This window comes from Alteromonas sp. AWJ4_199, from assembly GCF_056159165.1.
Window position 1 is genome coordinate 115,344 of the sequence record NZ_JBSWUR010000001.1, and the last position, 57,671, is coordinate 173,014.

A 57,671-nucleotide genomic window follows, 5' to 3' on the forward strand; every position below is an offset into this window, starting at 1 on the left:
CGGATTTTATCTCCCAGTTTGATATAACCTGGGCACACATTATTGCAGTACCCGTGCTTTATTATTACTTCATGTTGTCTGGGCCAATAGGTGCAGCAATGACACTGCTCACCATATTATGCTTTGGCGCCGTTAATACGTTAGAGCACTTTAATATCTCAGTATGGTTATTCTCCTTAGTCTTGTTTGTCGTCATGTGGGTATTGCAGTTTATTGGGCACCATATAGAAGGCAAAAAACCATCGTTCTTCGAAGATCTACGTTTTCTGTTAGTTGGCCCCGCCTGGTGGTGGGTTCACTGGCTTAAGAGAATGAATATAAGCTACTAATATAAGCGATGTTCTCTTGAAAAATGCTTAATTTCAAACATTTGCCCTGCGACCAGAAGCATAAGGTGTACGACCAAGCTGCTTGGGTCCCAGCAGCGCTGGCGTATAATCTTCATATTAGTTTTTAACTTGGTAATATTGTGAGTCGCTTTCAGCGTGTAATAGAAAGTAATGAGCGTTTATTTTGGACGTTGCACAGCGCAGGCTGGGCAGGGTTTGCGATAATTTATTACATCGGTTCGTTTCTTCATGATGTAAGGCCCATTTGGGTTTTCATAATCATGCTTAATGCCTATGCAGGGTGGTTGTTAACTATTCCACTGCGCTACGTTTATCGTTGGGCAAGGAAACAATCGCCGCTAAACATGATCATAATAGTGATAGTGTCGTGTTATCTAATAGCGTTATTGTGGGCAGTAGTGAAAAACATTAACTACTGGGAAATATATAAACACGGGTATCGCCCAGACGAATGGTATATGTATTTCACCAACACCATTAACTCATTGATAATGGTCGGCTGCTGGAGTGGTGTGTACTTCGGCATCAAAAACTTTCAGATGCTGCAAAAAGAAAAGCAAAATGCGCTTAAAGCCAGCACCATGGCCCACCAGGCTCACATCAAAATGCTTCGCTATCAGCTTAACCCGCATTTTCTTTTTAATACGCTGAATGCTATCTCTACCCTTATCCTTTTGAAAGAAAATGATACGGCGGAGGCTATGGTCTCGCGCTTAAGTGATTTCTTGCGCTACTCGCTAGATAATGACCCGATAAAACGCGTCCCGTTAGGTCAAGAGATAAAGGCGTTAAGACTTTATCTTGAAATAGAAAAAGTGCGTTTTGATGATAGGTTGGATGTACAGTGGGATATTGATGAAGGCTGCGAAAGTGCGCTTGTACCTAGTATGATCTTGCAGCCAATTATTGAAAATTCAATAAAGCATGCCATATCTAAGATGGAAAATGGTGGTCGTATTTCCATAACGGCACGTACGTTTGGTAATGATTTATTGATGGACGTGGCTGATAACGGCCCAGGTGCAGATATCAAAGATGGAAACCTTAGCCGTGAAAATGGTGTGGGCTTAGCCAATATAAAAGAGCGTTTGCAATCCCTTTATCATCGTAATTTTGCATTCTCTATAGAACACAATCAGCCTTCCGGTGTGCGGGTTAGAATTCGCATACCGTATGAAGTTAAGGACGTATAACATGACAAAGCAAGTGATTAAAACCATTGTAGTGGACGACGAACCTTTAGCGCGCAGAGGCCTTCGTGCTAGGTTGGAACGTCATGATGATGTACAGGTTCTTGCAGAATGTCAGAACGGTCTTGAAGCTGTGAGCAGTATTTCTCAGCATCGTCCAGACTTAGTGTTTTTAGACATTCAAATGCCGGGTTTAAATGGCTTTCAAGTTATTCACAAACTTCGTGAATTAAAGCAGCCAATTCCAATGATTGTTTTCGTAACTGCCTACGACAACTATGCGATCAAAGCTTTTGACATACACGCGCTAGACTATCTGTTAAAGCCTGCGGACGATGAGCGTCTTGGCGCCGCGTTAGATAAGGTTCGTGAATACTTCTCAACACAACATCAAGATGAGCAGTCTCAAAAGTTGGTGAGCCTAGTGGCTGAACTAACCGGTGATGATTGCGAGGAAATTCTACGTAAATTAGCTAGCGGAGAGCCGGTTGAGACGAACCCTTACCCTGATGTTTTAGCAATTAAGGATGGTTCAGAAGTAACCCGTGTAAATGTACAAGACATTCAATGGATTGATGCGGCAGGGGATTATATGTGCGTACACGCACTTGATGGCATGCACATAATGCGTAAAACCATGAAAGAGCTTGAGCAAGAACTAAACCCGCAATTTTTCGTTCGCGTGCACCGTTCCGCCATAGCTAATATTCGTTTTGTTAAAAAGCTAGTCAGTCACATCAGTGGCGAGTACCACTTAATACTCCAAAACGATACGGAGCTTAAGGTAAGCCGCAGTCATCGTGATAAAGTCAAAGCGGCTATGAAAATGTAACTTAGCTCAAGTAGTAAAATGTTTAAGGCGTTGTTTAGAAATAGACAACGCCTTTTTTGTTTGTGGTTTTCAGGAACTAACTATGCGGATTGGTATAAGCTTCTTGTTTTCTAATTATAGCCTCTAACCGTCAATTCAGTTGCTGCTGTATCGCTCATTCATAAGCGTACGCATAGCGTCAACACGGGCCTGGTTTAGAGGTTTGGTATTTTCCCACGTTTTATTAAGGGGCACAGTAACAGGGCGTTGATTTACTTCACCCACCATAATGTTAGTAATGTAACTGCCGACTAGACTTATTGCGAATTCTCCAAGCGTCGTTGCAAGCAACCTGTCTTGGGCAACAGGCGAGCCACCACGCTGAACATGGCCTAAGGTTACCGGCCTGACGTCACTGATATCATGGCTCTGTAATGCCTCAGTAAGGCCAGCTAAGCCATTTGGCCATACGTTTTCAGCAACGACGACGATGAAACTAACTGGCCCTTTTAACGCGCGCTGGGCTTTTATTTGGGCAACAAGTTTCTCTATTTCTTTTTCAGCAGATTCAAAAAATTCCGGTACAACCACGTAGTCGGCTGCAGAAGAGAGTGCAGCATTCAATGCTAAAAAGCCCGCGTTCCTGCCCATGACTTCTATAAGAAATATACGCTCAAATGCATCTGCAGTATCTCGAACTTTATCGATAGAGCTCATCGCAGTGTCTATAGCGGTAAAATAGCCGATGGTTGCTTCTGTGCCGTTAATGTCGTTATCTATCGTGCCGGGAATTCCTAAAATTTGGCCGTCCCATTCTTTCCCTAATTCCGCTGCACCACGAAATGACCCGTCGCCACCAATCACAATAAGCGAGTCAACTTCTGCCTTCATTAAGTTGTTAGCAGCTTTTTTAATTCCTTCTTGGCTTTTAAGCTCTTTACACCTTGCGCTGTGCAAAATGGTTCCGCCTTGTTGAATCAAGTTGTGAGTAGAGTCTAGTGAAAGGGGAATATACTCTTGTTGCAACAGTCCATTGTATCCATGCTTATAGCCAAGCAAAGTATAGTTCGCTTTCTGGCACGCAATAATTGCAGCACGTATACATGCATTCATACCTGGTGCATCGCCACCAGAGGTTAAAATTGCGACACGTTTTGACACATTAAAATCCTTCTTTTTACCAGCATAACAATTAAGGTAACGTTAAGGTATCAAGACGTAAAGTGAACATGTGTTTCGTAGAGAATTTAAATAACTGAAAGGAAGAGTGCAGAACGAGTCTTGAGCGCTTGACTATTTACGTCTGCTTTTCAATTGAATTTATAAGTAAGCGAATTTACAGCAAATAACGTAGTTAACAAAAAAGGATAAGTTATGCGTGTACTGTTAGTATTTATTTCTGTGGCGTTTCTTGCTTCATGTAGCTCCAAATTAGCCTACAACAATTTGGATTGGTGGGTTTACTGGTACATGGACGACTATATTGAGCTTAAAGATGCACAAGAAGAAAAATTTGATGACTATCTTCAAAACTGGCTTCGCTGGCACAAAACCTCTGAGCTTAAACGTTACCAGGCTCAACTCACCGATATTAAACGTCAAATTAAAGAAGGGCGCTTAGATTCAGATACTGTCTTTGAACATCTCGCAAACGCAAGAACGCATTGGGAAAGAGTGCGTGATGAAGTTAGCCCTGAATTAGCTGAAATAGCAAAAACGCTCGATGACGAGCAAGTCGTTACGCTTTTTGCCGCGCTTGAGAAAGATAACAAAGAGGAAGAAGAGGAGCGCAAAGAGTCGCTAGAAAAGTCTGAAGAAGAGCGGTTAGAAGATCGTATTGAGCGCATAGAGGAGACTATAAGTGAACGCATAGGAAAGCTAACTAGCGAACAAAAGCAAATAGTGGCCACGTACTCTACGCAATTCATTTCCACAGGGGTGGAGTGGCTTACCTATCGCAGAGCAATACAAAATGCGGCACGAAAGCTATTTGTAACTCGTAAATTTAACGATAATTTCGAGACGGAACTGGTTGACCTAATGCAAAACCCAGATCGCTATAAAAGCGATATTTATAAGCAACGTAGCGCCCATAATATGACCGTAAGTGCTACGTTGATATCCGAGCTTTTTTCTACGCTAACTGACAAGCAGCGAGAGACCCTTATCGAAAATGTAGACGACCTGATTGATACTGTAGAAAGTTTTCAAGGCTGAAAACAACACATCCATTGTATGGAAGGGTTATAAAAAGAACAGGGACCAATGATGCAATATTATTACCATTTTGTGCGCGAGACTCGACGGTTTAGCCTAATTGTATTCATCAATGCATGTTTGCTAGCTATCATGTATTGGTGGGGAAGAGCTTACTTACTCGATGAAGAGTCTGATCGCGTGGTTTTTAGTGTAGTTGTAGTGATTGAACTGATTTTACTTGGTATTTCAATCTACTTGTGGTCGATTAATAAAAAGATTGAAATCAAGGTGTCAGCCCATGAATTTTACTATTGCGATCCTTTGTTTGGGGAAAATGATTTAGCATTGCGCATCGACGACATCGATGAAATCTTACAGGTACAAAGTGCCACCAATCGTATTCAACGAAACCTTTTACGCCTCAAAAATGGATCGGTACACGAACTCATGTACCAAAATTATAATATCGACAAACAAGCGCTGTTCGATGCATTAAAACGAGCTAACCGTAATATTAAACTACCAGCTAGCATTTGGATTTACGAGCAGACTCGGCCGCAATGGGCTAAAGAAGTAAGGAAGAAAATGGGCCTTGATGAATAATTATGCGTCGAGTTGTTAAAAGCATATCATCCAAGAGCCTGCTGCTTTTCGTTTACATAGTAGATTAATCAAACATTGTAAACTTATGTGCCAAATCCTAGTTAGTCCTACAATCACTGATCATTTTCCCGGTGCGTGCATCTGATTGTTTGATCATATCGTCTATTAGTGTCGTTTCAGGCATGTTTTTCCAGTACTTCTTAGGCATTTGATTTAACATCGCACCTGTTTTGATGCGTGCAGGATTAAATATATTGGCGTAATAGGTCAGCCAGTATTTTTCAATGCGATCATCATCGGGTACAACGCTTGAATTGGGATTATCTTCTAGTACTAGGGTTTCGGTATCCCAATGAGCTGCACGATAGGGCGTTAATATAGACCACCGCATGTTCTTAAACCGGGTTTGGAAGAAGTTAAGCTTTATCTCTAAACTGAAATGCTCGGGTTCATACCATGCAACAAAATGCTCTTGCCCCTCTACGTCTATTTCTCTGAACCTTAGGAAGGCACTCATTTTATAAGCATCACGTTTTACCGCTTTCGCCATAGCGAAAAGCTGTACAACATCGTCGTCAGTTTTCATTTGAATGAGTTGCTTATTTTCATAAACGACACGCCACAACACCCGGTAACAAAGCGCAAATCGATTATCATCGTTATGGCACAGGGCGTACTTTAAAAGCATTAGTGTAGGTTTAGGAATACTAAGGTTGCTTCGCGGCTTTTTTCGCGGCATTTTGCTTTCGTAGGGCTCAGCACCACTACCGAACAGATCGTCTTGTACTGAATGAGCGCTCTGCCAAATAATATGTTCAGGGGAGATACGCTCAGCAATGCATTCTCGCGAGGCTTCCCGCCATTCATCAAAGCCAGGTACTGAGGTAATGGTAATGGTCTTCATATAAAACAACCTTTAAGACTGCGGCTGAACTTATTTTTGTTGTCAACATACTTAAGCGCTAAACAACTCAAACTGTTTAGGCTGTTTAAACTGAAGCTCGAAATTATTACTGTCGAGTAAATGGATATCAGGGAAGTAATCTCCCACGCTGATAAAGGGCTTCAACTTTTTAAGAGGTAGCCGCATTTTAGTAAGGTCAATCCAGTTGAGCTTTGTATTACGCCTTATGGATAAAATCTTTTGTACCGTTCGCGCACCAAGGCCGGGAACGCGTAGCAGCATTTGTTTATCAGCTTTGTTTAAATCAATAGGAAATAGGTGACGGTTACGTAATGCCCATGAAAGCTTCGGGTCGTAGTCCATATCTAACATGTCGTCTTGCAAGATTTCATCTAGGCCAAAACCGTAAAAGCGTAAAAGCCAATCCGCTTGATACAGGCGGTGTTCTCGTATCAATGGCGCAGGTTTTAGCGGTAAAACTTCGGAAGCATCAGGAATAGGGGAAAATGCTGAGTAATACACCCGACGAAGTTTTTGATCGCTATAGAGCTTAACGCTTGTATCTAAAATGGTTTTATCGTTTGACCCATCAGCACCTATAATCATTTGGGTAGACTGCCCTCCAGGTGCAAAACGGGGAGGGCGTTTGCCCGAATATGTTTTGTCTACTTTATGTTCAGCGATTTTTTCTTTTAACGTATTCATCGAACCGTGAATATCGCCAAGATCTTTCTCTGGTGCATATTTGTTTAGCGAAGACTGTGTAGGCATTTCCACATTAATACTAAGTCTGTCAGCATAAAGACCTGCTTCTGCTTGTAATTCTGGCGACGCATTCGGGATAGTTTTAAGGTGGATATATCCCTTAAATCCGTGATCAAGACGTAGCGACTTTGCAATACGTACCATGCTTTCCATAGTGATATCGGGCGAACCCACGATTCCAGAGCTTAAAAACAAACCCTCAATGTAATTGCGCTTATAAAAATTCAGGGTTAAATCTACCGTTTCTTTGACCGTAAAACGCGCCCGTTGAACATTGCTTGAAACCCTATTAATGCAATAATGACAATCATAAATACAGTAGTTTGTCATAAGGATCTTAAGCAGCGAAACACACCTTCCATCAGGTGTGAAGCTATGGCATATTCCCGAGCCACCAGTAAGCGAACCTATACCGGTCTTTTCGGTTTTTCCAGCTTGTCGTTTACCTGCTGAACCACTCGCACAAGACGCGTCGTACTTGGCCGCATCGGAAAGAATTTCAAGTTTTTGTATCAGTCTGTCATACATCGCAGATTTAACTTTCCTATAAGTAATTACAGTCAAACAGCCTAGTAATTCTTTTAGAAACACGACTAAACGTGTTTTGTAAACTAGGCTGAGAGTGAAAGTGTTATAGCATGTATAAATATACAGTACAATTGCGCGTGGTAATTGAAGGTGAAGATTTAATGTTGGCGGGATTGTCCCAAATCAGGATTGACGCCGGTGAGTGACGGCGAAGACTATCTCGCTGTTAACCGATTAAAATAAGCTAAAGCTAAAATCCTATAAATTTAGATAGTTCATCTCGAATGTTATCGTATTTTTCTTTGTAGGCCGCTTTTAGTGGCATGTCATCAATTAGCTTAAACAGTCGTTTACACTCGTTTATTAACTTTACTTCGGCCTTATCTTCTTGAATAGCTATTTGAAGTAGACATTGCAGCAAGTTGAGCGCTACGCCTGTATTTACCGGTGCAAAACCTTGAGCGAGAGCAAATGAGGCTTTGGCGCGTTCATAGTCTTGCTGCTGATAGTGTTGAATACCCTCACGATTAAACTGCTGATAGCTCGCAAGGCTTTTTTGCGCGCTGAGTGCCTGGACCTCCAGCATCTTTGAACTGTTCTGGTCGAGTTCATCATTTCTAGCGCTAAGAATGGCGTTGAGCGCTAACGCGTCGTCAAATTCACCGAGTTTGTACATAACGTTTATGCTATCTGGAATAAATACAGTGGGTACCTCTGAGTATTTATCATCAAGTTGCGTTTGCGACTGGTCAAGATGACGCTTCGCGTCAATAAGCTTCCCATCAATCGCGCTTATCCTTGCATTTACAATATTGCCAAAAATATCTACGTCGAAATCCCTGTCGATTTTATACAGGTGCTCATCGAATTTTCCTCGCTGCAATGTGAGTAACGCTTCTTGCTGATACTTATTGCGCTGGCTTTTGTCATCAGATGACTCAGCAACATCAAGTAAGCTGCGAATCATTGTGCACCAATGTAAGCTTGCTTTATGCACAGTGCGTTTTGATAGGTTCCAAATTGCTTGGCTAGAGTTGGCCGCTAGCACTAAATCGTTATTTTCCCGGCCAATTTCACAAGCCTTAAAGTGGCGAGGTAAAGAGAAGGGCGATAGTTTAATAGCCTCTTTAATTGAATCTAGGGCCTTTTCACCAGCTTCCAAGGCATGGTGCGCTTGCGCAAGAATATCATGAGCATCAGCATTGAATCGGTTGCGTTTTAACGTTTTCTTAGCAATGGATATCGCTTTTTCGTATTCATTTAACAGCAAATAGGTTCTACCTATCGCTACCTGTGCCCATAGTACAGGTCTACCTTCAATATACTCTTTTAGTACATCTAAAGCTTTTTGAGGTTGAGAGATGCGCCAATAGAGTTCAACTAGCAGTTGTTCGCAGTGTCCTTTGTAGTGCTGAGGGTTTTCTAACAGTGTCTCAATGTGATCTATGGCGCTATTGTATTCACCTTGCTCTATTAGGTTGAACGCTTGTTGAAGAAATTGTCGTTTTTGCCATGCACGAACAATACGAGATTTTAATTGTACTTGTGAGAAGGGCTTTATTAGAAAATCGTCTGGCCGACGTTCAATACTGCCAAGCACTACCGGTCGAGCACTATCAGCACTGATAAGAATAAATACTGAGGTGGGGTTAATAAGCCTTCGCGTGCGCAACTCTTCTATCAGTTCATAGCCATTTTTAGTATCAGCCCCCAAATGTAAGTCACAGATGACAATATCAAATTTATGTTTTTTACACAGCGATACTGCCTGTTCAGCCGAAGGCTTAGTGACAACATCAGACGCCCCCATAGAATGCATTAGTCCTTTCAAAAGAAGAAGGAAAGGACGTTGGTCCTCAACAATCAATACTTGTTTGTTGCTAAATTGCATTTCGAATCCGTGAATAAACGCTCTATCATTATTTGAAAGTATATCTAACTTTAGAAAATAAGCTTAAGAAAAACATTATCTTGCCGACAACATACGTATACATAAACAGCACTGTGTACGAATGTCACCAGATTTTGCCTCAGCAAGTGAACAAACAACACTAGACCCCAGTATTTACTGGGAGCGAAGTGGTGTACTTGCTCGTGCGTCATCGCAGGGGGCATTATTTTCGTTATACCTTGCTATGCAGCAGCATAGCGTAGCTGAACCGTTCGAAATTGAATCGGCCACGTCAGACTCTAACACTTCAAAAAATAAAGAAGCGCAGCTTGCCGCATTAAATCACTACAGGCGTCCGTCGTTGTCCGTCAGTGAAATTGAGTGGACAGACATGCAAGTGCACTCAAATTTAGTCGCTATTGACTATGAAAGTGCACGCCTTTATCTGAGTATGAAGCCAGCGCCGTTAGCTCAAACTGATGACGCAAAACGCATTCCGGATGATGTTGTAAACAACTGCAGTCTAGCAACGCAGAAGCGATTAAAACGGCAACATGCCAAAGCCATAAAAGAAGATAATACGTTACTTTACGATATTATCTCTTCACAAGGCGACGATGATGACGGGAAATATGGGCAAGATAAGCACCAAGCTACAACGCCAGACTTTTCTTCATTTGAAAATATCGCCTAGTTTTTAACGCTCAGTTTTGGTATATTCCGCGCCGCATTTTTGCACTGGTCTTACGCTCCAATCAGCAAAGGTTAAAATATGTCTAAATATATTGTATGCGCAATGTATAAATTTGTTGCGCTTGAAAACTTTAAAGAAATCCGCCAGCCGCTTCTAGAAACTATGGAAGCAAATGGTATTAAAGGTACGCTTCTACTCGCTCACGAAGGCATTAACGGTACTGTTTCAGGTACCCGAGAAGGTATCGACGCATTGCTCGCTTATCTGAATAGTGATGAACGTATCAATCCTATCTCTTACAAAGAATCACTTCACGACGAACAGCCGTTCTATCGCACTAAGGTAAAACTTAAAAAAGAAATCGTGACCATGGGCGTTGAAGGTATCGACCCTCGCCAAACTGTGGGTACATACGTTAAGCCTAAAGACTGGAATGCACTAATAAGCGACCCAGATGTAACCGTAATTGACACCCGAAACGGTTACGAAATAGAAATTGGCACTTTCAAGAACGCCATCGACCCTAAAACCGACACGTTCCGCGAATTCCCAGAATACGTAGAAAAAGAACTCGACCCGTCAAAAAATAAAAAAGTTGCCATGTTCTGTACCGGCGGCATTCGCTGTGAAAAGTCGACAGCCTATTTGAAAGAGCAGGGGTTTGAAGAGGTTTATCACCTAGAAGGCGGAATTTTACAGTATCTTGAAGATGTGCCAAAGGAAGAGTCTATGTGGGAAGGCGACTGCTTTGTATTTGATAATCGCGTTGCGGTAAACCACGACCTTGAAAAGAGTCATTACGAACAGTGCTACGCGTGTCGACTTCCTATTACCGAAGAAGACAAACAAAGCGATAAATATGAGCCTGGCGTAAGCTGCCCTCATTGCCATGGCACACATACCGACGATCAAATTGCCCGCTTTAGAGAACGTGAAAAGCAAGTTCAGCTAGCGAAAGAGCGACAACAAGAGCACGTAGGTACCGAAGCGCGTTTGACTATGGAACAAAAGCGTAAGGAAAAAGCAGAAGCTCAACGTTTACGCGCACTTAAAGCAAAAGAAAATCAGGCGTAGACAGTCAGAAAGAAGGGCGTTACACTCGTGTTTATTGCAGTTGAAATAAGGAATGCGAGTGAGCACTCAACTTTCAGAATCTAAAATTGAAGAAATTAGAAAGGACTTCAGCTTTTTCGATCGTGATGGCAATGGCCAAATCGATTTGCCAGAGTTCATCGAGCTTCTAACCGTAATTTCACCAAAGACTAAAGCTAGCCACGTACAAGAGGGCTTTAAGCTTATCGATAGCAACGACGATGGCTACATCGACTTTGAAGAGTTTTTAGCGTGGTGGCAAGAAGGATGGTGGGAGTACTAAGTTTTACTTAGTAAACCATACCATCGCTAGGTTTTGTGTATGCTCTATTGAGTGTGTCTAAAAAGCTTATAGCTACGCAAAAAGAAATCGTTAAAACGGGTGCTGTGTAAAGCACCCGTTTTTTTATGTTTAAGTTTTGCGCTGGTATGGGGGGGCAAAAATTAGGTTGATATGTCTTAGTTTTTGGATGGCTGCTTTGAGCGTGAAGCGGACGTAATAGTATTGTCCGCTTTGTAAAAGTTTATGAAATTTGGTAGATAGCTTTCCCTCCTTCTATGGAGCTGAAGCTGCCACTTTTACCTATTAGGCTACATTCATGGCTACTATCAACTATTGTAAATTTGCTTGATGCAATTCCACTCTCAAATTTTCCATCATGCTTTAATGTGAGTACAACTTGTTCATCGTTTTTATCACACGTAATGGTTTCAAATCCATTGAATAGAGCATCACCATTTTCACTGTAGTAAAGTTTATATCTTACTTCGCTATTACCATTAATATCGCCTGAGTAAGCTTGTTGTACTAATGCAGTGCTAAATTTCTGACCCTTTTCAAATTGTTGTTCAACGGTCTCTTGCCACTTTGTAATTAGAAATGTACCTTTTAACTCCATAGTTTTTTCCTTTTAATCAACCTAACAACAAAAATGTTACTACGCTATTAGTTGATTGATATAGTAAAAACGCGACAATAAACAAAAGATTGATCACATTTGAAAATAAATAATGAAGAAATAAAAGGGGTGTTACACCGTCAGGTTAGTGAAGAGAACTATCACTTACGTAGATATTTTCCAAGTGTTCTATTTAATGGTTTTATTGAACAATTTTGGTTTGTTGATTGGAATTTAGAGGAACAAAGAACTCATACTCAACAAAACTTACCAGATCCAAATTTTCACTTAATTATCAGCAATGATGGAGTTAAGTTATTAGGGCCTGTAAGCAAAATATACTCTTATAAAATGGAGGGGAAAGGGCGAATAATAGGTGTGAAATTTGAAACAGGGGCCTTAAAGGAACTTTTACCTCTGCCGATTGAAGAATATGTTAACAGAGAGGTACTTGCCAAAGATATATTTGGCTTGGACTTCGCAACTAATTTAATCTCTTTATATGAACATGAAAACGATGCAGAGGTTATTAACTATCTTCATGATAGTCTTGTTCCTTTTGTTCAATCTATTACTAGACCAAAAAAGATCACTCAAAATATGGTCTCTTTGGTCAAAAATAACGAAAATATTTGTACGGTTAAGCAAGTAGCTAACTATGCAAACATTTCTTCACGATCGGTTCAGCGATATTTCTCAGAATATGTAGGCCTCAGCCCTAAATGGCTTATACGTAAGTACAGGCTTAGCAGGGTTTTAGATGAACTCGAATCCAACACCGTTAGTATCTTAGATATTGTTACCCGATTGGAATATGCTGATCAATCTCACCTTATTCGAGACTTTAAAGAAGTTTTAGGAATAACTCCAAACAGATACAACAAACTAAAGTGAATTTTTTATATCCTATTAAGGTCAATATCCGCTTTTGGCACAAAGCAGAAGTAGCTAGTCAATAATCTGTTCGTCCGCAACTTATCTATAACGGAGCTTCAAGTCTATGACTAAGCTATGTAAGCTACCCAGTAAAGGCTACCAGTCAGCACTGTATACCTTATTAGCTTTTGCTGCCTCGACTTCCAGTGGTGCTTGGTCGTAGCCGTACTCAGCCATATCGAAGAAATGTTGGGTAACAACTTCGTCTAAGCTAGCTCTTTCAATTTGTAACACGTGAACCATCTCATGGGCTAATTTTGGCCTGTTAAGTACAAAGTCTTTACGCGCGTAAATTGAATAACCAAAGACTTGTGCGTTGTTAATGATACCTTCGCCGACAAGCCCAACTGCTTCACCAAATACTTTCAAAGCAAAGTTTTCATAAGGGAATGGCACTTCATCCACATAGACGACTCTAACTTTTTCAGGGTATTTAATGCCTATTTCTGCTGCTAGCGCCAACTCTTGTTCATTTAGCGGTTTACCTATTTCAAGCCCTTTCTGATCAGTTTCATGCGCCCATTCGATGTATTGAGGCAATAAGACACTCGCAATTATTTTTTCATAAAAAAGTACGGAAACAATGAGTACAGCAATGAGTAATATTGAGAAGAGTTTTAATGCTTTCATGTCTATAAAGTCCGTTTTAAAGAAAGGCTAAAGAAGCTTTAAAGGTAATTAGAGTAACTAATAATGCTAGAGGATATCCTCTCGCTATATATGCAAATTAAAGCATGTGTTACGAAGCTATCATAGAGAAAGTATGTAAGAGAATATTTGTTAGGAATAAATGAAGCGATGACCGCCGCTATTAACGCTAGTCTGTGATAATTAGCGGCGGATTAATTAGGTATTAACTATTGAGCGTTATTTTACTCGTCATCATCCGGCAGTGTTTTTCTTGGTTTGCGTTTAACTGGAACCATACCAATATCTTCACCAGTCATGGTATCAACCCGTTTTTTAGCACTGGTTTTAACAGGTTTCGCTACACGCTTTTTGCCATTTTGCGCATTAGCTTTTTTCGACACTTTTTTCTTTGGTTTGAAACCCTTGAACGAGGCTGCGAATTCGTCGTGCGGTGAGCACTCTAACGCATATTGAAGGTGATTCTTAAGCCCTTCAAAACTGTTCCAGTCACGTGGGCCGATTAGTGAGAATGCTTCGCCTTTTTGCCCAGCACGACCTGTGCGTCCAATACGGTGAATATACTCATCGGCGTTTTTCGGTAGGTCGAAGTTAACTACCAAGCCAACTTTTGACAGGTCTAGACCACGGGAGGCGAGGTCGGTAGTAACCAAAATACTGTGCTGCCCACGCGCAAACGCACTCATCACTGCTGCGCGTTGGCTTTGTAGCATATCACCACGAAGCGCAATAGCTTCTAAATTCTGTTCGTTAAGCAAGGCTGCAATTCTATCGGTATCTTCACGGGTGGCAGTGAATACGATAGCTTGGTTGTAGGTACGATTGGCCAGCTCAAACTGTAAGATTTGATCTTTGTTATCAACGTTGTCTGCAAAGAAGCACTTCTGTTCGATATCGCCATGCTCTGCCGTTGAGTCTCCTACAGCTACGCGAACAGCGCCTTTGGTCAACTGCGTTGTCATATGCTTAAGCTCAATATTATCGAGTGTGGCAGAAAACAGCATGGTTTGGCGTTTTCTGTGATCAGCATAGTCGTTAATCATTTTAAGCTGAGCAGAGAAGCCTAAATCTAACATACGGTCGGCTTCATCAAAGATCAGCAGCTCTAAACCATTCAAATACACACTTTTATCTAATAGGTGGTCAGCTACACGACCAGCTGTGCCTACAATAATGTGGGGATTACGGCGAAGTGCTTTAACTTGGTCGTTGTAGTTTTCACCGCCCACAACAAGTGAGCAAGTAAGGTTTAAACCTGTACACATTGACTTGGCTTCAATGAAAACTTGTTTAGCAAGTTCACGGGTAGGCGCAAGAATAAGTGCACGAGGGTCTTGTCTACTTAACGCTTTTTGCGACATTAGCCGGTTTAAAGCAGGTACTAAAAAGGCGAAGGTTTTACCTGACCCTGTTTTTGAAGACGCAATAATATCCTTACCCTGTATGGCAGGAAGCATAGTACGCTCTTGAATTTCGGTTAGCGTCGAAATGTTTTTCGTTTCGAGCTTTGAAATAATTTTATGATGGACAGGTAAATCAGTAACTAGCAAGAAAGGTGAGCCTTTTTAAAAATAACGTTCATGCGCATTATCCCTTAATGCACAGTGTATTAAAAGGCTTATTGCGTTAGCCGCTATAAACTCGGGCGTATGGCACTGATAACGAACAAACAATGCCTGTAATCCTATAATAGAGGAGCTCGATAGTCTTAAAATGGACGAATTATGGTGTTGCCTTACAAGTCGCGCTTACCTTGAACACACAATGTGTTACTTGGTAAGCGCGGGCCATTTAAACGTAATGTATAACGTTGAATTTAAGTGTGTCGTATGTGCTGCTGAAGTTACTAAAACTGCATCTCTGCCACGTTCTCAGGTACAATAAGCTTGCCAGCGGTTTTCTCTTTGATTTCATCTACGCTAACGCCTGGTGCGCGCTCCTGAAGAACAAAGGCGCCGTCCTCAACGCTCAGAACTGCTAAGTCAGTGATTATACGTGTAATGCAGTTCACACCGGTTAACGGTAATGTACATTCGCTTAGTAACTTAGGGTTGCCGCGTTTATCAGTATGGGTCATGGTAACAATTATATTTTTTGCGCCAGCAACAAGGTCCATAGCGCCGCCCATGCCTTTGACCAGTTTGCCTGGTATCATCCACGAGGCAATATTGCCCGATACATCAACTTCAAATGCACCAAGAACCGTAAAATCTACATGTCCGCCACGGATCATGGCAAAGCTCTCTGCACTATTGAATATCGATGCCCCGGTTATAGCTGTCACCGTCTCTTTACCTGCGTTTATCATGTCGGCGTCGACTTCACTTTCAGTAGGGTAACGGCCCATACCTAAAAGACCGTTTTCCGACTGCAGCATAACGCTGATATCATCAGGGACATAATTAGCCGCAAGGGTAGGGATACCTATGCCTAAATTCACGTAATCGCCATCTTTGAATTCTTGGGCTACGCGCATTGCAATCTGTTCTCTACTAAGCATTATACGGTCTCCTTACTAACTACACGGCGTTCTATACGTTTCTCAAATGACCCTTTAATAACGCGGTTTACATAAATTCCTGGGGTGTGGATCTCACTAGGGTTTAGCTCACCAGGCTCTACAATTTCTTCTGCTTCTACAACAGTGATCTTGCCGGCGGTTGCCGCCATAGGGTTAAAGTTCTGTGCAGTGTGGCGATAAACACAATTACCGTAGGTATCTGCTTTCCAAGCCTTTACAATTGCAAAGTCGCCAGTAATGGCGTGCTCAAGAATATAAGGGCGTCCATCAAACTCTTTAACTTCTTTCCCTTCGCCGACCGGCGTGCCATAACCTGTGGCAGTGTAGAACGCGGGGATTCCTGCGCCACCAGCTCGCATTTTTTCAGCTAACGTGCCTTGTGGGGTAAGTTCAACTTCTAACTCGCCGTTGAGCAATTGCTTTTCAAACAGTGCATTTTCACCCACATAGGAAGACACCATCTTTGCGATTTGTTTATCTTCAAGTAAAAGGCCTAGCCCAAAACCATCAACACCACAGTTATTTGAAACAACGGTAAGACCAGATACACCTATCTTTTTGATTTGGCTAATCAAGCCTTCGGGTATTCCACATAGGCCAAAGCCTCCAGCAATGACTGTCATCCCATCTTCAAGCCCTGCCATGGCTTCATCGTATGAGGAAACAACTTTGTTAAACCCTGCCATTTTTTACCTCCAATGCTTTTGTTAAAAATAAGTATCAGCATTGTTGCATGATATGTAAAATCGAATTAATCTTTCAATTAATAGATATTATTTATTAATAAGCCGTTAAGGTGCGTGTTTATGGATGTCTCATATCGTCAAGTAAAGGCGTTTGTAGAAGTGGCAAAGTCCTCGACGTTTGCTGAAGCTGCGGTGAATCTACACTTAACCCAGCCCGCTTTGTCTTCTGCGATAAAAAAAATGGAAGAGCAATTAGGCGGTAAGCTGTTCCAGCGTAATACACGGAATGTCAGTTTAACACCTGAAGGAGAGGTGCTTTTTCCAAACGCTCTGCGATTGCTACACGACTGGGATAATACATTCTCAGACATGCAAAACCTATTTGCTATGGCTAAAGGCCAACTCACTGTATGTGCTATGCCTTCGTTTGCCGAGTCACACTTGCCCAACATATTATCAATGTTTCACCAGCGCATTCCTAACGTAAACCTAAGAATAGTGGATGTTGTTATGGAGCAAGTTATTCACGAAGTAACTACCGGGCGTAGTGAAATAGGCTTTTCTTTCGAGCCGGAACGAAAAGACGGCTTGGTGTTTTGCAGCCTTTTTACCGATGAATTTGTTGTGGTAGGAAGTAAAGCGTTATTGCCTAACATGGGAGAAGCACTTAATTGGAAAGATTGTCTTCAGTTTCCCTTAGTAATGATGAACCGTGGGTCGGCGGTACGTCACTGGACGCAGTCTAAGCTTCAGCAGTATGGCGAGTTAAATATTATTGCAGAAACCGGTCAGCTATCTACCCTTGGAAAGCTTATACAAAATGGCTTAGGCATATCTATTATGCCTGCTATTTGTAAAGATCAAATGGAGGGGCTTGGTCTTGTAGCACAAAGTATTGCTGATGAGCCTTTAGTGAAAAACATAGGAATAATCAAAAACGCAAGAAAGGGCTTGTCGTTACCGGCTCAGTCTATGTGGGACTTGGTTATTGCGCATTATGCTCAAACGACATAATACGCAACGTAATTGATGAGAGTAGGGACTACCACTTCTTTTTCGGAGCAAATAACTCGTCCAACTCGTCCCGCTCTTCTTCCTGCTTTTTAGCGCGATCTTGTTCATTCACACTCTTAAGATTACTTTGAATATCGTTTAGCCACTCGTTTAGTGTGGAAAGCTTAGATGCAGAGTATTCATCCTGCGGGTTTTGGTTCTCAAGCGCTGTCTTGGCTTTTTCGAAATATTGCCTTGCGGAGCCAAACATATTAGTTTGTAGAGCAGCGCGACCCCGTTTAATAAGGGTTTCAACGTTTACTTTTAATTGCAAACGCTCTAGCTGTTTATCTTCATCCATAAACACTTTTGAATCGATTTGCCCTTTGCTATGTTCAGAGCGGAGCACAATGCGAAGTTTTTTTACTGCTTGAATGTACTGAATTATCATTTTATCGTTGTCAGGCAACGAAAATTCAGAAGTGCTGGTCGACTTGTCTGACAGTGCGGCTGAGGTTGCTTGCTCGCTACTCGCTATCCTTTGTTTTAATTCTGAGGTGCTAGATAATTCATTCATGGTTTTGAGCGCATGAAGAATTCGGTTGTGAAGAATCCCCATTAAGCGCGAAGAAACAGGCATGTTTAGACTGGCAGACAAAATGTTCTCGGTTTCGTCGACAATAGTGCGCTGCTTAGCAAGCTCGGTGCGACGCTCTGCCTCTTGTTTTTGACGATGCTGTTGAATTGCATTTATGAAAATAGCGGCAATGAGCAAAACAACAATCAAAATAATAATAATCACGTACATGCGTGTGTTTCCGTCTGTTTTTATATCTTATAACGTCAGTTTTATTAACCGCGAGCGTTACTTTTTGAATTATCTATTGTTATCGGACAATCTTACGGTATTTTTACTTCAAATACACTCCCGCCTAAACTTCCCCCATTAGAAAGGCTTATTGCCCCCTTTCTGTCGCCTTGAGAATGTGCGCTTGCAATGAGTTTAGCAAAGAACAGCCCGAGGCCTGTTCTGCCTTGGCTTAATTCAAAGTCACATAGCGCGTCGTGGCTTTTAGACAACATTGCTTCGGGGTATCCACTCCCATCATCTTCAACCCTTAAAGTCATAAACTCATCTTCATCAATACGGGCTGAAACAAGTATCTTTGATGTACCATAGCGCATTGCGTTTATAACCACATCGTTCAAAAGTAAATAGATTAATTCACTGTCCAAATACCAGCTTAGTTCCTCTTCCACATCAACAGTAATTTCTAGATTTTTTTGAGATACGTAGAGAGCGTTAGAGCCGACAACATCCTCCACTAAATCTTTGACAAAACTTTCATCAACCGTGATAGGCAGGCTTTCTAATTCTGCTCGATATAAAGAGAGTATCTGTACAAGATTCGTGTTTAGCCTTGATGCTTCATAATGGACACTTGCTACTTGTTCTCTTGCTTCAGTGTTTTGCGGTGAAAGCGAATCGCTTAATGTTTCAATAGATTGAATTAAAAGAAATAGTGAATTCTTCATATCGTGTACAGCAGCAGCCAATACAGATGAAAAATCGATTGAAGATGTAACTTGTTTTCTACTGCTCATTATCTATTAAACGCCGTGCGACTTTTTAACCCTAAACATACTGTAGAAGAGATTAGAAAATGAAGGGCAAATTACGCGTAAATTTGTAAAAAAATGAATTAAATTCAACTTTATAATGCTAATTTTGTAATAGCAACTAGTAAAAAACCGTAGTTTTGGTTATAACGGAGGGAGTAAAGTGTCAGTCGATCCCATAATACGGTGTAAAATATGAAGCTACAGCAACTACGGTATATCGTAGAAGTTCTCAATAATAATTTGAATGTGTCTGCAACGGCAGAAAGTTTGTATACCTCACAGCCAGGTATTAGCAAGCAAGTGCGTATGCTAGAGGACGAATTAGGCGTTCAAATTTTTGGCCGTAGCGGTAAGCACCTTACTCACGTAACAGACGCGGGTAATGATGTTATCAACATTGCTCGCGAGATTCTTGCTAAAGTGGAAAGCATTAAAGCCGTCGCAAGAGAACATACACTTCCCGACCAAGGCAAGCTGAATATAGCTACCACTCACACTCAGGCACGCTATGCGTTACCAGACGTGATCCAAGGTTTTATGACAAAGTACCCCAAGGTGTCATTACACATGCACCAAGGTACGCCTTCGCAAATTAGCGACCTAGCCGCTAAAGGCGAAGCTGACTTTGCTATCGCCACTGAAGCGCTTCACTTGTACAACGATTTAGTTATGCTGCCGTGTTATCACTGGAATCGCAGCGTAATTGTAAACAAAGATCACCCGCTTTCTAAAAAGGGCACAATAGATATTTCAGACATTGCAAAGTATCCGTTAGTGACTTACGTGTTCGGATTTACAGGACGCTCAGAATTAGACCAGGCTTTTGAGAGAGCAGGGCTGACACCAAAAATTGTTTTCACTGCCACTGATGCCGACGTAATTAAAACTTATGTGCGCTTGGGTGTAGGTATTGGTGTAATCGCGTCGATGGCCGTTAGCGAAGAGTTAGACGATGACTTGGTTAAAATAGACGCAAGCCACTTGTTTGATTACAGCACGACAAAGATTGGTTTTAGAAAAGGGTCATTCCTTAGAAGTTACATGTACGACTTCATTGAGAGATTTGCGCCTCACCTTACCAAAGACAAAGTCGAAAAAGCGATGATGCTGAAAAATAATGAAGAAGTTGAAAAAATGTTCAAAGGCGTGACGTTACCAGTTAAGTAACGTTGTGAAAAACCAAGACGAATGAAAAAAGGGGCTGTCGCCCCTTTTTTTTAATCGTTATTCATAGTGGGCTTACGATTAACACTCGATGATATTCACCGCGAGACCGCCTCGTGCTGTTTCTTTGTATTTTGTCTTCATATCGTTACCCGTATCACGCATCGTTTTAATGACTTTATCTAGCGACACTTTTTGCTCACCGGTACCGCGTAGCGCAAGGCGAGAAGCATTTATTGCTTTTATTGCACCCATGGCGTTACGCTCAATACATGGTACTTGAACAAGACCACCTACAGGATCACAGGTTAATCCAAGGTTGTGTTCCATGCCGATTTCTGCAGCATTTTCTACGGATGCCGCTGTCCCGCCCATTATCTCGGCAAGGGCGCCTGCAGCCATTGAGCATGCAACACCCACTTCTCCTTGGCAACCTACTTCAGCGCCAGAGATAGATGCGTTCTCTTTGTAAAGTATGCCAATGGCTCCAGCGGTGAGAAGAAAGCGGCTTGCTACTTCTTCATCAACAGGTCGAATAAATTTATCTACGTATTGAAGTACGGCGGGGATAATACCAGCGGCACCGTTTGTAGGCGCGGTTACAACACGCCCTCCCGCAGCATTTTCTTCGTTTACTGCCAAAGCAAAAAGGTTCACCCAATCCATAGTTTGCATAGGATCGTTCGTATGCTCGGTTTGAAGGCGACGATAAAGCCCAGGTGCGCGACGCACTACCTTTAAGCCACCAGGCAGTATGCCTTCGCTCTCAATACCGCGTTGAATACAAGCTTTCATTACTAACCAAATATGATGTAGCTGTTGCTTTACTTCATGTTTCGGTCTAAAAGTCGTTTCGTTACGCAGCATTAAAGAGCTAATACTTAAACCGTTGTTCTTACACAGCGCAAGTAATTCTTCAGCGGTTTTAAAAGGGAAGGGCACCGAAGCTTGAAGGCTGGCGGCATGCGCTTTAGTTGCGTCAAAATCTTCGTCTTTGATAATAAAGCCGCCACCTATACTGTAATAGGTTTGCTCTTTAACCAGCTCATCTTTTGAGTAAGCGTAAAACGTCAGTGCATTAGCATGTTTGGGCAGTGTTTTCCGGCGATGAAATACAATCGCATTTTTATTCGGGAAGTGGACCTGCTTCTGGCCATTGAGACAAAGTAGTTCGGAATTACGAATATCCTCGAGTTTGCTGTCAATAGTATCAACATCCACTAAGTCGGGAATTTCGCCTAACAAACCTAGGATGACAGCTTTCCCGGTACCGTGTCCGATACCTGTTTGACCTAGTGACCCAAACAGCTCAACTTTTACGCTATCAACTGAATCGAAAAGCGCAGTATCCTGCGCAAGTTCAGAAACGAACTCGGCACCTGCTTTCATCGGTCCTACTGTGTGCGAACTTGATGGGCCAATACCCACACTGAACATATCGAATACACTGATCATAAACATTCAAAAATTAAAACTAAGTAATATTAAGATCATGCATCTACTACGTTAAAAGCTCAATACAGAAATGCTAATAGTGAGATTAGTTTTGCTAATAGGCTGTAAAGTTTAATTTATAGGGCTTTAGATAAAGGCGCCTAACTTTCGCTATCAGGGGTGAATATGGTGCGAAAGGTTTCGGAGCATAGCAGCTGTTGCGCCCCAAATCATACGGTGCTGCCAAGGAATAAAGTATATAGGAAAAGTTTTGTTATTGCGGTGAGTATTGTGGACTAGGTGGTTCTTTCTATCTAACACATGAGCAAGGGGGACTTCGAAAACGCTCTCTACTTCATTCTTATCGATAACCGGTGTGAAGTCTGGGTTTACAAAGCCTACAACAGGGGCTATTTCATAGCCACTGATTGTTCTATATTTTGGCAGCATGCCAATAACATCTACGTGAGTAGACGGAAGGCCAACTTCTTCTTCTGCTTCGCGAAGCGCAGCGGCAAAAAAAGAATTGTCGGTTTCATCCACCGCTCCACCCGGAAAGCTGATTTGGCCGGGGTGATGTTTCAGATGATGGGCACGTTCAGTTAGCAATAGCTGTAGCGAACTTCCATAATCTATCAAAGGAATTAACACCGCCGCAGGCCGCCCCGTTTTCTTTAGAGGAAAGTCAGGCTCAGTGTGAGTCAGCCTTAAGTGATGAAATTGTGATAGAAATTCGCTTTTCTTCATAGATACTAATTATTTATAAGTCACAATCCAACGCAAGTTACAAACCAAGGCAGGTCAAAGGCCAGATATTAAGCTTGCCGTTAGAGCGTATAAAACTGTTCTGTTACTGATTCATCATTGCTAGCACGGGCAGTATTTTTGATACCTTATCAAGTGTTTCCTGATATTCTTCACTTGGTACAGAATCTAGCACGATACCACCGCCTGCCCAGCAATGTAATCTATTATTCTCAGCTAACACCGTGCGTATACAGATACTTGAATCCATATCTTCTCGGTACCCCATATAAAACACGCTGCCACAATATATATGTCGACGATGGGGTTCTAGTTCATCAATCACTTCCATAGCGCGTATCTTTGGTGCGCCGGTAATTGAACCACCAGGGAAGGCAGACGCTAAAAGCGCCAAAGGCGACGACGCATCGTTTAGTTCGCCAGTTACGGTACTGACTAAATGGTGTACCGCTTCATAACTTTCAAGTGCAAAGAGTGCGGGTACTTTTACTGTGTGGGGCTTGCAGTGTTTTGAAACATCGTTACGAAGTAAATCAACAATCATAAGGTTTTCTGCACGGTCCTTTTCGGCGTTAAGCAAACTCTGTGCACTTGCTTTATCTTTTTCAATATCGTCAAAGCGAGGGCGAGTGCCCTTAATGGGCTTAGTTTCTACAACCTTGTTTTTCACACGTAAAAAACGTTCAGGTGAAATAGACGCTATACAGCCTTGTGGAAGGTTGTAATAGGCAGAAAAGGGCGCTTGATTCTGATTCCGTAACTCGCAATATGCCTGCCACATGCTCCCTTCAAACTCCGCACTAAATCGCTGTGCCATATTCACCTGATAGCAGTCACCTGCACGGAGATAAGCGTTAATTTTACCTAAACATGTTTCGTAGGCGATTTTTGTCAGGTTAGATTCAAAGGGCGATGTGAGCTTGAAATTCTTAGATGTTGCTACTGGCTTTAACGACTTAAATACTTGCGACAATGGACGATTATCTGCGCTGCAAAAATAGATATAGCCCGTTTGGGTGTCTTCAATAAGTGAGTACAAGTACAAGCCAACGGTGAAATCAGGTGTACTGTAGTCGCTTTGAGCCATACTGGGTAATGTTTCATAAAATCGACCTGTGTCATATCCAGCCATTCCAGCTACACCGACAATGAAAGGTAAGTGGGTAGTGTCAAAAGTAGCCTTTACTTCGATAGATTCGACTCTGGCATGCAAATGCGCTTGAACCGCTTCGAAAGGCCGCATGTTAAGACGCTGGCGTGAAGAGGTGTGTAAATCGATTAGTTCTGTTTCTTCACCTTTCGCCTCAATAACAGCGGTGGGTAAAAAGGCCATTATATTAAATCGGCCATCGCTCTTAGAAGAGCCTGAAGTATCGAATAGAATAGCGTAGGGCTGTGCAGATATATGTTCAAATAATCTATTGAAAACTGCAGTGTTATTGCAGTCTAGCGCAAATTCGTTGGCTAACTCCTGTTGAGTAAAACGGGTGACATGAACATTGATAGTATCTGCGTGTGGCATAGGTTTTTCTGTACTTCTTTTCATCTAGGCCGTCGAGTGCTTAAAAGCAGAAAAGAACGACCGCCAATTTGTAACTGACACTTGCGAGCAAGCGTTTTTCTTGTTGCTATTACAACGCTTTCTAATGCGTATAACTAATATAGCGCGTAAAAATATCTGGAATTAGCTCTAAGCACATGGTTTTGCATGGTGCGATGTCTTGAGATGCGCTAGTATACGCTTTTTTAGCTAGCTAAGACCACGAAAGCCAAATAAAAAGAGGATGTCATGACCGTTATCCGTCAACAAGACTTCATTGACAGCATTGAAGATGCCCTGCAGTTTATTTCTTACTATCACCCACTCGACTATGTAAAGGCCGTAGAAGAAGCGTACAACAAAGAGAAGAGCCAAGCCGCGAAAGATGCAATGGCCCAAATTCTTATTAACTCGCGTATGTCGGCCGAAGGAAAGCGCCCATTGTGTCAAGACACCGGGATTGTAACCTGCTTCGTTAAAGTGGGTATGGGCGTAACATGGGACAAAACTGACATGACCGTTCAAGAAATGGTCGATGAAGGTACACGCCGCGCTTATCTTAACCCTGACAACCCGCTTCGTGCATCTATCGTCGCTGACCCAGCCGGCGCGCGTAAAAACACGAAAGATAACACGCCATCTGTTGTTCACATCGACATGGTTGCGGGTGAAAAAATTGAAGTTATGATCGCAGCAAAAGGTGGCGGTTCAGAGAATAAATCTAAAATGGTAATGCTAAACCCAAGCGATGATATTGCTGATTGGGTTGTTAAAACACTGCCTACAATGGGGGCGGGATGGTGTCCTCCTGGTATGTTGGGTATAGGCATTGGCGGTACCGCTGAAAAAGCTGCAGTACTTGCTAAAGAAAGCCTTATGGACCCAGTAGATATTCAAGAGCTTATTGAACGTGGCCCACAAACTACTGACGAAAAACTTCGCTTAGAAATTTTTGACCGAGTTAACAAATTAGGTATCGGCGCACAGGGCTTAGGCGGTTTGACGACCGTTGTTGACGTAAAAATTAAGTCTCTGCCTACACATGCTGCATCTAAGCCAGTGGCTATGATCCCTAACTGTGCCGCTACACGTCACGCACACTTTTACTTAGATGGTTCAGGTCCAGCAGAACTAACGCCGCCGAAGCTTGAAGATTGGCCAGAAGTAACGTGGGAAGTGAGTGAAAACACCCGCCGCGTAAACCTTGATGAAGTGACCAAAGAAGACATTCAAGAGTGGAAAGTAGGCGAAACCGTATTACTATCGGGTAAAATGCTAACAGGTCGTGATGCCGCACATAAACGCATTCAAACCATGATGGAAAACGGCGAAGGCCTTCCAGAGGGCGTTGACCTAACCAATCGCTTTATCTATTACGTGGGCCCAGTTGACGCTGTAGGCGACGAAGTAGTGGGTCCGGCCGGTCCTACAACAGCGACGCGTATGGATAAGTTCACAGACATGATGCTTGAACAAACAGGTCTTATCGGCATGATTGGTAAAGCAGAGCGTGGCCCAGCAACGGTTGACTCCATTGCAAAACACAAAGCTGTGTATCTTATGGCCGTAGGCGGAGCAGCTTATCTGGTATCGAAAGCGATAAAGAACTCACGTGTTGTGGCATTTGAAGATTTAGGTATGGAAGCAATCTACGAGTTTGACGTAGAGGATATGCCGGTAACCGTTGCTGTAGACAGCACAGGTGCAAATGCACATAAGAATGGCCCAGCTATTTGGAAAGCTAAAATAGAAGAGCTTGACGAGTCTCTTTCTAAATAGTCAGTGACACTGTCGCTTTTAAATTAACGTTAGCAAACACAAAGATCGCCACATAGTGGGTTTGTTTGGGGTACCAAAACTTATTTAAAAGCTTCAATCTATTTGATAAACGGGCGTGTCCACGCCCGTTTTTTAATACCGATATACAGAATATAACTCGTGTAAAAGACCACCACGAAGCAGAAACATGCCGTTTATATCTTTGTAAGTTGGTATATTTTCCTTATTTTGTTTATAGTGCTGTACAAAATAACAGTATGAACGTGCACTATGATTACCAACCTTATCTCAAGCGAACCCATCGCTTTCTTAATTGCTTTTATTAGTGTTTGTCTATTAGCTCTCTATTCTCTCATCCGCAGCCAAAATATCTCGGCGAAGCTTTTTCAATCTTCACAGCATTGTGACGAGTTGCAAAATGAATTGAGCAGCGAGAGGGTGGCTAACGCAAAACTTCAGGCACAAAACGAGGCTCACCAGGCCAGAATTCAAGCGCTGCATACGGCACATGAAGATAAATTAGCTGCTATGAATGCATCTGAACAACGGTTGCAAACTCAGTTTGAGAACTTAGCAAACCGTATTTTTGAAGAGAAACAGCAGCGCTACACCCAACAAACCAAACACAACATTGAGGCTGTGCTGGCACCGTTCAAAAATGAATTAGATGGCTTTAAACGCCAAATTTCAGAGCAGCATATACGCGAAGGCCAGGAGCGAGCGTCACTTAAGACAGAAATATTAGGCTTAAAAGCTTTAAATCAAAAAATAACAGAAGAAGCAGCTGCACTCACCAGTGCACTTAAAGGTGATAATAAAAAACAAGGAAACTGGGGCGAGGTAGTGCTGGAGCGTATTTTGAAAGAGTCGGGTTTACGCGAAGGGCATGAATTTGAAACGCAAATGTCTGCGACATCAGATCAGGGCAAGCGTTTCCAACCAGACGTCGTCGTTCATTTGCCCAACGATAAAGATGTAATTATTGACTCAAAAGTAAGTCTTGCCGCCTATGAGCGTTATTACAATTGCGACAATGAAACCGAGAAGGCGCAATATTTAAGTCAACATGTAGCATCCATAAAAGGCCATATTAAGGGCCTTGGCGCAAAAGACTATCAAACCTTACAAGGCATCAAAACACTGGATTACGTTTTGCTGTTTATCCCCATAGAGCCAGCATTTCTTATCGCAGTTGAAGAAGAGCCCGAATTAGTCACCATGGCGCTAAATCACAACATTATGTTGGTAAGCCCTACAAATTTACTGGTTGCATTAAGAACCATTAACAATATTTGGCAATATGAATACCAAAATCAAAATGCCCAGCTAATTGCGGACCAAGCGGCAAAGCTTTACGACAAGTTTGTTGGCTTTGTCGTTGACATGGAAAAGGTAGGAAAGTCTATGGATAGCGCTCACGCAAGTTATGAGCAAGCCATGAATAAATTAACTAGCGGGCGAGGGAATATCGTTAGGCAAATTGAGAAATTTCGTGAGCTAGGGGTTCAGCCAAGTAAACGGATGTCTCAGCACTTACAGCAACTTTCTAACGACGATTAAAAAAGGCCGCGATTGCGGCCTTTTTTGCTTATGACGAGAACGTTATGAACGTTTCATACGTCTACGTAGGTAAACTGCAGGTGCTAGTAGCAATGCAATCCAACCCATAGAGCCACCAGACTTATCGTTGACCGTTATAGTCACGCTGTCTGTAGTTGTATCAATACCATCAGTGGCTGTTACTTGAACCGTTACACGATTAGCTTGTTCGTGGCTTGGTGCCGTGCCAGTAAACGACGTAGTTTCAACACCGTCAATAGTGATGGTAACGTCGTCGCCGTCTGCGTCAGTGGCTGATGCAGTTACAGTGAACGACTCACCTTCATCTACGCTGGATGGTGCAGAGATTGAAAGTACAGGTGCATCTTGCACGCCTGCAACTGCTACTGAAACAGTACCTTCGCCCACGATGTCGCCTTCAACAACTTCGCCAGCATCGTTAGTGGTGCCCTCAACCTGAACTGTATAGGTAAATGAGTCTTCACCGAAGAAGTCTGCATTTGGCGTGTAGGTTACCGTACCATCATCGTTAACCATCACTGTACCGTTCGCTGCTTCAGTAGTGACTGTAACAGTTGACGGGTCAAGTGGCGCTTTATCGATAGTAATAGGCGTAAACGTACGGAAGTCTCCTGAAAGCGATTCCATAGTAAACGTGTTAATGATGGTGCTATCCATTTCATTAGCAAGAATGTTGGCCGTTACCGACGCATCTTCGTTAACTGAGAGCATATCGTCCATATACTCGCTTGAAGGAACTACAGTACCTGCGTAACTGATTGTTACTTCATCGCCTGCATTAGCCGTTAGTACGAACTCATCACCTTCAACTGGAAGCGTGCCCTGAAGGCCTGCTGACGTTAGTGAGGCAAGAGTAGTACCGACACTACCAGATGAATTCTCTGCACCAACAACAGTTGCATACACTGGCGTGTCCATTGGACCGTAAACAAAGTTCACGTTACCTGTTTCGTACTCAAACCATAGCTGGAAGTTAAAGCTTGTACCGTCTTCATTCCAAATCTGAGCATTTTCCCACTCAACAACGAAGTGACCGGTTGTCAGGCTTACCGCATAAATACTACCCGTACCAGCACCACCGCCAGCTAAATCCAAGTCAGTCCAATATGGAGCAACAATGTTATTAGGCTCACTTAGGTTAGGAAGCACTTCAGCAAACGGAGTAGTAATGTTACCTGAACTTGTGCCTAGTGAAACAAAACCATTCGAAGAAATCTGCATGGTAGTGTACTCAGCACCTAGATAGGTGATAGTACGCGGTAAGCTAATTTCAATAGACGCATCATCACACGCACCAGAACACACAAGCGGCTCAACGCCTATTGAAGCCATAGGAACGTATCTACCTAAGCCGAAGCCTTCAAGTAGGTCGCCAATTGTGGTGTCTGCATTCATTGAGAATGACGCAGTATTAAGCGCACCTTCCCAATATACCGTGCCTGATTCAGCGTCGTAGCTTACAGGTTCTTGGTTACCGTTTTTAACAGCAGAAATCGTTGACGGGTTGATGTCGTATTTGTGATCAATTTCACCAGAAATACTAATCATACCAGTAACGTCAGTGTTAGTAGCAAATGCTTCAGTAACGACTAGTTCACCTTCAGCTGCGAATTGATTACTTACGTCACTATCAAATAGAGAAGGCTCATCGCTGCTAATTGGATAAACCGCTACAGGGATAAAGTAATCCGTCGTTGTATCGTCTGTATCTGCCCAGTTGATGCCACCGAAAGACCATGAGCCTGTAGAGGCTGTTGTAACGTCTACCGCAATCATAATCTCAGCTGAAGCACCTGCTGCTAGGGTAGCCATTTGTGGTGTAACGGTTGCTACAATTGCAGGGTCGTTAAACATTGCCGTTGCATCAACAGTCACATCTTCGTCGCTTGTATTTGTTACCGTTATAGACATTTCACAATTCAGATAACAGTTACCATCTACTAGGCTTAAGTCGCTATAAGTAAGTTCAACACTAGTAGCACGTGGGAGATCTAGACGACCTGCACCCATGTCAAAGTTGTCTGCTTGAGTAGCTGCATCTTCTTTAAGTACATCACGAATAGAAGAAGTTACAAGGGCACTCTTAATTTGTTGTGCAGTCCAATCTGGGTGCATTTGTTTAAGTAGAGCCGCCGCGCCAGCTACGTGTGGAGACGCCATTGACGTACCACCTTTAAACGAGAAGTTCTCGCCTACATGCCCAGGGGCATCTGGAGATTCACCTGAGAAAATTCTCACACCCGGTGCAGCAATATTCGGCTTAAGGAAAGTAGGATCGCCGTTTGGACCACGTGAGCTAAAGTCAGCCATAATATCTGCTAAGCTTTCAGATACGACGCGAACTACTTCAGCTCCAATGGTAATGTTTACCGCTTCCTCAGTACCTGAGATTAGGGTTGCTAACTCTTGACCCGGCGTTGCAGGTACCATGAATGAAGGAACAGTCTGATCTGGGCTAAGGCCACCCATTAAGATAGGAGCTTCGCCGCGACCGTCAACGTTGTGAATTACAACCGCAACTGCACCCGCAGCTTCAGCATTTTCAATTTTTGTTACGAATCCACATGTACCACGGCTAATGAGCGCAATAGCACCGTCAAACGCACCGGCAGCAAACTCTTCACAACCTTCAACGTTAGCCTCTGCAACTTCACCAGCATAAACAACCGGTGCAGTTAAAGCCGTATCAAAAACGATATCAGGGTTACCAACAGAGTAGAGCGCAGGGATAGTACCGATTGAAGTGTCACCTTCAATTGTCAACTCGTTAGCAAATAAGCGATCTGTTGTTGTCGCAGCTACAGTAATAACGTCTTCAGAACAACCAGGGCAACCTATAGTTCCCTCACCCGGGCCATCGTTACCCGCTGCAAATACGGTTACTACGCCAGCATCGTGCATGGCTTCAAGTACATCTTCGTATACAGAACCGTTAGGGTTACCGCCAGCGCCGCCGCCCCAAGAGTTATTAACAACATCAGCGCCGTCTGTTAGCGCTGCTTCCAGCATAGAAAGCAACATTGAAGAAGCACCGCTAGAAGAAGCAGGGTTTGCCGGTGTGGCATAAAGGCCTTTATAAGCCATAAGATACGCCGCAGGAGCAACACCTGAAATTTCCGCTTCAGCACCATCACGTTCAGCCATAACGCCAAAGTTACCAACGGCAGTACCAGCAACGTGCGTACCGTGACCGTTAAAACCTAGCGGGCTTTCATATTCTTCTTCAACAACAGCAAAACCTTCTACGATGTCGGCTGCACGTGCCACGATTAGCTTGTTGTTACAGAAGTCAGGGTCTTCTGAACAGTAATCGTCAGTAGGTAGCGTATCAGCAGCAGGCGCTTCGAAATTCTCACCGCTAAACAGTGGGTTTTCTGGGCGGATACCACTATCGATGATGGCCACTTTAACACCAGCACCAGCACTTTCTTTACCGCCAAATTGCTCCCAAGTCTCAACTGCACCGATCAGGTCGAGACTAGCATCCATTTGTGCGTGATGGATAACGTCAGGGTATACCGCCTTCACTGTTGAAAGGCTAGATAACTTATCTAATGCACTCTTAGAAACGATACCTGCAAAACCGTTAAATGCTGCAGTATAAGAAAGATCTGCTTTAAAAGACTTGTCAAAAGCTTTGATCGATTGAATAACAGATTGCTGTTGTGCCTCTAGGAATGATTTATATTCCTTCGCTGCATTAGATTCAAAGTTAACCTTTTGTCCCTTGTGCGCAGCCATGCTGCTAACACTGGGGTTTACTCCGCTGAACTGCGCCATCGGCGCATCGTTTAGCTGAATGATTACACGAACACTATCGCTGTTTACCTGGATAGCATTAGCAAGTATGTTTTTCTTGTCGAATGAGGCCTCGATTGCGTTTTGTTGTTCAACGCTGTGGCCGGAGATTTGATTTGTTAGTGCGAACGCGCCAAATGCAGAGCCTGCAAGTGCGGTTGCGACTACCGTACTGATAATTGTTTTTTTCATAATTATTCTCGTGTGAATAGTTCCCTGGGTCTGACGATCTATGTAACGCTCTAAAGGTCACTTGCCTTTTTAATATCCATTGATCGTCATGACACATTAATTGTTAGCACACTTTTTGAGGTTATGTAATGTGTATTTCAGAAATACACAATTTACATATTTTGTTACATTTAGGTGTAAGCTAAATATGAAATAAAGCTAGAATAATTGGCTGAAATAATGTCGAAGTTTCGCATTGAGCTGTAATTAAATTACATAAAAAAGCATCGTCTATCTGTAGCGTTACGTTAAATAAAACGCGTATTGCAAAAGCTTTATCCTACGGCGTTATCATAATATTTACACAATTTTTACTTTGTTAGGACAGCTATCCTTCTAAATGTAGTTAATTGAGTATACCTATCTCATACATCTGAATATTTACCTTTGAATAAGTAAGACGCTCCTGCGTTTTCTCATCTAGCATATTTTAAATCTTTTTAAGTCGCTATTAACCCTCATATTTAAGGGGAACAAACGTGAAAGACAGAAATCATTTGGCCGAAGTAAAAACAACAAATAAGGTCGAAATCATCACTAAAGGGGTGGTCGATATCCCAATGCTTCAAATTTTGTCAGCAGACGGCGAACTTATCGAAAAAGCGGTAGAGCCTGAACTTGATAAAGATGAAGCATTAAAAATATTTAACACGATGCATTATGTCCGTGTGTTGGACGAACGCATGGTTGGTGCACAACGCCAGGGGCGTATCAGTTTCTATCTCGCCAGCACTGGTGAAGAAGCTGCATCAGTAGCAAGCGCAGCAGCGCTTTCAAGTGATGACATGATTATGTCTCAATATCGTGAGCAGGGCGCGCTGGCCTACCGTGGTTATACGACCGAACAATTCATGAACCAAATGTTTAGCAATAAGGATGACCCGAACAAAGGTCGTCAAATGCCTATTCATTATGGTGACAAGCCCCTAAACTTCATGACTATTTCGTCGCCGTTAGGCACACAAATTCCCCAGGCTTCTGGCTACGCTTACGGACAAAAAATGTCGGGTAAAGACGTGGTGACCATTTGCTACTTTGGTGAAGGTGCAGCTTCAGAGGGCGATTTCCATGCTGGCTTAAATATGGCAGCTGTACTGAATTGCCCGGTGATTTTCTTCTGTCGTAACAATGGTTACGCCATATCAACGCCTGCAGAAGAGCAATTTGCAGGTGATGGTATTGCGTCTCGCGGCTTAGGCTACGGTATCAAAACTATCCGTGTTGACGGTAACGATGTGTTAGCAATTTATGCCGCCACTAAAGAAGCCCGCCGAATCGCCATTGAAGAAAAGTGCCCTGTGCTCATTGAAGCCATGACTTACCGCTTAGCTGCACACTCAACATCAGACGACCCAACAGGCTATCGCTCTCGTGAAGAAGAAGACAAATGGCGTGCAAAAGACCCTATCGCTCGTATGGAAAAATGGCTAGAAAGCAAAGGGTGGTTTGATACAGCTGAAAATCAAAAACGTGTTGATAAAGCAAGACAAGACGTATTAGCTGCGATGAAGAGTTGTGAGAAAACAGACGTATGTGCTATCGACGATATAGTAGAAGACGTTTACGACACAGCGCCATGGCACCTAAAAGAACAACTTAACGAACTGAAAGCACACATAAAGAAATACCCAAAGATGTACCCTAAAACCGCAGGGAGAGTGAAATAATGGCCAAGATGAACTTACTACAAGCAATTAATAATGCACTCATCACTGCCATGACCGAAGATGAGAAAGTAATGGTCTTTGGTGAAGACGTGGGTCACTTTGGTGGTGTATTTCGGGCAACGAGCCACCTTCAAGAAAAATTTGGTAAAGCCCGTTGCTTCAACACGCCACTCACTGAACAAGGCATTATTGGCTTTGCCAATGGTTTAGCCTCGCAAGGTTCGGTTCCTGTTGCAGAAATTCAGTTCGGCGATTACATCTTTCCAGCTTTTGATCAAATAGTGAACGAAACAGCGAAGTGGCGTTATCGTTCAGGTGGACAGTTTGATGTAGGTACATTAACCATCCGCACACCATACGGCGGTGGGATCGCAGGCGGACATTACCATAGCCAATCACCTGAAGCGTTTTTTGCACACTGCCCAGGACTCAAGATTGTTATCCCTCGCGATCCATACCAAGCAAAAGGTTTATTACTTGCGTCAATTCGCGATAAAAACCCCGTATTGTTTATGGAGCCTAAGCGACTTTACCGTGCCTCCGTATCAGAAGTACCAGAAGAAGATTACGAGCTACCGCTGGGCAAAGCGGATATTGTGCAGGAAGGTAGCGATATTACGCTTCTAGGTTGGGGGGCACAGATAGAAATCTTGCAAAAAGCTGCAGAAATGGCCCTTGAAGATGGCGTGTCCTGTGAAATTATCGACTTGCGTAGCATTCTTCCGTGGGATGTTGAAACGGTGATGCAATCTGTCATGAAAACAGGTCGTCTACTTATCAACCATGAAGCCCCATTAACAGGCGGTTTTGCAAGTGAAATAGCAGCAAGCATTCAAGAGCGTTGTTTTCTATATCTTGAGGCGCCGATTGCGAGGGTTTGTGGTTTAGATACGCCGTATCCATTGGCTCATGAAAAAGAATACATGCCAGACGAAACCAAAACATACGAAGCTATCAAGCGTACGCTTCATTATTAAGCCGGGAGACAATGAAATGACAATTGAATTTATCTTACCGGATATTGGTGAAGGTATTGTTGAATGTGAACTTTTAGAATGGTTAGTTTCAGAAGGTGAACATATCGAAGAAGATCAGCCCGTAGCTGAAGTAATGACCGACAAAGCCACCGTTCAAATTCCAGCCATGCATGCTGGAGTTGTTAATAAACTGCATTATGCAGTTGGCGATATTGCTAAGGTTCATGAACCACTATTTTCAATGACGCCTGATGATGCGAACGATGAAAGTGCAAGTAGCGACACAAGCACTGATGCAAATACGCAGAGTGTAAAAGAAAACGATAGCGCTGAAGGGCCTGAATACACACCTGCCGACCAAGGACGTTTATCAGCTTCAGGTAATTCCAACGGCAAGCACATTGAAGACTTTATATTGCCAGATATTGGTGAAGGTATTGTTGAATGTGAAATTGTGAAATGGAACGTGGCTGAAGGTGACGACATCGAAGAAGATGAAGCTGTTGTTGAAGTGATGACCGATAAAGCGGTGGTTGAAATTCCTGCCAAAAATGCAGGAACCGTGCATCGGCTTTATTACGCCCAAGGCGACATTGCCAAAGTGCATAGTGCATTGTTTGCGCTAGAAGTTGCCGGTGAAGCCACAATTACTAGCGGTACTAATGACGAATCACCATCGGTAAACAACAGTGCTTCAAGCGTTGCATCTCAAAGTTCTCTGAAAACGCAAACAAACGGTTCAAGTCAGCAATCAGCACAAGTTGCTCCTTCAAAATTCAGCGACGGCGAATACGAGCCACCTATTGCTATAGAAGGTAAAGTGCTAGCGAGCCCTGCGGTAAGACGTGTTGCTAGAGAAAAGAATATCGACCTGTCTACAGTTAAAGGCTCTGGTAAAAAAGGGCGTATTCTTAAGTCTGACGTAATGAATCTACAACAAACAAATGTTGGCGCGTCGGCACAAGATACGTCAACTGCTTCGTCAAACGAGCCCACCACGCAAAAAGGCGATATAAATAGCGCACACAGTGCAGTTAAAGGCAGTGTTAAGACGGAAAAAGTGCGCGGTATACAGGCCGCAATGGCTAAGCAGATGTCCGCGTCGGTCTACACAATTCCTCACTTCACTGTAAGCGATGAGTTAGTGATGGACAACCTAATGTCGTTACGTAACTTGCTTAAGCCTGAGTTTGAGGAGAACAATGTTAAATTAAGCTTTATGCCGTTTTTCGTTAAAGCAATGTCGTTGGCACTTACCGAGTTCCCTGTAATTAACAGTCAACTCAATGAGGATGCCACTGAGATTAGCTACTATTCTGATCACAATATTGGCTTTGCGGTAGATTCCAAAATTGGGCTTCTTGTGCCTAACATTAAAAGGGTACAAGACCTTTCACTGCTAGATATTGCCGTTCAAATGCAAGAAATCATTGAGCAAGCAAGAGCAGGGCGCGTAGCCGGTGAGCATTTAAAAGGTGGTACTATCAGTATCTCAAACATTGGGGCTATCGGCGGTATCACTGCTACGCCAGTAATTAACAAGCCGGAAGCCGCTATTGTGGCGTTAGGTAAAACACAAAAACTTCCTCGCTTTGACGATGAGGGTAGTGTTAGCGCACAACATATCATGGCAGTTAATTGGTCGGGTGATCACCGAATTATTGATGGTGCAACTATGGTGCGCTTCAATAATTTATGGATGAGTTATCTTACCCAGCCAGAAAAAATGCTAATGCACCTTAAATAATCTATTTAGTGCATTTTTATGTGCTGTAGCGAAATAGGAAGGAGGCCAATATTAGCGTATTGGCCTTTTTTGTTTTGTGTACCTCATCGCGGGATGGCGTTATTATAGCTCACTATAAACAAACAAAAATTTTACTGAGGTTTTGTGCTTAGTTATCAACACGCCTTTCATGCTGGCAATCACGCCGACGTCATCAAACATCTCTGTTGGATTGGTGTTATCAACGCCTTAAAAAAGAAAGATAAACCCTTTACGCTTTTTGACACGCATGCCGGTGCTGGCACATATGATTTAACCGACGACCTATCGTCAAAGAACAAAGAGTACGAATCAGGTATTTCCCGTCTTTTTGGGCAAAGTAATGGAACTGCAGCTTCAGAAAACCTGGCGCCAGAAAATAAAACTACGGAAAATTTGCCAAGCTTACTTAATGACTACCTGTCATTATGTGAACCTTTCTTAGCGCAACAGCAATATCCAGGCTCTCCTGCAATAAGCGCTAAGGCTAAACGCGGTATTGATACTTTACATTTAATGGAGCTTCATCCTGGCGAGTTTCAAAAATTAGAGAAAAACGTGTCGCGACTTCGTACCGGACATAGCCATACACACAAACGGGATGGCTACGAGGGACTTCGTGCTCTCACCCCACCAAAGCCCAATCGCGGTGCTATTTTAATTGACCCTCCATACGAAAGAGCGAATGAGTATAGCGACCTTGTTAAAGGCGTTGCACAGGTGTTGAAACGTTGGCAGCAGGCGCAAATTGTCGTGTGGTACCCACTGCTATCAGAAAGGGCTGGCGCTAAAAGCGGTGTAAGTGAGGCTATGTGCGACAAACTCGCAGAACTTGGCAGACCCTGCTTCAAAGCTGAGATATGTGTTGCAGAAAATACGTCTGACGCAGGCATGTATGGTTCTGGTGTGTTTGTACTGAACCCGCCATGGCAGCTAGATACAAACCTAGACAGTGCATTAACAAGCGTTATTGACATGCTAGGTGAAAATGAATCAGGTTTTCATGCTACGGCGCAGGTCACTTGGGTAAATGAAGATACCTAATTAATGCTATCGATGATCAACTAGAGGCCAATTAACGGCAAGCGCATAGTTAATTGGCTTATTACTGGGTGAATAGCACAACTATAAATCCATAACCGTGAAATAATGAAATGTCTCAGCTCAAGGGTTTAAAACACTTTTACATACCCGACGAACAGTCGATTTATTTGCTATCTCATGCGGATGCAAAAAAACTAAAGGACTGGGTAAATCTCTGTATGTCTCAACTAGAAGGGTTAGGGTATAGCGACATTGAACTTTTAGGAAAAGGCGCATTTGGTTTTGCATTTGCAGGGAATGCGCCGAGTGGAGAATCACGGGTATTTAAGTTCTCGCGTATAACCTTACCGCAGCACGTTCAGGACAGGTTAGAAGAGGAAGCCTTTATGCTTTCTCACGTTAACCACGAGTTTGTGCCGCGTTTTATCGAATATCAGCAGATACGTAAGCAATCAATCTTAGTGATGGGCAGAGCGCCTGGCGAAGATTTAGAAAAAGTAAGCTTGAAAACAGGCCCTTTGTCGCCCCGTATTATCGTGAAAATAGCCGTTCAAGTGGGCGAGCTTTTGTCGAGTTTTCGCCAATACAGCGAGAATGGCGAAATTAAGCCTATTGTCCACGGCGATATTAAACCCTCAAATCTGGTCTGGGATGCTACTAATGAATCTATAGGCTTAATAGACTGGGGGTCTTCGGTTTTCGCTCAGACCGATATCGCTGGGCAATATGTGGGTAACAACGTCATGGATTTGATGTCCGGCGAACTTCATCAGACGAACGCACGGCTTGGCGACGTTTACTTTATCGGCGAAGAGCAGTTAAACGGTGCGCTTTCAAGCCCGCGCTTTGATGAGCAGGGATTAGCTAGCACGCTATACGCTTTAGCATCTGGGCAATCTTGTCGCTATGGAAGTAAAGTTATTACGCCATCATCCCTCGGGTTACCCAAAATGCTTGCTAATATTTTGGAATATATGCTTAGTGATGACCCTGTTAAAAGAAGACAGGGAGGCGATTATTTGTTTAACCACCTTCACGTTTTAAAAAACATGGTTTTCACCCAAGACAAACCTACGCAATACACGCCGTTAATACCTACTTGGCTCACCCATACTCTAAATGCTGATATTGAAACCGTCGTTTACAGTTCGCGGAAGTCTTATTTACGCCAACAGGCGCTGCTATCTGACTCTTTAGATGATAAAGACGTAGAAGAGTTACGCTACATAGACGATGCGCAATTTGACCGATACTACAAAAACTACCTGCAAGGTATGGGAGATACTGAAAAAGCATTCGTATCTGCCATCAGTAGGCTAGGGCGCTACCCAGTAGTCGGTGGTATGGCAGTGCGTTGGGAGCCAGAGGGTATTTATGTAGATTCCAGCTTGAATTTGTATGATGAAACCCTCAAAACTGCCTTTGATTTAGCGGTAAATAACGTCATCAATTTAGCGAGAGCCATACACAAACCAGCGGTATTTAAATGTTGTATGTTTAATGCGAAGAATACGCTTCATATTGAGCGCGACAGCGAAGATGAAGATTTTTTGCCTGGTAATGACCTTTCCATTCCTTATGAATTGTCACGTGTTTCTGCACAAAAAGACGAGAGCCGAACTCACTCTTACTTTGAAGACGGCGATGATCCTGATGAATTACTTAAGCTGCCGAAAGATATCATCGAAACTATCGTACAGTTAAACACAATTCATCACACAGGATGTATTATATTTGAAGCATTACCTAAACACCTGAAGATACACAACTATTATACCTTGCTTGACCATAGCCAAGAAGAGCGCTTTAAAGCTTTACTGGCGCAGTTAGTGCAACAAATTCCTAACATAAAAGGGCTAGGCATTTCAGGGTTTATGAAGTTACCCTATAAAGATACGCGCTTTTTTGAGCATAAAGCAAAATTGCCTGAAAAATATTACCCGCGAAACCCCAAAGCAGTTATAGAAGAGAACGTACAACATGTCCGAGATTAAACTATCATCACTATTTGAACTTGAAACAGTGGAAGCTGGCATCTATCGAGGTCAAAGCTGGGATTTAGGCTTTAGAGCTTTATTTGGCGGGCAAGTTTTGGGACAAGCTCTGGCAGCTGCTTATGAGACCGTATCACCAGACAGAGTGGCCCATTCATTTCATACCTACTTCCTATTACCAGGCGATGCTAAAAAACCTGTTGTATACGACGTAGAAATAGTACGAGACGGAAGAAGTTTCTCGGCTCGTCGCGTCAAAGCGATACAAGATGGCAGAAACATATTCTACATGACTGCATCTTTCCAAGTGCCACAAGAAGGTATGGAGCATCAGAATCCCACCATGCCCGATGTCCCTCCACCAGAAGAAGTGCAATCTGACATAGAGTTTTACGAAGCGAACTTCAACAAAATTGCGCGCCCTATGCAGGAAGCGTTGAGCTACCACAAACCGGTTGATATTCGCACCGTAGATGCAGCGAATTCATACCACTCGGCTAAGCGTGAACCGACCCGCTATATCTGGTTAAAAGCAAGAGATACCATGGATGCACAACTAGCCGTGCACCAAGCTGCACTTGCTTATGCATCAGACTATCATTTTTTAAGTACATCTTTACAACCTCATGGTGTTGCTGTAACTGATAAGTCGCTTCGTATCGCAACCATTGATCATGCAATGTGGTTTCACCGTCCAATTAGCATGAATGAATGGATGTTATATGCAATGGAAAGCCCATTTAGTGGTGGGTCTAGGGGCTTAGTTCGCGGTCAGATTTTTAATCAAAAAGGCGAACTTATTGCATCAACCATGCAAGAAGGGTTAATGAGAAAAGTAGACGAATAGGGAATAAGCGAATGCGTTATAAGTTAGGTTCAACAACACCGCAAGTTCACCAGAGCGCTTTCATTGCACCGGGGGCTCACGTTATTGGAGACACAGAACTTAAAGAGGGTGCCAGTGTTTGGTTTAACGCGGTAATCCGTGGCGACATGGACAAAATATCGGTGGGAGAGAATACAAATATCCAAGACGGCAGCGTGTTACATACTGATGCGGGAATTCCTTTGGTACTCGGCAAAGGTGTAACCGTAGGCCACAAAGTTATGCTGCACGGCTGTGAAATTGGTGATTATTCATTAGTTGGAATCAACGCTGTTGTACTAAACGGTGCCAAAATTGGTAAGTTTTGTATTATTGGTGCTAATGCACTAATCACTGAAAACATGGAAATTCCAGACTACAGCTTAGTGGTGGGCGCACCAGGCAAAGTTATCAAGACTTTTGATGGAAGTGTGGAGCCAAAATTGAAGGCATCTGCAGACCACTATGTCAGCAACGCAAAGACTTACATGACATCTTTGCAACAAATTGATGAATAATGATCCTGCTCGCCATTTAACTTTTCTTTCCCCATAAAAAATGCCCAGAACAAACGTTCCGGGCCTAGGGGAATGGCTCATTGCTGAGCCGTGCGCTAACTTTTAAAGGGAGAGTTTAAATAAAATACTTTAAACGGACAATAAGTATAGTTTAAATGCGCTCAAAATATAAACAACAATTGTGTGAATTTTATCTTACAGGCCATAAAGTGGGTTAAAGAGGCAATTAAAACATTAAAATTCAAAGAACTAAGCTCTGGTCGGATGTGGTAAAAAATTTTTGTATTCCGTTATTTAATCGCTCTACTTGGTTATATTCCCCAATTTGTCGTTCGGCCTAAAACCTTCTGTTTATATTTTAAATAAAGATATAATGCATGACTTCCATTCATGTTGCTTATGTTGAACACAGACGGTTGTTCCGTTTCACTAAACTTGTAGTATGACGTTATCAGTCATGCTTAGGGTTACTATAATAATTAGCCCTCACAACAAATAAGGTTGGATTATGCAATCGTTTTCTACTTTTATACCGCCTGAGCGTACTTTAATGGGACCAGGACCATCCGACGTTAATCCTAGAATACTAAATGCCATGGCCAGACCTACTTTAGGCCATTTAGATCCTCTATTCATTGAGTTAATGGATCAAACGAAACAGCTACTACAATATGCATTTAAAACCGAAAATGCACTCACTATGCCTATTTCTGCTCCTGGTTCAGCGGGTATGGAAGCGTGTTTCGTTAACCTGGTTGAGCCAGGCGATAAAGTACTTGTATGCATTAACGGCGTATTTGGTAACCGCATGGTCGAAAATGTTGAGCGATGCGGTGGGGAAGCTATCACTATAAATAATACGTGGGGTGAGCAAACCGACCTTAATGCTGTTGAAGATGCCCTAAAAGCCAATCCCGATATTAAAATTCTCGCCTTTGTTCATGCAGAAACATCAACGGGCGTACGTAATGAAGCAAAAGTACTTTGTGAACTAGCCCAAAAATACGGTTGTTTAACTATTGTCGACGCGGTTACTTCATTAGGCGGTATTGAGTTAGACGTTGATGGGTGGGGTATTGATGCTATTTATTCAGGCTCACAAAAATGCTTAAGTTGCGTGCCGGGAATTTCGCCAGTTTCTTTTAGCGATAAAGCAGTTCACGTCATTCAAAACAGAAATACAAAAGTGCAGAGCTGGTTCTTAGACATGAATTTGATTGTCGGTTACTGGGGCCAAGGCGCAAAACGTGCGTACCATCATACTGCGCCCGTGAACACTATGTATGCAATGTACGAATCACTTCTAATACTAAAAGAAGAAGGGTTAGAAAATGCGTGGCAGCGACATGCTTCAGGCCACGAAAAACTTGTACAAGGTTTAAGTGACATTGGTTTAGAGCTAACCGTAGACAGTGCTTATCGCTTACCTCAGCTAAATGTTGTCAAAATACCAGACGGCGTAGATGATGCAGCCGTTCGGAAGCAACTACTTGAAGATTTTAATCTAGAAATAGGGGCAGGGCTGGGTGATCATGCAGGAAAAGTATGGCGTATCGGGCTAATGGGTTATGCGTGTAAGCCACGCAACATAGACCACTGTTTAGCAGCGTTGCGAAGCGTATTGAAATAGTGGCATATTGAGATAAAGCAGGGTAACCAAACCCCAAGCGTCAACTTTTACCTAATGGCTATAAAACGCCAACATGCTCAGCGAACTAGGTTGTTGAATGTGTTGGCTTTCTGAGCTTCATCTTTTGAAATAATTCCAACTAGTCGCCTCTGCTTTCTATTGTTAACAAGAGGCTTACCTCATAAATAACGCTGCTCGACGAAGTTGTAACTCTCTAACTTACGGTTCAGTGCTAATATTTCTTGCATCAAATACATTCATACACTATTCAGCCATGTACATTTATTCTCAATAACCAAGTGAATAAACATGTCATCTGAAAAGGAATCATTATGAAATTATTTATGCATACTAAACCAAACATGTTCACAAGAGTGCTTTGGGCTTCAACAGTAATCGCATTGTCCGCCCCAGTGGTTTCTGCTCAAGCTGCACAAGATGCAGTAATAAATGTTCAAGGCGTAGGCGCTGTAGAAGTGACGCCAAATGCTTATTCAGTGAAGTTGGTTGTTGAAGAAGAGGGCGCGACGGTAGGCAAACTCAATACGCGACTAGATGCAGACTTGCGTTCTATCGTTAAGTTTTTACTTAATCAAGGCATAGATGAAAAGCATATTCAAAGTATGCAAGTGCGCTTGCAACCTCGTTATACCAATACACCGCAAGGGCGACAGCAAGAAGGTTTCACTCTATCTCGTGATATCACAGTTACCTCAACCGATCTTGAAACCTACGATAAAGTGCTAGATGGCGTGCTAAAGCGTGGTGTTGACCGTATCCAACAGTTTAACTTTATTACTATTGGTGAAGGCGATGCATACCAGAAAGCGCTAATTGCTGCAGTGAAAGACGCAAAGCAACGCGCCCACTTATTGGCGAAAGAATTAGAGGTGGAAGTAGGTGAAGTAGTTGCAATCTCAGAATCTGGTGGCAATATGCCGATTCCAGTAATGCGTGCTGAAGCTTTTGCCAAAGATATGTCTATGTCTTTACCTGGGCAAGAGCGTGTAGAAGCGCGGGTTAATGTGTCTTTTAACATTGTTCAATAGCAGGAAATTCGTTTGAAAGAACAACAGTACAGCCAGTTAGTCGCCCAAGCAAAGAGCTTGGTTTCTGGTGAGCATGATCTTATTGCCAATATGGCCAACATCAGTGCGCTGCTTTTCAATAACCTCGAAGAGGTAAATTGGGCAGGCTTTTATCTTTTTAAAGAAGAGCAATTGGTACTTGGTCCATTCCAAGGTCAGCCCGCTTGCATTCGTATTCCCCTTGGAAAGGGCGTTTGCGGTACAAGTGCAAGTACCAAGACCGTTCAGCGTATAGCCGATGTTCATCAGTTTGCAGGACACATTGCTTGTGATGCCGCGTCTAACTCTGAGATTGTTGTTCCACTTGTACTCAATGATAAGCTTATCGGCGTACTTGATATCGACAGCCCTGTTTTTGAACGCTTTAACGAAGAAGACGAAAAAGGGCTCGTTGAAATTGCTCAAATTCTCATGGATTCGCAGAAATAATTATGAAATCCAGTGTCGATATACACGTTGTTTTATCCACATTTGAAGATATGGAAGACTTTCATGATGACCCGGATGAGGCATCTGAACGTTTAAACTTTATTCTTCACGCGGTTTATGACAATGCAGAAGAAGATATTGAAACACAGCGTTTAGAGCAAATTTTGCACTACGCATGGGAATCTTGGCAACAAGATAAGCATTTATTAGAAATAGATGACGACGAATTGCTTGATTGGGTTGACCACACGCTGGCAACTTGGGATGATGCAAGTAACGATGAAATCTCCTGAATAATTTAGAAAGTTAATGGAATCACCAGAGAAGTTTACTAACAGTAAGGAAGTGATAGCTTTCCTTGCAGAGACCTTTCCTAAATGTTTTAGCATTGAAGGCGAGGCCCGCCCACTTAAGATCGGTATTTTTCAAGATCTAGCCACTCGTTTAGAAGAAGAGGAACGCGTTAGCAAGACGCTTCTTCGCTCTACACTACGTCATTACACCAACAGTTGGCGCTATCTTTATAGCATCAAAGAAGGTGCAAACCGTGTAGATTTAGACGGCGTTGAAGGCGATGCGATTGAAAAAGAACATGCTGATCACGCGCAACAGCAGCTTGAAGAAAGCAAAGCAAAAGCCGCTGAAAAGCGTAAAGCTAAGCTTGCACAACAGCCTAAGCGTAAAGACAAACGTCAATTTAATCGTCCAAAAGGTGAAAAATCTGCAAATTCGGACCATGCTGATAGTAAGCGCGGAACTAAACCGAAAAATAACAGACCAAACACTACACCACCTGCGAAATTGACCGACAGCGATTTACAGCAAGGTACGCAAGTTACCGTTAAATTAGGTAAAGCACCTATGCCAGCAGTAATTACCGAAGTTGCTAAAGATGGCATTCACGTTCAATTAGACTCAGGCATGGTAGTTAAAGTAAACGCAGACGCTTTACGTTTGGCACGCTCCAAGAGGTCGTAATATATGAGAGACATCCTTCGAATTTCCATCGCCAGTGCTTTTCTTACCGTAGGTGTAGGAGCGGGCGCAGTTACGTCAACACCAGAGGTAGACGAGCTTCCTATTTTACAGCAGGAATCTCAACATAGTGTTGCCGCAAAGCGAGTAAGTGCACTTTTTACAAGGGCGCATTACAAGGAAATATCGTTGGATGACGCGCTCTCTGCTCGAGTTTATCAGCGCTTTATCGATTCATTAGATCACAATAAGCAAGTATTGTTATTGTCTGACGTGGTAGGTTTTGAAAAATACCGCACCCTGTTCGATGATGCGCTGAGCAAAGGTAACCTTTCTGTTGCCTATGATATGTACAATGTAAGTGCGAAACGCCGCATTGAACGTTATGAGTTTGCATTATCATTGTTAGAAAAAGGGCCATTTGATTTCGAAAAAGAAGGCGATAAATTCTTTTACGATAGAGAAGACGCAGACTGGCCTGCAAATAAAGCTGAGCTTGATGAAATCTGGCGTCAACGGGTTAAGTATGATGCGTTGAATTTGATACTTGCAGATAAAACGTGGGAAGAAGCAAAAGAGCTGCTTACCAAACGTTACACGCGAGCAATTAAACGTACTAAACAAGCGAAAAGCGAAGATGTGTTCCAAACTGCCATGAATGCGTTTGCTCGCACTATAGAAGCTCACACTAGTTATTTGTCTCCGCGAAACGCTGAACGTTTCCAAATGGACATGAACTTGTCGTTTGAAGGTATCGGTGCGGTATTACAAAGCGAAGACGACTACACAGTTATAAAAAGTGTAGTGCCAGGCGGGCCAGCAGACGAATCGGGCGCAATAAAGCCTGAAGATAAGATTGTTGGCGTAGCGCAAGACGATGAAGAATTTGTAGACGTAATTGGATGGCGACTAGACGAGGTCGTTGAGCTTATCAAAGGCCCGAAAGGAAGTACTGTCCGATTACAAGTTGAAAAAGGCGCCTCTGAGTCTAAAACAACCTCGGTGGTTAGTCTTACTCGCGATAAAATTAAACTTGAAGATCGCGCCGCAAAGTCTGAAGTATATGTACCTGAAACAGGTCCTCACGCAGGTGAACCATTAGGTGTAATCACCATTCCAAGCTTTTACAACAACCTAAGTATGGATGTTGCAAAAGAAATAGAAAGCTTGAAAGCACAAAACGTAAAAGGCGTGATTGTTGATTTACGTGGTAACGGTGGTGGCTCACTTACCGAGGCCACATTGTTAACTGGTTTATTCATAGAAAAAGGCCCGGTAGTTCAAATTCGCTATGGTCAAAGCAAAGTAAGCGTAAATCGTGATACTGATGGTGAGGTCGCCTACGATGGTCCACTGACGGTATTAGTTGATCGTTATAGCGCATCAGCATCAGAAATTTTTGCAGCGGCCATGCAAGACTATAACCGCGCACTCATTGTTGGCGAACAAACTTTTGGTAAAGGTACAGTTCAACAGCACCGCGGTTTAGGCAAGATTTATGACCTTTACGATAATCCACTTGGCAGTGTTCAGTTCACTATCGCTAAGTTCTATCGTATTGACGGTGGCAGTACTCAGCATAAGGGGGTTATTCCTGACATCCTTTATCCATCTGCTGTAGAGCCATCAGAGTGGGGCGAAGCGCAGGCAGAAAACGCCCTGCCATGGGATAGTATAAATCGTGCTAACTACACAACGTTTGCTGATGGCACTGCCGCTTTGGACGTATTAACAGCCAAACACAACAAGCGCATTCTGCAAAACCCAGAGTTTTCTTATATTTATGATGATATTGAAGAATATAAAGAAAACAAAGATAAGAACTTTATTTCACTGGTGAAGTCTGTGCGCGAAGCAGACAAGAAGGAGGCGGAAGAAAAGTCTCTCGCACGTGCTAACGAACGTTTACAGCGAATGGGAATGGAAACTGTCACATCATTGGACGACTTACCGGAAGATATGGAAGAATTAGACCCATTCTTGGATGAAGCCGCCAACATTACATTCGATATGATTGAAACAGGCCGTTACGCTATCACAAGAAACTAAGTGATTAGAAAAAAGGGCTGGTCTAGGGCCAGCCCTTTTTTTGTGTCTATAAATAAACTAATAAAACAATAATAAAGGGAAATAACATGGCTATCAGAGGCGAATTTTCCTCTCGAATAGGGTTCGTGCTAGCAGCGGCAGGCTCAGCAGTTGGACTCGGCAATATTTGGGGTTTCCCCACAAAAGTAGCGAGTAACGGAGGGGCTGCGTTTGTTCTTGTATACTTACTCCTTGCCTTCGTTCTCGCTTACCCGGTTCTCATGGCTGAACTCATCATTGGACGTAGCTCACGTTCGAATATGGTTGACGCTTTAGGTAAAATTTCAGGTAATTTTGCCGGAAGGCTAACTGGAATTTGGGGCTGTGTAACCGTTTCACTCATTCTTGCCTTCTACGCTATTGTTGGTGGATGGATGCTAGTTTATTTTGCCGATGCTGCCGTCAGTATGGTTGGATTAACCAGTGCAAGCGAATGGCTGCTCACCTCCTCAGTTACGCGTAACGTTATATTCTGCTTTTTATTCATGGGCTTAACCGCATTTATTGTTGTTGGCGGTGTAAAGTCAGGTATTGAGAAGTGGTCAGTACGACTTATGCCAACTTTAGTTATATTAATCCTCGCGCTAATCGTTTATGTAAGTCTTCAACCTGGAGCATCAGAGGGGTGGTCGGCTTATTTAGTGCCTGACTTCTCCCGTGTTTTAGACCCGGAATTACTAATTAATGCAATGGGGCAAGCGTTTTTCTCAATGTCTTTAGGTGTAGGTACTATGCTGGTCTACGGCTCATACCTTAGTAAAAGTGAGAACCTACCAAGCATTGGCGCTTCCGTTGCGCTAGTCGATATAGGTGTAGCCGTGATTGCTGGTATGTTAATTATTCCGGCTATGTACGTTGCACTGAACAACGGCGTCGAAATCTTCACGCCAGAAGGCGCGTTAATCCAAGGTGACACGCTGATTTTTAAAGTACTGCCAGCACTGTTTGATACCATTGGTACTGTAGGGCTTTTCGTTGCCTTTACCTTTTTCGCGCTAATGGCGATTGCGGCAGTCACGTCTTCAATTTCAATGTTAGAAGTTCCCGTTGCGTTTATGGTAGAAAGCAAAGGTCTTCAACGTAAAAAAGCCGTGCTATTGATGGCATCAATCATCTTTGTTTTAAGTTGCATAATCATACTAAATTTTGAAACCTTGTTTGGACTTGTAATCGCACTAACCACAGAGTACAGCCAGCCACTCCTTGGGCTAGCATTGTGTATTTTTGCTGGTTGGGTGTGGCGAAGAGACGCAATTCTGGAAGAACTCAAGCAAGGTGATGAGTTTGCTGAACACAGTATTTTCTGGAAAATCTGGCCTTGGTACGTGCGTTTCGTTTGCCCAGTTATCATTGCGCTGATGTTTTATCGCTCTGTGTTCTAAAGCGCCATAAGTTGCAGCAAAAAGCACGTTTAACGCGTTATAAATACAATAAAAAAGGTTTTTAAAAACGACAATGACGAATAATGAGATAAAGACGCCGTCACTACTTGATGCAATACTTCCTATTCTTGCGCTAGTGGTCATGATGGGAAGTGCGGTTTACCTGTTTGCGGATAATTCTTCATATGGTCCAAACCAAATTGCGTTACTTTTGGCAATGGGCTTAGCTGCTATTATCGGCATGAAAAACGGGTACAGCTGGAAAACCATTGAAAAGGGGATCGTTGATGGTATTTCCATGTCTCTGGGGGCCTGCCTCATATTGTTAGCCGTAGGCTCACTCATAGGTACATGGATGCTTGCCGGCACCGTGCCTACACTTATTTATTTTGGGTTAGAGCTACTTAACCCTTCGTTTTTCTACGCCGCTGCATGTCTAATCTGTGCCGTAGTTGCTATGAGTATTGGGAGTTCTTGGACTACCGCAGCAACGGTAGGTGTGGCGTTAATGGGCGTATCTGCGGGGATGGAAATGTCTGCTGCTATCACAGCCGGCGCTGTGGTCTCTGGAGCGTACTTTGGCGACAAAATTTCGCCATTGTCTGAAACAACTAACTTAGCTCCCGCTGTTGCAGGCACTGATTTATTTGAGCACATTCGCTACATGCTTTGGACGACCATCCCAAGTTTTGTCATTGCCCTTGTATTATTCACTGTTCTTGGCTTTAGCGAAGTAGGTGAAGCTAAAGCAGAGCGTATAGAACAAATGCAACTTTTGCTTAATGACTCTTTTGACTTGGGGTGGCATTTGCTAATTCCTCTTGTGGTTCTACTTACTTTAGCAATTAAGAAGATGCCGGCTTTCCCTGCGGTTTTTATTGGCGCTTTGTTAGGGGGCGTTTGGGCAGTTGTGTTTCAGTGGGATGTGGTTACATCCATGGCAAGTAGCGATGACTCCGCAAACATTGGCGCGCTAAAAGTTGTGTGGACAGCGCTATTTGATGGCGTGAGCTTTTCTACGCCAGACGAAAATTTAAATAGCTTGCTGTCTCGCGGCGGCATGTCTTCTATGCTAAATACTATTTGGCTTATTATTTGTGCTATGTCGTTCGGAGCCGTACTTGAGCGTGTAGGTTTGTTAAAACGTGCCGTGTCTGCCATATTAATTGGCGCTAAGTCAGCCGGTGATATGGTAAGTCGAACCATTCTTACGTGTTTTGGAACTAACCTTGTAACGGCCGATCAGTATATTTCTATCGTTATGCCAGGGCGCATGTACAAAGAAGAATTTAAAAAGCGAGGGTTAGACCAACTTAACCTTTCTCGTAGTCTTGAAGACGGCGGTACACTTACATCTCCGCTCATTCCTTGGAACACTTGTGGTGCCTACATGCACAGTGTTTTATTGGTAAACCCATTTGATTACGTATTCTATGCATTCTTTAACGTAATCAACCCGATCCTTGCTGTTGTGTACGCGTATTTAGGTATTAAGATTCTACGTATTACACCACCACACGTTGAAGTTAACAGTGAAGAAACGGTTTAACCAAACGTTCCAAATAAACCCACGTAGGCTTTCTTTTAGGAGGATCTATGTCAGTTCAAGCTAAACGCCGGGCGGATTATCAGCCGCCCGCTTTTTCAATAGCGACAGTTGACCTACATATTACGCTACATCCAACGAAAACTAAGGTTGTCAGTACATTATCTGTCTCACGCAATGGCAATCATGATAGCCCTTTAATCCTTGATGGCGATAACTTATCGCTTAACGCTATTGCTATTAACGGTAATGCTTTATCTGGTGACGAATATTCGGTTTCGGATACGTCGTTAAGCGTTGCCACTCATCTCAATGAATTTGTCTTAGAAATTACTAACACCATTGCCCCTGAACAAAATAAAGCCCTTGAAGGCTTGTATTTATCGGGCGGCGCCTATTGTACGCAGTGTGAAGCGGAAGGGTTTCGTCGAATTACTTATTTCATGGACCGCCCTGACGTTTTGTCCGTTTACACGGTTACTGTCGTTGCCGATAAATCAGTACCTATGTTACTTGCGAACGGTAACCCTGTAGACAAAGGGGATATCGATGAAAACACCCATTTCGTGAAATGGCATGACCCGCACCCTAAACCTTGTTATCTTTTTGCATTGGTGGCCGGTGATTTCGATTTACTAACCGATAGCTACACAACGACAAGCGGTAAAGACGTTGCGCTAGAGTTGTATGTCGATAAAGGCAAAAAGTCCCAGGGCGTCTTCGCTTTAGAATCCCTTAAACGAGCGATGAAATGGGACGAAGATGTTTTCGGGCTAGAGTACGATTTAGATATTTACATGATTGTTGCCGTCGACTTCTTCAACATGGGAGCGATGGAAAACAAAGGCTTAAACGTCTTTAACAGCAAGTTTGTTTTAGCTGATCAAAAAAGCGCTACCGATGATGACTTTTTCAATGTCGAATCTGTTATTGCACATGAATATTTCCACAATTGGACGGGCAACCGGGTTACTTGTCGCGATTGGTTCCAGCTAAGCCTCAAAGAAGGGCTTACTGTATTCAGAGACCAACAGTTTAGTGCTGATATGACCTCGGCGCTAAGTAACCGTATAAAGCATGTTCGCGTAATGCGAGAGCATCAGTTCGCTGAAGATGCTAGCGCAATGAGCCACCCAATTCGCCCTGAAGAAGTGATTGAAATGAATAACTTCTACACGGTAACAGTTTATGACAAAGGTGCAGAAGTCATTCGCATGTTCCACACATTACTTGGACCTGATGGATTCAGACGTGGCATGGATGAGTACTTCAGAAGGCACGATGGTCAAGCGGTCACGTGTGACGACTTTATTTCCGCCATGCAGTCGGCGACTGATTTAGATTTAACTCAGTTTACGCGCTGGTATAGCCAATCTGGAACACCTGTGATTTCTGTTAAGCACAGTACGGAAGCTATCGGCAACGACACCGTCAAGCATACCTTTACTTTGACGCAGCACACACCCGCCACCTCAGACCAAAGTGAAAAGCTTCCCCTTTATATCCCAGTGAATATTGAGATCATCGATAAAGAGGGCAATACCTATGCTGACAACGAATCGCTCATTGATGATGGTATGGTTATCTTAAAAGATGCCTCTTTGCGTTTAACCGTAAATGCTAAAAGTACTGATTTAACACCGGTAGTATTAGGTAACTTTTCGGCACCAGCGAAAGTAGAAAATCCGCTAGATACAGAATCATTACTTACTATTTTCAAACACGCAAAAGATCCGTTCAATCGCTGGGACGCAATGCAAGCCTTGTATGACCGCTGTATAAAGCAGTTAGAAGAATCTCCGGGCTCTGCCATCAGTAACACTATTTGGAACGGCGTTAAACAAGCAATAGCTCAAGAGCAGAATAATCTGGAACTGCTTGGCGAATGCCTAGTTATTCCTTCTTTTGAAACCTTGTGTCAAAGTCGTAGCAATATCACTGTCACCGCGCTATCAAAAGCACGAAAGGCATTTTGTGAGCAGTTTTCCCGCGCGCTAGAGCAAGAATTATTAGCGGTGTTTAACAACATTGAACACAGCGCCTATAGCTACACGCAAGATGCAATTAATCAGCGCCGTTGTAAAAATGTCGTGCTTGCGCATTTAGCACGCTTATCTCAATACGAAGACCTCGTCGTGTCGCAATTTGAAAATGCAGATAACATGACCGATACACTAGGGGCACTGAGAAGTGCGCAACACTGCAGTTCAACTACGTTCGATAGCTTGATGGCTAGTTTTGAACAAACGTGGAACCACGACCCTCTGGTTCTGGACAAATGGTTTGCGCTTCATGCAACGCAAAATCGCGAAGATATCTTTGCTACTATAACTATGCTGTGTGAGCACCCGCAGTTTGCAATGAGCAATCCAAACCGTGTCCGCTCTGTTATCGGTAGTTTTGCGTTCTATAATAGCGAAAGGTTCCATGCCGTAGATGGTAGCGGTTATAAGTTTGTAACTGACTATTTGCTAGAGCTTGATGCAGTCAACCCGCAAGTTGCCGCTCGTATTGTAACACCGTTAACCCAATGGCAAGGTTTCTCTAGTGAACACCAAGTTCATATGAAGCAGCAGCTTGGACGCTTACTTAACCATAAGGGCCTAAGTAAAGACTTGTTTGAAAAAGTAAGTAAAAGTCTTGCTTATGAAAAGCATTAACGCATCAGATTCCGTCTTTTATTTTTCAATAAACGCACCTTACAAACAATGTGAGGTGCTTTATGTCCCGTCTATGCCCGATGTGGTCATGTTGAGTGAATCTGGTCTTAGTGTTCAGGTACCTACGAATCGGCTTCGCCAATTTATCACATCGGACGGTATTAAAGGCCGTTTCAGAATGGTCATTGACGCTAATAAAAAAATTAAATCTTTTGAGAGGCTCGGATAGGGCCTTTTTATTTTTTCAAAGCTATAATTTACACAATACTTCAATTACCTCCGCGTCTTTAGTTCACGGTCTTCAGTAGTACGCCACACGCTTAAAAATGCTACTTAACGGTAAATAAGATAAATCCTCTTGAAACTTGTACAATTTTCCTGCAAGTTTATAAATGCCTTTTATACTCACAATAAAGCAATAACTATTTGATACGACTAATGTTGTAAATTTTGTTAACTGGTAGGATTAGTTCTTGCGGTTATGGCAAAATGATGTAATGATTTTGTTAATCGTTATGGTTGGTCATGATGTCACGCATTAAGTCACATCGACTTGGGAGTATAAAAATATGAAAAATGGGCCTAGCGCTTTTAAGATATCACCGGTAGCAGCGGGAGTTCTCTCACTGCTAGGTGCTGCTGCAGTACCAGTGCATGCTGCAAATTGGCAAGTAGGTGATGTAAGTATTTCTTTAGATTCAACATTTACATTGGCTACAAGTATTCGAACAGAGGCACGAGATTACGACCTTATTGGTAACAGTAACCACCCTCAATTCGATTGGAGTGGTTATCACGCAGCTTTCAATCCTTTATACCCAAGCAGCGATGTGTGGGCGTTAGCAGACGGAGCATATTCAACCAATGGTGACTTAGGTAACCTTGCTCACGATCCAGGCGATGCGTTCGCAACGCAAGTTTCAGGCTCACATGAATTAGACGTCAACTTTGGCGACTATGGTTTCTTCGCACGTGGTTTCTGGTTCTATGATTTCGAGCAAATGGATGGTGACCGTCCTTACTCTAACCCAATAACTGGCAACCAATACGACCTGTGTCAAGATCCAGAGGCGGAAGACCTTTTATGTACAGACGTTCGTTTATATGATGCTTTCTTCTATGGCGATTGGTGGATTGGCGACAAGCCACTAACTCTTCGTGTTGGCCGCCAAGTAATCAGTTGGGGGGAGAGTACTTTCATCCAGCATGGCATTAACACGACCAACCCTGTCGATGTAACACGCGCTCGTGCACCAGGTGCCGAACTTAAAGAGGTATTCCTACCGGTAGGTATGGTCTACGCTTCCTTGGGCTTGACCGATACAGTCAGTATCTCTGGTTATTATCAATATGAATGGCAGGAGAGCTGGTTACCGGTATCGGGAAGCTACTTCGCTGGTAATGACTTCGCAGGTGAGGGCGGTCAGCGCAACAACATTCAGTTAGGTTTCAGTGGTAACCCTGACATCGATCTCGATCACCTATTGACTGCCTTGAATGGTTATGGTGATTTATTGCGCTCAGGTGCTGATGCTGCTGCAATTTCTCAAGCCTATCTGGCATATCCAACGAAAGTGGCTATTCGCGGTTTCAGTGATGAAGTGCGCAATGATGCAGACGATCAAGGTCAATACGGTCTTCGCTTAACCTGGTTTGCTGAAAACCTCAACGAAACCGAGTTTAGTTTTTATCACATCAACTATCACAGCCAGCGCCCATTGATTTCAGGCGTTACCTCTGACTTTACGCAAGCGGGTATCGGCGCAGACTTGGCATTTATAGCAGCAAACGAAGTTACACGTGATAACATCACTGAGCTTGGCGCGTTCACAAAGTCTGAATTCTTTTTCCCAGAAGACATCAAGCTTTACGGAATGAGTTTCAATACAAACATCGGCACTACAGCCCTTGCTGGTGAGTTTGCATACCGTGTAGATGAGCCATTACAAATCGACGATGTTGAACTGCTTTACATGGGTATGCCAGAGCAGTTGGCTAATGCCGGCCTACGCCCTGATTTAGCGGGTATATCACAGCTAAACAACATTGGCCGTGCTGTAGGTCCAGGTGAAACCGCAGAAGGTTTCCTTTTCTCTGATACATGGCAAATGCAATTTACCGCGTCACATGTATTCGGCCCTAAATTTGGCTCTGACAACTTCGTACTTCTAGGTGAAGTAGGTTATGTAAACGTTGTTGATATGCCAGACCCAGACGTAATTCGTTTAAACGCACCAGGTACTGCTCGTACACCTTCGCTTGAACCAATTAACGGTAACGCTCGTGAAGGTCTACACCAAGGCCTTTCAGACGGACCTGAGACTAATCCGTTTGCAACTGACGATGCGTGGGGCTATCGCTTATTGGCGGTTGCTGACTACAACTCAATATTCGCTGGCATGAACCTTCGAGTTCGCGGTACTTTCTCTCATGACGTAGAGGGTACTACGCCAGATCCATTATTCCTTTTCACAGAAGATGTTAAGTCTGCTGCACTTTCTTTCACGTTCGATTATTTAAGCAAATGGTCTGCAACGGCGTCTTACAGTGCATTCTGGGGCGGCATTGGTACAACTAATGCGCTATCTGACAGAGACTTCATTTCATTTAACATCAAATACGCAATCTAAGAGTGGTTTTTATGATTAGAAAAGTAGGAATTATTGCTGCCGCTTTGTCACTGGCTTTATCTGGTGCAAGCGCTATGGCTAAAGTGTCTGATGCAGACGCAAACAAATTGGGTAACGAACTTACGCCGCTTGGCGCAGAAAAAGCGGGTAATGCTGATGGCAGTATCCCTGCCTGGACTGGCGGTATTACGTCTGCACCTGCTGGGTACAGTGTGGGTGACCATCACCCAGACCCTTACCCAGAAGATAAGGTGTTGTTTGAGATAACAGCACAGAACTATAAAGAGTACGCGGAATTCTTATCTGAAGGCCAGAAAAAGCTTTTCGAGGCTTACCCAGAAACTTTTCGTATGCCGGTTTATCCAACGCGACGTTCTGCGTCAAACCCACAGGCTGTTTACGATGCGACTAAGGTAAACGCTACCAGCGCTGAGCTTCTCGACGACGGTAATGGTCTTAAAGGTGCAGTTTTGGGTATCCCATTTCCAATACCACAAAACGGTCTTGAAGCAATTTGGAACCACATTCTTCGCTATCGTGGAGCAGCGGTTCAGCGTAACGGTGGACAAGCAGCAGTTACTACCGGTGGTGATTACAACGTAATCGGCTTTGATGAACAGTTACTAATTAAATATGCAGAAGAAGGTGCTACACCTGAAAAACTAACAGATGAAAATATTCTGTTTATGTTTAAGCAAAAAGTAACCAAGCCAGCCCGCCTAGCGGGAACGGCGTTACTTGTTCACGAGACAGTAGATCAGGTTAAAGAACCACGTAAAGCGTGGACGTATAACACGGGTCAGCGTCGTGTTCGCTTAGCACCTAACATCGCTTACGATACGCCGGGAACAGCTGCTGACGGCCTACGTACGACTGATGACTTCGATATGTTTAACGGTTCTCCAAACCGTTACGACTGGAAACTTGTTGGTAAGCAGGAAATGTTTGTTGCTTACAATAACTATGCGCTTCATTCAGACAGTGCTTCGTATGATGATATCTTGAAGCCAAATCACGTTAATCCAGACCTAACACGTTGGGAAAAGCACCGTGTTTGGGTAGTTGAAGCTACGTTGAAAGAAGGTTTCCGTCACATTTATCAAAAACGCGTATTCTTCATTGATGAAGATAGCTGGCAAATTCAAGTCGCTGATATGTATGATAATCGTGGCGAACTGTACCGCGTTGGTGTAGCTTATGGTGTTAACTACTATGAAGTTCCTACTCAATGGTCGACGCTTGATGCGTACTATGACTTAAACTCTCGTCGTTATTTGGCTATTGGCCTAGACAATGAAGAGCAAATGTACGACTTCACCGTACGCCCTCGAGATGTGGAATTCACGCCACAGGCGTTACGACGAGAAGGTAAGCGCTAATCACCTTACACAACAAACGGTTGGCATTTGCCAGCCGTTTTTGTATACAGACAATTATAAATAGGGGGAATGGTTAATTATGAAAAAAACCATTGCAGCGTGCATTGCCGCCACATTCGCAGCTAATTACTCTCCAGCTGCACTTGCCGAAGAAGCATTCATGGCACCTTTGGTTGAGCAATCGGTTCTTTTGGACATAGACGCTGATTCATTTGTCGTTATTGTCGGTGAACGCGGTCACGTATTAGTGTCAGAAGATGGCAAAACTTTCAATCAAAAAGCGGTGCCAACTCAATCAACGCTTACCGCAACCACGGTTGTAGGCGAAAAAATATGGGCAGTTGGTCACGACGCTGTCATTCTTCATTCTTCAGATAGGGGCGAAACATGGGAGATACAAAATTATCAACCCGAACTTCAACGCCCGTTCTTAGATGTATTATTTTTTGACGAACAGCAAGGTATAGCCACCGGTGCCTATGGCCTGTTTTATCGAACGCTTGACGGTGGAAAGACGTGGTCTGCAGAACGCCACGCCAGTCTTCTTGACCCAATGGACCAAGAATACCTCGAAGAAATTCGCAAGGAAGACGAAGATTTTTATCAACAAGAGTTAGAGTCTATTTTACCTCACTTAAATCGTGTAACCCTTGATGGTGATACGCTGTACATGGCTGGTGAAGCAGGTTTGTTAGCAAAAAGCACCAACATGGGTGAATCTTGGGAACGTTATTACGTCGACTACACAGGGTCTTTCTTCGACATTAAGCCGCTGGATGAAAACACGGTGCTTGCCGTAGGTCTCCGTGGGAATATTTTCGTAAACAGGGATCAAGGGGAATGGGAATACGTTCAAACCTGTTCAACTAGCACTCTTAATTCAATTTTAATTGAGTCAGAATCGAAGGTTTACGCTTTAGGCAACAACGGCATGATGGTAAGTGCACAACGTCCGCTTCCTACCAGTATGCGTGATCCTTATGCTAACCCATCCAATTGTCAGAGTGATGACGGTATTTCCGTGTCACAAATTAAAGATAAAGCGGCGATTTTAAACGCCACCGAGTTTAACGGTACCAGCATTGCTGTTACTGCAAATGGCATTAAAACGTTGAATTTAAAATAGGGCAGTATAAAAACAATGACCCATTTTCTTGAAAAATTAGTGTTTGGTAACCGCAAAGTTGTGGTGGCACTGTTTGCCATTGCAACGGTTTTTCTTGGTTACCAAGCCTCACAAATGCGTCTAGACGCAGGTTTCGAAAAAAATATTCCGCTTAATCACGAGTACATGAAAACGTATATTGAGCACCGCCAAGATTTTGGTGGCGCCAACAACATCTTAGTTTCAATATGTGATAAAAACGATAATATTTATAACCAAAATTTCTTCGATACGTTAAAGAACG

49 protein-coding genes (2 of these 49 cut by a window edge) are annotated in these 57,671 nt (G+C 43.1%); 34 read left to right on the top strand and 15 right to left on the bottom strand.

The features are described 5' to 3' along the window. The 3 genes from ACXAER_RS00490 to ACXAER_RS00500 all read left to right on the top strand — a co-directional run. Nucleotides 1-329, top strand: the 3' portion of a protein-coding gene (locus ACXAER_RS00490; RefSeq protein WP_474825565.1) for an Mpo1 family 2-hydroxy fatty acid dioxygenase. 133 nt of this gene lie to the left of the window's left edge; only the last 329 of its 462 coding nucleotides appear in the window; the start codon falls outside the window, past its left edge; it ends in the stop codon at nt 327-329. A 140-nt stretch (nt 330-469) separates the two neighbouring features. Continuing rightward, a complete protein-coding gene (locus tag ACXAER_RS00495) occupies nt 470-1,543 on the top strand; it encodes a sensor histidine kinase (RefSeq protein ID WP_474825569.1) in 1,074 nt (357 codons plus the stop codon). Between the two features lies 1 nt (nt 1,544). Then, the gene (locus ACXAER_RS00500; protein ID WP_179983431.1) at nt 1,545-2,372 is read left to right on the top strand and encodes a LytR/AlgR family response regulator transcription factor; all 828 of its coding nucleotides are present in this window, start codon (nt 1,545-1,547) and stop codon (nt 2,370-2,372) included. 135 nt (nt 2,373-2,507) lie between these two features. Here ACXAER_RS00500 and ACXAER_RS00505 read toward each other — a convergent pair whose 3' ends face one another. Further along, nucleotides 2,508-3,512, bottom strand: a complete 1,005-nt coding sequence (locus tag ACXAER_RS00505) for an ATP-dependent 6-phosphofructokinase (protein ID WP_474825573.1) — start codon at nt 3,510-3,512, stop codon at nt 2,508-2,510. A gap of 213 nt (nt 3,513-3,725) precedes the next feature. Between ACXAER_RS00505 and ACXAER_RS00510 the strand changes: the two genes are divergently transcribed. Beyond that, on the top strand, nt 3,726-4,568 hold the full coding sequence (locus ACXAER_RS00510) for a DUF6279 family lipoprotein (RefSeq protein WP_474825577.1): 843 nt from the start codon (nt 3,726-3,728) through the stop codon (nt 4,566-4,568). 48 nt (nt 4,569-4,616) lie between these two features. Beyond that, entirely contained in the window at nt 4,617-5,153 is a 537-nt protein-coding gene (locus ACXAER_RS00515; protein WP_474825579.1) for a hypothetical protein, read from the top strand. Nucleotides 5,154-5,250: 97 nt separating this feature from the next. On the opposite strand, the gene ACXAER_RS00520 is transcribed toward ACXAER_RS00515, so the two are convergent. The 3 genes from ACXAER_RS00520 to ACXAER_RS00530 form a co-directional block, all read right to left on the bottom strand. Continuing rightward, the gene (locus tag ACXAER_RS00520) at nt 5,251-6,057 is read right to left on the bottom strand and encodes a TIGR03915 family putative DNA repair protein (protein ID WP_474825583.1); all 807 of its coding nucleotides are present in this window, start codon (nt 6,055-6,057) and stop codon (nt 5,251-5,253) included. Between the two features lie 51 nt (nt 6,058-6,108). Beyond that, the gene (locus ACXAER_RS00525; RefSeq protein WP_474825586.1) at nt 6,109-7,350 is read right to left on the bottom strand and encodes a putative DNA modification/repair radical SAM protein; all 1,242 of its coding nucleotides are present in this window, start codon (nt 7,348-7,350) and stop codon (nt 6,109-6,111) included. Between the two features lie 250 nt (nt 7,351-7,600). Next, a complete protein-coding gene (locus ACXAER_RS00530) occupies nt 7,601-9,241 on the bottom strand; it encodes a response regulator (protein ID WP_474825588.1) in 1,641 nt (546 codons plus the stop codon). 121 nt (nt 9,242-9,362) lie between these two features. Between ACXAER_RS00530 and ACXAER_RS00535 the strand changes: the two genes are divergently transcribed. The 3 genes from ACXAER_RS00535 to ACXAER_RS00545 all read left to right on the top strand — a co-directional run bounded on the left by ACXAER_RS00535 (nt 9,363) and on the right by ACXAER_RS00545 (nt 11,310). After that, nucleotides 9,363-9,935, top strand: coding sequence for a VC2046/SO_2500 family protein (locus tag ACXAER_RS00535; protein WP_474825592.1), 573 nt, complete (start codon nt 9,363-9,365; stop codon nt 9,933-9,935). Nucleotides 9,936-10,013: 78 nt separating this feature from the next. After that, on the top strand, nt 10,014-11,009 hold the full coding sequence (trhO, locus tag ACXAER_RS00540) for an oxygen-dependent tRNA uridine(34) hydroxylase TrhO (protein WP_474825594.1): 996 nt from the start codon (nt 10,014-10,016) through the stop codon (nt 11,007-11,009). Nucleotides 11,010-11,061: 52 nt separating this feature from the next. After that, the gene (locus ACXAER_RS00545) at nt 11,062-11,310 is read left to right on the top strand and encodes an EF-hand domain-containing protein (RefSeq protein WP_474825596.1); all 249 of its coding nucleotides are present in this window, start codon (nt 11,062-11,064) and stop codon (nt 11,308-11,310) included. A 241-nt stretch (nt 11,311-11,551) separates the two neighbouring features. On the opposite strand, the gene ACXAER_RS00550 is transcribed toward ACXAER_RS00545, so the two are convergent. Then, nucleotides 11,552-11,926, bottom strand: a complete 375-nt coding sequence (locus ACXAER_RS00550; protein WP_306723902.1) for a DUF3224 domain-containing protein — start codon at nt 11,924-11,926, stop codon at nt 11,552-11,554. Between the two features lie 99 nt (nt 11,927-12,025). On the opposite strand from ACXAER_RS00550, the gene ACXAER_RS00555 reads away from it, so the two are divergent. Continuing rightward, complete coding sequence (locus tag ACXAER_RS00555; protein WP_474825599.1) at nt 12,026-12,820, top strand: helix-turn-helix domain-containing protein; 795 nt, start codon at nt 12,026-12,028, stop codon at nt 12,818-12,820. A gap of 138 nt (nt 12,821-12,958) precedes the next feature. Here ACXAER_RS00555 and ACXAER_RS00560 read toward each other — a convergent pair whose 3' ends face one another. From ACXAER_RS00560 to ACXAER_RS00575, 4 genes are all read right to left on the bottom strand, one after another. Then, nucleotides 12,959-13,492 (bottom strand): hypothetical protein, encoded by a 534-nt coding sequence (locus tag ACXAER_RS00560; RefSeq protein WP_474825601.1) that lies wholly within the window; start codon nt 13,490-13,492, stop codon nt 12,959-12,961. 242 nt (nt 13,493-13,734) lie between these two features. Next, nucleotides 13,735-15,060, bottom strand: coding sequence for a DEAD/DEAH box helicase (locus ACXAER_RS00565; RefSeq protein ID WP_474825603.1), 1,326 nt, complete (start codon nt 15,058-15,060; stop codon nt 13,735-13,737). A 296-nt stretch (nt 15,061-15,356) separates the two neighbouring features. Beyond that, a complete protein-coding gene (locus ACXAER_RS00570) occupies nt 15,357-16,010 on the bottom strand; it encodes a CoA transferase subunit B (RefSeq protein ID WP_474825605.1) in 654 nt (217 codons plus the stop codon). Further along, nucleotides 16,010-16,717, bottom strand: a complete 708-nt coding sequence (locus ACXAER_RS00575) for a CoA transferase subunit A (protein ID WP_474825607.1) — start codon at nt 16,715-16,717, stop codon at nt 16,010-16,012. The genes ACXAER_RS00570 and ACXAER_RS00575 overlap by 1 nt, the downstream gene beginning before the upstream one ends. A 120-nt stretch (nt 16,718-16,837) precedes the next feature. Between ACXAER_RS00575 and ACXAER_RS00580 the strand changes: the two genes are divergently transcribed. Further along, nucleotides 16,838-17,731, top strand: coding sequence for a LysR family transcriptional regulator (locus ACXAER_RS00580; RefSeq protein ID WP_474825609.1), 894 nt, complete (start codon nt 16,838-16,840; stop codon nt 17,729-17,731). A 28-nt stretch (nt 17,732-17,759) separates the two neighbouring features. Here the strand turns inward: ACXAER_RS00580 and ACXAER_RS00585 are convergent, their stop codons facing one another. After that, the gene (locus tag ACXAER_RS00585) at nt 17,760-18,518 is read right to left on the bottom strand and encodes a hypothetical protein (protein ID WP_474825612.1); all 759 of its coding nucleotides are present in this window, start codon (nt 18,516-18,518) and stop codon (nt 17,760-17,762) included. A gap of 92 nt (nt 18,519-18,610) precedes the next feature. Then, complete coding sequence (locus ACXAER_RS00590; protein ID WP_474825614.1) at nt 18,611-19,315, bottom strand: sensor histidine kinase; 705 nt, start codon at nt 19,313-19,315, stop codon at nt 18,611-18,613. 210 nt (nt 19,316-19,525) lie between these two features. Between ACXAER_RS00590 and cysB the strand changes: the two genes are divergently transcribed. Further along, nucleotides 19,526-20,500 (top strand): HTH-type transcriptional regulator CysB, encoded by a 975-nt coding sequence (gene cysB / locus ACXAER_RS00595; protein WP_118494818.1) that lies wholly within the window; start codon nt 19,526-19,528, stop codon nt 20,498-20,500. A 78-nt stretch (nt 20,501-20,578) separates the two neighbouring features. Here the strand turns inward: cysB and ACXAER_RS00600 are convergent, their stop codons facing one another. The 3 genes from ACXAER_RS00600 to pabB all read right to left on the bottom strand — a co-directional run bounded on the left by ACXAER_RS00600 (nt 20,579) and on the right by pabB (nt 24,218). Then, the gene (locus ACXAER_RS00600) at nt 20,579-21,952 is read right to left on the bottom strand and encodes an L-serine ammonia-lyase (protein WP_474825617.1); all 1,374 of its coding nucleotides are present in this window, start codon (nt 21,950-21,952) and stop codon (nt 20,579-20,581) included. Between the two features lie 153 nt (nt 21,953-22,105). Further along, nucleotides 22,106-22,678, bottom strand: a complete 573-nt coding sequence (locus ACXAER_RS00605) for a CoA pyrophosphatase (RefSeq protein ID WP_474825619.1) — start codon at nt 22,676-22,678, stop codon at nt 22,106-22,108. Nucleotides 22,679-22,781: 103 nt separating this feature from the next. Next, nucleotides 22,782-24,218, bottom strand: a complete 1,437-nt coding sequence (gene pabB, locus ACXAER_RS00610; RefSeq protein WP_474830477.1) for an aminodeoxychorismate synthase component I — start codon at nt 24,216-24,218, stop codon at nt 22,782-22,784. Between the two features lie 267 nt (nt 24,219-24,485). Between pabB and ACXAER_RS00615 the strand changes: the two genes are divergently transcribed. Both ACXAER_RS00615 and rmuC read left to right on the top strand, forming a co-directional pair. Next, nucleotides 24,486-26,015 (top strand): fumarate hydratase, encoded by a 1,530-nt coding sequence (locus ACXAER_RS00615; protein ID WP_334060134.1) that lies wholly within the window; start codon nt 24,486-24,488, stop codon nt 26,013-26,015. A 270-nt stretch (nt 26,016-26,285) separates the two neighbouring features. Further along, the gene (gene rmuC / locus ACXAER_RS00620; RefSeq protein ID WP_474825622.1) at nt 26,286-27,575 is read left to right on the top strand and encodes a DNA recombination protein RmuC; all 1,290 of its coding nucleotides are present in this window, start codon (nt 26,286-26,288) and stop codon (nt 27,573-27,575) included. Between the two features lie 42 nt (nt 27,576-27,617). Here rmuC and ACXAER_RS00625 read toward each other — a convergent pair whose 3' ends face one another. Continuing rightward, complete coding sequence (locus tag ACXAER_RS00625; protein WP_474825624.1) at nt 27,618-31,586, bottom strand: S8 family serine peptidase; 3,969 nt, start codon at nt 31,584-31,586, stop codon at nt 27,618-27,620. A gap of 518 nt (nt 31,587-32,104) precedes the next feature. On the opposite strand from ACXAER_RS00625, the gene ACXAER_RS00630 reads away from it, so the two are divergent. From ACXAER_RS00630 to ACXAER_RS00730, 21 genes are all read left to right on the top strand, one after another. Then, nucleotides 32,105-33,292: a thiamine pyrophosphate-dependent dehydrogenase E1 component subunit alpha gene (locus tag ACXAER_RS00630; protein WP_474825626.1), complete on the top strand. Its 1,188-nt coding sequence runs from the start codon at nt 32,105-32,107 to the stop codon at nt 33,290-33,292. Beyond that, nucleotides 33,292-34,269 (top strand): alpha-ketoacid dehydrogenase subunit beta, encoded by a 978-nt coding sequence (locus ACXAER_RS00635; protein WP_061095031.1) that lies wholly within the window; start codon nt 33,292-33,294, stop codon nt 34,267-34,269. The genes ACXAER_RS00630 and ACXAER_RS00635 overlap by 1 nt, the downstream gene beginning before the upstream one ends. 16 nt (nt 34,270-34,285) lie before the next feature. After that, nucleotides 34,286-36,016, top strand: coding sequence for a dihydrolipoyllysine-residue acetyltransferase (locus ACXAER_RS00640; protein ID WP_474825628.1), 1,731 nt, complete (start codon nt 34,286-34,288; stop codon nt 36,014-36,016). 144 nt (nt 36,017-36,160) lie between these two features. Next, complete coding sequence (locus ACXAER_RS00645) at nt 36,161-37,078, top strand: 23S rRNA (adenine(2030)-N(6))-methyltransferase RlmJ (RefSeq protein WP_474825630.1); 918 nt, start codon at nt 36,161-36,163, stop codon at nt 37,076-37,078. A 110-nt stretch (nt 37,079-37,188) separates the two neighbouring features. Then, nucleotides 37,189-39,072, top strand: a complete 1,884-nt coding sequence (locus ACXAER_RS00650; RefSeq protein ID WP_474825632.1) for a protein kinase domain-containing protein — start codon at nt 37,189-37,191, stop codon at nt 39,070-39,072. Next, nucleotides 39,059-39,919 (top strand): acyl-CoA thioesterase II, encoded by an 861-nt coding sequence (tesB, locus tag ACXAER_RS00655; RefSeq protein ID WP_474806742.1) that lies wholly within the window; start codon nt 39,059-39,061, stop codon nt 39,917-39,919. The genes ACXAER_RS00650 and tesB overlap by 14 nt, the downstream gene beginning before the upstream one ends. Before the next feature lie 11 nt (nt 39,920-39,930). Further along, nucleotides 39,931-40,455 carry a gamma carbonic anhydrase family protein gene (locus tag ACXAER_RS00660; RefSeq protein ID WP_474825635.1) on the top strand — a complete coding sequence of 175 codons (525 nt, stop codon included), beginning with the start codon at nt 39,931-39,933 and terminating at the stop codon, nt 40,453-40,455. Nucleotides 40,456-40,963: 508 nt separating this feature from the next. Then, on the top strand, nt 40,964-42,085 hold the full coding sequence (locus ACXAER_RS00665) for a pyridoxal-phosphate-dependent aminotransferase family protein (RefSeq protein WP_474825637.1): 1,122 nt from the start codon (nt 40,964-40,966) through the stop codon (nt 42,083-42,085). A 332-nt stretch (nt 42,086-42,417) separates the two neighbouring features. Beyond that, nucleotides 42,418-43,134 (top strand): SIMPL domain-containing protein, encoded by a 717-nt coding sequence (locus tag ACXAER_RS00670; RefSeq protein ID WP_474825639.1) that lies wholly within the window; start codon nt 42,418-42,420, stop codon nt 43,132-43,134. Between the two features lie 12 nt (nt 43,135-43,146). Then, nucleotides 43,147-43,602 (top strand): GAF domain-containing protein, encoded by a 456-nt coding sequence (locus tag ACXAER_RS00675; protein ID WP_474825641.1) that lies wholly within the window; start codon nt 43,147-43,149, stop codon nt 43,600-43,602. A 2-nt stretch (nt 43,603-43,604) separates the two neighbouring features. Beyond that, nucleotides 43,605-43,895 (top strand): hypothetical protein, encoded by a 291-nt coding sequence (locus ACXAER_RS00680; RefSeq protein WP_118494789.1) that lies wholly within the window; start codon nt 43,605-43,607, stop codon nt 43,893-43,895. A gap of 16 nt (nt 43,896-43,911) precedes the next feature. Then, on the top strand, nt 43,912-44,580 hold the full coding sequence (gene proQ, locus ACXAER_RS00685) for an RNA chaperone ProQ (RefSeq protein WP_474825643.1): 669 nt from the start codon (nt 43,912-43,914) through the stop codon (nt 44,578-44,580). Nucleotides 44,581-44,583: 3 nt separating this feature from the next. Next, nucleotides 44,584-46,626: a carboxy terminal-processing peptidase gene (gene prc / locus ACXAER_RS00690; RefSeq protein ID WP_474825645.1), complete on the top strand. Its 2,043-nt coding sequence runs from the start codon at nt 44,584-44,586 to the stop codon at nt 46,624-46,626. Between the two features lie 86 nt (nt 46,627-46,712). Next, nucleotides 46,713-48,047 (top strand): sodium-dependent transporter, encoded by a 1,335-nt coding sequence (locus ACXAER_RS00695; protein ID WP_474825647.1) that lies wholly within the window; start codon nt 46,713-46,715, stop codon nt 48,045-48,047. A gap of 73 nt (nt 48,048-48,120) precedes the next feature. Next, the gene (gene nhaC, locus ACXAER_RS00700) at nt 48,121-49,596 is read left to right on the top strand and encodes a Na+/H+ antiporter NhaC (protein WP_474825649.1); all 1,476 of its coding nucleotides are present in this window, start codon (nt 48,121-48,123) and stop codon (nt 49,594-49,596) included. Between the two features lie 47 nt (nt 49,597-49,643). Continuing rightward, nucleotides 49,644-52,253 (top strand): aminopeptidase N, encoded by a 2,610-nt coding sequence (gene pepN / locus ACXAER_RS00705; RefSeq protein ID WP_474825651.1) that lies wholly within the window; start codon nt 49,644-49,646, stop codon nt 52,251-52,253. Continuing rightward, on the top strand, nt 52,240-52,482 hold the full coding sequence (locus tag ACXAER_RS00710; protein ID WP_474825653.1) for a DUF2835 family protein: 243 nt from the start codon (nt 52,240-52,242) through the stop codon (nt 52,480-52,482). Before pepN ends, ACXAER_RS00710 begins: the two co-directional genes overlap by 14 nt. 340 nt (nt 52,483-52,822) lie before the next feature. Further along, complete coding sequence (locus ACXAER_RS00715; protein ID WP_474825655.1) at nt 52,823-54,883, top strand: DUF1302 domain-containing protein; 2,061 nt, start codon at nt 52,823-52,825, stop codon at nt 54,881-54,883. Between the two features lie 11 nt (nt 54,884-54,894). Further along, entirely contained in the window at nt 54,895-56,262 is a 1,368-nt protein-coding gene (locus ACXAER_RS00720) for a DUF1329 domain-containing protein (protein ID WP_474825657.1), read from the top strand. A gap of 79 nt (nt 56,263-56,341) precedes the next feature. Next, complete coding sequence (locus tag ACXAER_RS00725) at nt 56,342-57,388, top strand: WD40/YVTN/BNR-like repeat-containing protein (protein WP_474825659.1); 1,047 nt, start codon at nt 56,342-56,344, stop codon at nt 57,386-57,388. Nucleotides 57,389-57,403: 15 nt separating this feature from the next. Next, nucleotides 57,404-57,671, top strand: the beginning of a protein-coding gene (locus ACXAER_RS00730) for an efflux RND transporter permease subunit (RefSeq protein ID WP_474825662.1). 2,051 nt of this gene lie beyond the right edge of the window; only the first 268 of its 2,319 coding nucleotides appear in the window; the start codon lies at nt 57,404-57,406; its stop codon lies beyond the right edge, outside the window.

What these genes read in the sequence shown, in the direction of transcription:
- ACXAER_RS00500 (WP_179983431.1), top strand. Translation starts at nt 1,545, where the DNA reads ATGACAAAGCAAGTGATTAAAACCATTGTAGTGGACGACGAACCTTTA.
- ACXAER_RS00510 (WP_474825577.1), top strand. Translation starts at nt 3,726, where the DNA reads ATGCGTGTACTGTTAGTATTTATTTCTGTGGCGTTTCTTGCTTCATGT.
- ACXAER_RS00515 (WP_474825579.1), top strand. Translation starts at nt 4,617, where the DNA reads ATGATGCAATATTATTACCATTTTGTGCGCGAGACTCGACGGTTTAGC.
- ACXAER_RS00520 (WP_474825583.1), bottom strand. Translation starts at nt 6,057, where the DNA reads ATGAAGACCATTACCATTACCTCAGTACCTGGCTTTGATGAATGGCGG.
- ACXAER_RS00525 (WP_474825586.1), bottom strand. Translation starts at nt 7,350, where the DNA reads ATGTATGACAGACTGATACAAAAACTTGAAATTCTTTCCGATGCGGCC.
- ACXAER_RS00530 (WP_474825588.1), bottom strand. Translation starts at nt 9,241, where the DNA reads ATGCAATTTAGCAACAAACAAGTATTGATTGTTGAGGACCAACGTCCT.
- ACXAER_RS00535 (WP_474825592.1), top strand. Translation starts at nt 9,363, where the DNA reads ATGTCACCAGATTTTGCCTCAGCAAGTGAACAAACAACACTAGACCCC.
- trhO (WP_474825594.1), top strand. Translation starts at nt 10,014, where the DNA reads ATGTCTAAATATATTGTATGCGCAATGTATAAATTTGTTGCGCTTGAA.
- ACXAER_RS00545 (WP_474825596.1), top strand. Translation starts at nt 11,062, where the DNA reads ATGCGAGTGAGCACTCAACTTTCAGAATCTAAAATTGAAGAAATTAGA.
- ACXAER_RS00550 (WP_306723902.1), bottom strand. Translation starts at nt 11,926, where the DNA reads ATGGAGTTAAAAGGTACATTTCTAATTACAAAGTGGCAAGAGACCGTT.
- ACXAER_RS00560 (WP_474825601.1), bottom strand. Translation starts at nt 13,492, where the DNA reads ATGAAAGCATTAAAACTCTTCTCAATATTACTCATTGCTGTACTCATT.
- ACXAER_RS00570 (WP_474825605.1), bottom strand. Translation starts at nt 16,010, where the DNA reads ATGCTTAGTAGAGAACAGATTGCAATGCGCGTAGCCCAAGAATTCAAA.
- ACXAER_RS00575 (WP_474825607.1), bottom strand. Translation starts at nt 16,717, where the DNA reads ATGGCAGGGTTTAACAAAGTTGTTTCCTCATACGATGAAGCCATGGCA.
- ACXAER_RS00580 (WP_474825609.1), top strand. Translation starts at nt 16,838, where the DNA reads ATGGATGTCTCATATCGTCAAGTAAAGGCGTTTGTAGAAGTGGCAAAG.
- ACXAER_RS00585 (WP_474825612.1), bottom strand. Translation starts at nt 18,518, where the DNA reads ATGTACGTGATTATTATTATTTTGATTGTTGTTTTGCTCATTGCCGCT.
- ACXAER_RS00590 (WP_474825614.1), bottom strand. Translation starts at nt 19,315, where the DNA reads ATGAGCAGTAGAAAACAAGTTACATCTTCAATCGATTTTTCATCTGTA.
- cysB (WP_118494818.1), top strand. Translation starts at nt 19,526, where the DNA reads ATGAAGCTACAGCAACTACGGTATATCGTAGAAGTTCTCAATAATAAT.
- ACXAER_RS00600 (WP_474825617.1), bottom strand. Translation starts at nt 21,952, where the DNA reads ATGATCAGTGTATTCGATATGTTCAGTGTGGGTATTGGCCCATCAAGT.
- ACXAER_RS00605 (WP_474825619.1), bottom strand. Translation starts at nt 22,678, where the DNA reads ATGAAGAAAAGCGAATTTCTATCACAATTTCATCACTTAAGGCTGACT.
- pabB (WP_474830477.1), bottom strand. Translation starts at nt 24,218, where the DNA reads ATGCCACACGCAGATACTATCAATGTTCATGTCACCCGTTTTACTCAA.
- ACXAER_RS00615 (WP_334060134.1), top strand. Translation starts at nt 24,486, where the DNA reads ATGACCGTTATCCGTCAACAAGACTTCATTGACAGCATTGAAGATGCC.
- rmuC (WP_474825622.1), top strand. Translation starts at nt 26,286, where the DNA reads ATGATTACCAACCTTATCTCAAGCGAACCCATCGCTTTCTTAATTGCT.
- ACXAER_RS00625 (WP_474825624.1), bottom strand. Translation starts at nt 31,586, where the DNA reads ATGAAAAAAACAATTATCAGTACGGTAGTCGCAACCGCACTTGCAGGC.
- ACXAER_RS00635 (WP_061095031.1), top strand. Translation starts at nt 33,292, where the DNA reads ATGGCCAAGATGAACTTACTACAAGCAATTAATAATGCACTCATCACT.
- ACXAER_RS00640 (WP_474825628.1), top strand. Translation starts at nt 34,286, where the DNA reads ATGACAATTGAATTTATCTTACCGGATATTGGTGAAGGTATTGTTGAA.
- ACXAER_RS00650 (WP_474825632.1), top strand. Translation starts at nt 37,189, where the DNA reads ATGTCTCAGCTCAAGGGTTTAAAACACTTTTACATACCCGACGAACAG.
- tesB (WP_474806742.1), top strand. Translation starts at nt 39,059, where the DNA reads ATGTCCGAGATTAAACTATCATCACTATTTGAACTTGAAACAGTGGAA.
- ACXAER_RS00660 (WP_474825635.1), top strand. Translation starts at nt 39,931, where the DNA reads ATGCGTTATAAGTTAGGTTCAACAACACCGCAAGTTCACCAGAGCGCT.
- ACXAER_RS00665 (WP_474825637.1), top strand. Translation starts at nt 40,964, where the DNA reads ATGCAATCGTTTTCTACTTTTATACCGCCTGAGCGTACTTTAATGGGA.
- ACXAER_RS00670 (WP_474825639.1), top strand. Translation starts at nt 42,418, where the DNA reads ATGAAATTATTTATGCATACTAAACCAAACATGTTCACAAGAGTGCTT.
- ACXAER_RS00680 (WP_118494789.1), top strand. Translation starts at nt 43,605, where the DNA reads ATGAAATCCAGTGTCGATATACACGTTGTTTTATCCACATTTGAAGAT.
- proQ (WP_474825643.1), top strand. Translation starts at nt 43,912, where the DNA reads ATGGAATCACCAGAGAAGTTTACTAACAGTAAGGAAGTGATAGCTTTC.
- prc (WP_474825645.1), top strand. Translation starts at nt 44,584, where the DNA reads ATGAGAGACATCCTTCGAATTTCCATCGCCAGTGCTTTTCTTACCGTA.
- ACXAER_RS00695 (WP_474825647.1), top strand. Translation starts at nt 46,713, where the DNA reads ATGGCTATCAGAGGCGAATTTTCCTCTCGAATAGGGTTCGTGCTAGCA.
- nhaC (WP_474825649.1), top strand. Translation starts at nt 48,121, where the DNA reads ATGACGAATAATGAGATAAAGACGCCGTCACTACTTGATGCAATACTT.
- pepN (WP_474825651.1), top strand. Translation starts at nt 49,644, where the DNA reads ATGTCAGTTCAAGCTAAACGCCGGGCGGATTATCAGCCGCCCGCTTTT.
- ACXAER_RS00710 (WP_474825653.1), top strand. Translation starts at nt 52,240, where the DNA reads ATGAAAAGCATTAACGCATCAGATTCCGTCTTTTATTTTTCAATAAAC.
- ACXAER_RS00715 (WP_474825655.1), top strand. Translation starts at nt 52,823, where the DNA reads ATGAAAAATGGGCCTAGCGCTTTTAAGATATCACCGGTAGCAGCGGGA.
- ACXAER_RS00720 (WP_474825657.1), top strand. Translation starts at nt 54,895, where the DNA reads ATGATTAGAAAAGTAGGAATTATTGCTGCCGCTTTGTCACTGGCTTTA.
- ACXAER_RS00725 (WP_474825659.1), top strand. Translation starts at nt 56,342, where the DNA reads ATGAAAAAAACCATTGCAGCGTGCATTGCCGCCACATTCGCAGCTAAT.